We start from the raw sequence: 57,671 nt of genomic DNA on the forward strand, positions 1-57,671 counted from the left end.
TTGGTCACTCTTCAAGACTTGATATTTTTTTGCTACCGAAGTAGCTGGATATCGTCTTGTGAGTGCCCACACAGATTGTCTGATAAATTGTTAAAGAGCAGTGAGTTACGCGCTTTCGCTTGCTAACTCGAGGAGGCGTATACTACGCGATTCCCCTGAAGAGTCAACCTTTATTTCGATGTTTTCATCGGGTTGGTCTTCCTGGCTGGGCGACTGGTTCTCGTTAGAGGAGTCGTTGTTCCCGGTCAGTGGAGGCGCATTATAGGGAGTTCTCGGAAGGGCGCAACCCCTAAATTCAAAAAACTTTTCAAGCGCGGCTTTTTTCGGCAAAACGCTGTCTTGTTCGTCGTTTTTGCCACTTTTTCCCGAAAACAGCCGTAGAAGCTGGCGCTCCCTGGCGTAAAATGAAAGATAACAATGCAGTTAAAGGAACCGCAGCCATGCAATTCGATGCTCAACAACAGGCGGCACAGCGTAATCTTTCTTATCTGCTGGCAGAAAAGCTCGGCCAACAGATCCTGGCCGGTGAATATCAAGCCGGCAGCATCCTGCCAGGCGAGATGGATTTGGCAGAACAGTTTGGCGTCAGCCGCACTGCGGTACGTGAAGCGGTAAAAATGCTGGCGGCCAAAGGCATGCTGTTACCGCGCCCCCGCATCGGCACCAGGGTCATGCCGCAAAGCCAATGGAACTTCCTCGATCAGGATCTGCTGACCTGGTGGATGACCAGGGAAAACTTCGACCAGGTAATGCAGCACTTCCTTATCCTACGCACGTCGCTCGAACCTCAAGCTTGTACATTGGCAGCAATCAATGCTACCCCGGAGCAAAAGGCGCGATTAGTCACTCTGATGGCAGAAATGCAGGCGCTACATGTGGATTTTGACCGCGAACGCTGGATTGAAGTCGATACCCAGTACCACCAGTTGATCTATGAAGCCAGCGCCAATCCGTTTCTCACCTCGTTCGCCAACCTGTTCAGCTCGGTGTATCAAAGCTATTTCCGGGCGATCACCGGTAATGAAGTGATCAAGCTGCAACACCATCAGGCCATTGTGGATGCCATCGTCGCCAGTGACAGCACCGCAGCCCTCACTGCATGCCAAACATTGTTGCAGGGGAATGCGTAAACTCCGCAGCTATATATAGAAGGAAAATGGGATCACGATGACAAAATCTGCACGCAGCATGGCAGGGTTGCCTTGGATCGCCGCGATGGCGTTCTTTATGCAGGCATTGGATGCCACTATTCTCAATACCGCCTTACCGGCGATAGCCCACAGCCTAGACCGTTCCCCCTTGGCAATGCAGTCGGCGGTGATCTGTTACACCCTGACGGTTGCGATGCTAATCCCGGTGAGCGGCTGGCTGGCCGATCGCTTCGGTACCCGGCGGGTGTTTATTATCGCCGTATCTCTGTTTACCTTTGGCTCACTATTATGTGCCTTGTCACCGACGCTGAGTTTCCTGGTTGCCTCACGTATTTTACAGGGGATTGGCGGCGCGATGATGATGCCGGTGGCACGCCTTGCCCTGTTGCGGGCCTATCCGCGTAGTGAGCTGTTGCCGGTACTGAACTTTGTCACCATGCCTGGCCTGGTTGGGCCAATAATGGGGCCGCTGCTTGGCGGCTGGCTGGTGACCTACGCTACCTGGCATTGGATCTTCCTGATTAACATCCCGATAGGCTTACTCGGCATCGTCTACGCCCGCAAATACATGCCGGATTTCACCACGCCGAAGCGGCCCTTTGATTTCATCGGTTTTATGCTGTTTGGCCTTAGCCTGGTACTTATCTCCACCGGCCTGGAGCTATTAGGCGAGCAGGTGCTGGCCAATTACATTTCTCTGGGGGTGTTCCTGAGCGGCTTTGTGATGCTGTTTGGTTATATCATTCACGCCCGCCGCCACGCTCAGCCGCTGATTGGGCTGGATCTGTTCAAGACCCGCACCTTTTCCGTCGGCATTGCCGGTAACGTGGCCTCGCGGCTGGGGACCGGCTGCGTTCCGTTCCTGATGCCGTTGATGCTGCAGGTGGCCTTTGGCTATTCGGCGATCGTCGCCGGTTGCATGATGGCCCCGACGGCGTTGGGTTCTCTGATGGCCAAGTCTACCGTTACCCAGGTGTTGCGCTGGTTCGGCTATCGTAAGACGTTGGTGGGTATCACTATCATTATCGGCGTGTTGATTGCACAGTTCTCACTGCAAAGCCCGGGTATGCCGCTGTGGCTGATGATTTTGCCGCTGTTTGTTCTAGGGATGGCGATGTCGACGCAGTTTACCGCCATGAATACCATCAGCCTGGCAGACCTGAACGATGGCAACGCCAGTTCCGGCAATAGCGTACTGGCAGTGACACAGCAGTTGTCTATCAGCTTTGGCGTGGCGATCAGTGCCGCCGTGTTGCGCTTCTATGGCTCGATGGAGATCGGCACCATGATCGATCAGTTCCACTACACCTTTATTACCATGGGGATAGTGACCGTCGCTTCGGCCTTCGTCTTTATGCTGTTAAGAAGAAAAGACGGCAATAACCTGATCACAGGCAAAGAGAAATCACGCAAAGAATCAAAGGTGACCCGTTAGCGGTAGCCGACAGAGTCTCTTTCCACCAGCTCTGGCGTCAGCACCAGGATCTGGGCATCACGTTCGGGGTTTTGCAGGCGGTTGATGAGCGCATCGATCGCCAGTTCCCCGAGCGAATCTTTGGGCTGATGAATGGTGCTAAGCGGTGGGGCCAGATATTTGGCCAGTTCGATATCGTCGTAACCCATCACGGCCATGTCATGTGGCACCGCCAGCCCGGCCTGATACAGCGCCTGGTAAACGCCCACGGCGACGGCATCATTGCCAGCAAACACCGCATGGGGAGGCTCGGCCAACGCCAACAACTGCCTCATGGCATGCACGCCCCCTTCAAACTCAAAGTCGCAATACACCTCATAGCCCGGCAGGATTTCAAGACCGGCACGCTGCATGGCTCGGCGATAGCCTTCCAAACGATGGCGCGCGGTGGTTTTATCCAGCGGCCCGGCGATACAGGCGATTTGGCGATAGCCGCGAGCGATCAGATGATCGGTAGCCATTTCCCCCCCCAGCAACGAGTTATCCTGGATGATATCGTTGGCCCCTTCGAACGGCGACCAGTCCATCATCACGATCGGCAAAGAGGGGTAACGGCTCAGCGCATCCTGCGAAGGGCGGTGGTTTTCGGTACACATCACCAGCAGGCCATCCACCCGCTTTTGCAACAGCGTTTCCATGCTGCTGTTCATACGCGCCACATCTTCCTCGGTGTTGCACAGGATCAGGCTGTAGCCACGTTCATAGCAGCTGCGTTCCACGCCGCGCACCACTTCGGCATAAAATGGGTTATTGCTGGAGGTCACCAGCATGCCGATGGTGCGCGTCGTATTGAGTTTCAGGCTACGCGCCAGTGCGGAAGGGGCATAGTTAAGCTGTTCCACGGCCACCATGACTTTGTCACGCACGCTGTCGCTGACAAAGCGATTGTTATTGATCACGTGCGAGACCGTCGAGGTTGAAACACCCGCCAGACGGGCGACATCTTTCATGGTAGCCAAAGCGTTATCCCTGTTGCTGCAAGAAGGCGTCAATCTCTTCACGCCATGGCACGGAAGGTTGTGCACCCGGCCGGGTAACGGCAATGGCCGCCGCCGCATGGGCGAAACGCACCGCATCACTCATCACTTTGCCTTCGAGCAAAGCAGTAACCAAGGCACCGTTGAACGTATCACCGGCCGCGATGGTATCCACCGCCTTGACCTTAAAGCCCGGAACCAATTTACCTTTACCGTTTTCGCTCAACCACACACCACGGCTACCGAGGGTGATAATCACGCAGCCGATGCCTTTATCATGCAGGATGTTGGCGGCACGCTCGGCGTCAGCGTCATTATTCACCGCGATACCGGTCAGCCGCTGGGCTTCAGTTTCGTTCGGGGTGATCATGTCGATCATGGCTAACAGTTCGTCAGGCAGCTCACAGGCCGGAGCCGGATTAAGGATCACCTGGGTTTGGTGCTGCTTGGCCAGTTTGGCGGCGGCAATCACCGTGTCCAGCGGTGATTCAAGCTGCATCAGTAACGCATCAGCATCGATAACCCGTTGCCGATAGCGGTTGAGATAATCGGGAGTGACCGCCGCGTTGGCACCGGCATCGATACCAATCACGTTCTCGCCTTCGGCATTAACGAAAATCAGCGCCACGCCGGTGGTGCTGCCAGTGATAGCTTCAATCGGTTGGGTGTCAATGCGATCGGTTGCCAGTTGTTGGCGAATTCGTTCACCAATATCGTCTTCGCCTACACAGGCAATAAAGGCAATATCCGCACCGCTGCGCCCGGCAGCCACCGCCTGGTTAGCCCCTTTGCCACCAAAGGCCACCTTATACTGCTGGCCGATCACCGTTTCGCCCGGCTGGGGAAATTGGTTGATATTGAGGATATGGTCGGCATTGATGCTGCCCAAAACCACCAGCTTTGCTGTTTCCATCACAGGGATCCCTTAAATTGCGCGCCATCGTCACGCCCCGTTCCGATGGCGCTGGAGATGACTTACTTGGTAACCAGTTTCAAATCAACCGGGATAGTCGCCGGTACTTTCTCACCTTTCAAGATCTTATCTGCCGTTTCTACGCCAATCACACCGATCTGATCCGGACGCTGTGCCACGGTGGCAGCCAGTTTACCGCCTTCAACCGCTTTCACGCCGTCTGCAGTGCCGTCAAAGCCAACCACGATGACATCCGTTTTACCGGCTGTTTGCAATGCACGCAGCGCACCCAGAGCCATTTCATCGTTCTGTGCAAACACTGCTTGCACGTCTGGATGCGCGGTCAGCAGGTTCTGCATGACGTTCAGACCCTTGGTACGATCGAAATCCGCCGGCTGGCTGGCCAGCAGTTTAAACTTGTTCTGCTCCAGTGACTGTTGGAAGCCTTCACCACGTTCACGGGCAGCAGATGTCCCGGCAATGCCTTCCAGCTGGATCACTTTAGCGTCAGCACCGGCTTTCTGGGCAATAAAGTCACCAGCCATTTTACCGCCCACACGGTTGTCGGAAGCGATATGGCTAACCACTTCGCCTTTCGCTGCCATACGGTCGAGCGTAATGACTGGGATCTTGGCCTGGTTGGCCATCTTGATGGCGTTACCTACCGCGTCAGAGTCGGTTGGGTTAATCAGCAGCAGTTTCGGGTTCTGCACCATCAGATCCTGCACGTTGGCCAACTCTTTCGCCGGGTTGTTCTGGGAGTCCAGCACCACCAGGTTATAACCCAGCTTGTTGGCTTCCAACTGCGCCCCCTCTTTCATCGAAACAAAGAACGGGTTGTTGAGCGTAGAAACCACCAGCGCGATGGTGTCTTTTGCCAAGGCGTTAGCGCTCAGAGTGGCAGTTAATGCGATGGCCGAAACTAAGGTTGCCAGTTTTTTCATTTTCATGGTCGTGATTCCTGTAGGGGAGAGGTTACTTGTTACTTTTGTTGTCTACCAGAACCGCCAGCAGAATAACGGCTGCTTTCACGATCATTTGGTAGTAGGAAGAAACACCCAGTAAATTCAAACCGTTATTCAGGAAGCCAAGGATCAGCGCCCCGATCAGGGTACCGACGATGCGCCCTTTACCCCCAGCCAGGCTGGTACCACCCAGCACCACCGCAGCGATGGCATCCAGCTCATAGCCGGTACCCGCAGTAGGTTGTGCAGAGGACAGACGCGCCACTTCAATAACCCCAGCCAGTGCCGCCAGCAGGCCGCACAGGGAGTAAACGATGATTTTAACCCTATCGACGCTGATACCGGAAAGGCGGGTAGCCGCTTCGTTGCCGCCCAGCGCATAAATATAGCGGCCAAGACGGGTATGATGCAGCATATACCAGGCGGCGATAAACACGATGGCCATGATCCAGATCGGGGTAGGAACGCCCAACGGACGGCCAATCCCGAACCAGCCAAAGGTGTCGGCAACGTCGGTAAAGCCGGTATTGACCGGGCTACCGTTGGTGTACACCATGGTCACACCGCGCAGTAACAGCATCATCACCAGGGTGGCGATAAACGCCTGAACCTTGCCTTTGGCAACGATAATCCCGGTGCAGGCACCTACGGCAGCCCCCAACGCCAGCGCAGCGGCAACGGCCACCACCGCATTGACTTCAAATCCGACAATCGAAGCAGCTACCGCTCCGGTCAGCGCCAACAGCGATCCGACCGACAAATCGATGCCGGAAGTCAGGATCACCAACGTCATGCCGACCGCCATAATGGCGTTCACCGAGGTTTGCTGCAGGATGTTGAACAGGTTATTAACGGTGAAGAAATTCGGGCTCATCGAAGACACCACGGCAATCAGCACCAGCAGGGCAATCAGCGATTTCTGCTCCAACAGCCACTCTTTACTGAACCAGCGCTTAGCTGCGACACTTTGTGAACTCATATCTGATTACTCCTGCTTTACGCCGTATTGCTTGCCGACGGCTGCTGCCATCAGCACTTCCTGGGTGGCCTGTTCAATCGGGAATTCGCCGCTGAGGTGGCCTTCGTGCATCACCAGGATGCGGTCACTCATGCCCAGCACCTCCGGCATTTCCGAAGACACCAGAATGATGCTCAGCCCTTCCTGCTTGAACTGGTTGATTAACTGGTAGATCTCTTTTTTGGCCCCGACGTCGACGCCGCGGGTCGGTTCGTCGAGGATCAGCACCTTTGGCCGGGTCATCAAGCCACGGGCAATTGCCACTTTTTGCTGATTACCGCCGGAAAGCAGGCCAATCGGTTGCTCCATCGACGGCGTTTTAATATTGAACAGGCGAATAAAATCACTGACGGCGATCTGCTCGTCGGCATGTTTCAGGCCACCACCGGCACGGCTGAAATAGCGCAGCGCGGTGAGCGACATGTTTTCCTTCACCGACATCCCCAGTACCAGACCATCACGTTTACGGTCTTCGGAGATATAGACGATACCGTTGGCCAGGCCGTCCTGAGGAGTACGAGTTACCACCTCATGGCCGTCCAGGTTGACGGTGCCGCTTTTACGTGGCGCCGCACCGTACAGGATCTTCATCAGTTCGGTACGCCCAGCCCCCATCAGGCCAGCCACACCCAGAATCTCACCGCGGTATAAAGTAAAGCTGACGTCATGCACACCAGGGCCGGAAACGTGGCTCACCTGCAGGCGTTTTTCACCGCGCGGCAGATTCAGGCGTGGATACTGCTCTTCCAGCTTGCGGCCCACCATCATTTCAATCAGCGAATCTTCATTCAGTTCGGCAACCGGCCGCTCGGCAATAAATTGCCCGTCACGGAATACGGTCACATCGTCGCAGATTTCGAAGATCTCTTTCAGGCGGTGGGAGATATAAACAATGCCACGGCCTTCGGCTTTCAGCTCGTTGATCACTTTAAACAGCGAGGCGGTTTCGGTATCGGTCAGGGCATCGGTCGGCTCATCCATGATGATCACTTTGGATTCAAAGCTCAGCACCTTGGCAATTTCCACCATTTGCTGATCGCCAATCGACAATTCCCCCACCAGCCGGTGGCTGCTGTAACGCAGGTTCAAACGCGCCAGCAGTTTGTCCGCTTCGGCATACATGCGTTTCCAGTCGATGCGGCCAAAGCGGTTAACGAACTCGCGGCCAAGAAAGATGTTCTCGGCAATGGTCAGCTGCGGGATCAGGTTCAGTTCCTGGTGGATGATGCCGATCCCTGCTTCCTGCGAATCCTTCGGCCCGTTGAAGGCCACTTCCTTGCCGAGGAAATATTGGCTGCCCGCATCTTTGTTGTAGATACCGGTCAGCACTTTCATCATGGTGGATTTGCCGGCACCGTTTTCCCCCACCAGCGCCATTACCCTGCCGGGATAAACGCTCAGGGCGGCCCCAGAAAGCGCCTTCACGCCGGGAAAGGCCTTATCGATCCCTTTCAGTTGCAGTAAAGGTTGCATAGGTGCCTCAGAAAGTTACGCCGGAGCAAAGGATCACGTTCGCGTAGGGCGAACATTCTCCGCTGCGGATCACGGCCCGGCTATGTTCGGTTTGCGCTTTAAACGCGCTGTGGCTGATATAGCTGATGCTGATGGTGTTGCCCTGGTGTTGGCCAAGCTGCGTCAGTTGGGCCAGCAACGCTTCGTGGAGCGATGGGTTATGCTTGACGATCTCTTCCGCCAAGATGGCGCTCTCTACCTGCATTTCCTGCGTTACCACGCCGACAACCTGCAAGAATGTCGGCACCCCTTGGGTCAGCGCCAGATCGATACGCGGCGTCACGGCAGGGATCGGCAAGCCAGCATCACAAATCGCGATCTGATCGGTGTGGCCGAGACGAGAGACCACCGCAGAAACGTCAGAATTCAGTAGTACGCCTTTTTTCATGAGTAAACTCCAGCAGCGAAACGTTTCGCTATTGGGTCAGTTTAGAAAATCAGCAGGGGAAGACAACCCTGTAATAGCGGAAATGTGATCGCCATCGAAACGTTTCGCTCACGTTCGATAAAGCGTAGCTAAAAAAGAAGGGCTCAGCAAATGCTGAGCCCCTGATTTAGATTTCGACCTGGGTTCCCAGTTCGATGACCCGGTTGGGTGGGATCTCAAACTGGTCGGCAGCCCGCAATGCGTTGCGGCTCAGGGCGATAAACAGCTTGCCGCGCAGGAACAAATACCACGGCCGTTTGGTGAGGATCAGCGATTCATGGGACATAAAGAACGACGTCTCCATCATCCGGCATGGCAGCCCTTCCAACCCACAGCGGTGGAAGACTTCCTCAACGTTCGGCGTTTCACGCCAGCCATAGCTGGCCACCACCCGCCAGAAGGTCGGGGACAGTTGTTCAATCGTTACCCGCCGGACGTTATGCACATAAGGGGCATCTTCGGTACGCAAGGTCAGCAGCACCACCCGCTCATGCAGCACTTTGTTGTGCTTGAGGTTATGCAGCAGAGCAAACGGGATCACGTTAATCGCCCGCGACATAAACACAGCGGTGCCAGGCACGCGAACCGGCGGTGATTTTTCCAGTGATGCAATCAGTGCTTCAAGGGAGTTACCGTGTTCATGCATCCGGCGCAGCAGACGGAAGCGTTCGCTCTTCCAGGTGATCATGATCAGGAACATCACCAAGGCCAACATCAGTGGCAACCAACCACCAGAGAACAGCTTCAGGGCGTTCGCCGAGAACATCGGCACATCGATAATCAGCAGCATCGCCAGAATGCCCCCCACCAGGAAGCGATTCCAATGCCAATTCTTGATGGCGACCGAGGTGATCAGGATGCTGGTCAATACCATGGTGCCGGTCACCGCAATACCATAGGCCGCGGCCAGGTTGCTGGAGTGTTCAAAGCCCACAATCACCAACACCACGGCGATATACAGGGTCCAGTTGATCACCGGGATATAGATCTGGCCGGACTCCATTTCCGAGGTATGAATGATGCGCATCGGTGACAGATAGCCCAGACGAACGGCCTGGCGGGTCAACGAGAAGACGCCGGAAATTACCGCCTGCGAGGCGATCACCGTGGCCAGCGTGGCCAATATCAACAGCGGGATCAGTGCCCAGTCTGGGGCCAAAAGGAAGAACGGGTTCTTGATCGCTTCCGGGTTTTTCAGCAGCAATGCCCCTTGGCCGAAGTAATTGAGCACCAGCGAAGGCAGCACTACGGTGAACCAGGCCAGGCGGATCGGGAATTTGCCAAAGTGGCCCATATCGGCATACAGCGCTTCCACACCGGTAATCGACAGTACCACCGCACCGAGCGCGAAGAACGACACCTTCTTATATTCAACAAAGAAGTTGAAGGCCCATTTCGGGTTCAGCGCCTGCAACACTTCCGGGTTGGCGATAATGCTGCGCGCCCCCAGAACCGCCAACACGATAAACCACAGCAGCATCACCGGGGCAAACAGTTTGCCCACGCTACCGGTGCCATGTTTTTGGATTGCAAACAGTAAGGTCAATACCAGAATGGAGAGCGGGACGATGTAGGGATCCAGCGACGGTGCGGCAATCTCCAACCCTTCGATCGCCGACATCACCGAGATCGCCGGGGTGATCACCACCTCGCCATAGAAGAAGCTGCCACCAATCAGGCCCAGGATCACCAGCAAAGAGGTGGTACGCGCCGAGGTATGGCGCCCAGCCAAAGACATTAACGTCAGTATCCCGCCTTCACCGGCGTTATCCGCACGCATGACGTAGGTGAGATACTTCAGGGAAACGATGACAATCAACATCCAGAAGATTAAGGAAAGGAAACCAAACACCACGTCGGGACGGACGTCAAAACCGTAATGGCCGGAAAAACATTCTCGCAAGGTATAGAGCGGGCTGGTGCCGATATCACCGTAAACGACCCCAATAGCCGCCAGGGTAACCGCCGATAAAGACTGTTTATGTTCTGTGCTCATAGTTTGCTTCTTTTGCTAGATCATCCGTCAACCGACGCATCAGCATCAGGCTAAAGATACGGGCTCTAAGATCCGTCACACCCGGTAAAAGGCGCACAGTATGCATCATTTATAGCACTTGCCTACTCTACTATCTGACCCCAAAAATAAACAAAATGTGAATCATCCCCCTTGTTGAGCATAGAAAAATTTTACTAATCAACCAGCTATAAGGCTAAAAATAATGATGGTTTATCATCGAATTCTCTAGCAAGATTGGCTGTCGGCCTGGGTGGCAGGCTCTAACCTCCGGACAACGCGAGCTATTTTATGGCGTCATCAACACTTCTGGCAGAACGGATCTCCCGCCTCAGCAGTGCGCTGGAGAGCGGCCTTTATGAACGGCAAGAGGCTATCAGGCTGTGCTTGCTGGCAGCTTTGTGCGGGGAAAGCGTGTTCTTGCTCGGCCCACCGGGGATCGCCAAGAGTCTGATCGCCCGCCGGCTGAAATTTGCCTTCCGCAGCGCTCGCTCATTTGAATACCTGATGACGCGCTTTTCCACGCCCGAAGAGGTGTTTGGCCCTCTGTCGATCCAGGCACTGAAAGATGAAGGCCGCTATCAGCGCCTGACTGCGGGTTATCTGCCCGAAGCCGAGATCGTGTTTCTTGATGAAATCTGGAAGGCAGGCCCGGCTATCCTCAATACCCTGCTGACCGCCATCAACGAGCGCCGTTTCCGTAACGGCAATAGTGAAGAGCCCATTCCGCTGCGCCTGCTGGTCACCGCCTCCAATGAATTACCCGAGGCCGATAGCAGCCTTGAAGCGTTGTATGACCGTATGTTGATCCGGCTGTGGCTTGATAAGGTGCAGGATAAGCAGAATTTCCGCTCTCTGTTGGTGGCCCGCCAGAATGAAAGCGACAACCCGGTGCCCAAGGCGCTGAGCATCAGCGATGAAGAGTTCCATCAATGGCAACCGCTGATCGATAAGGTCAAACTGCCGGAAAACTGCTTTGAACTGATTTTCCTGCTGCGCCAACGGTTAGACGCTTTGGAACAGGCGCCTTATGTTTCCGACCGGCGTTGGAAGAAATCCCTGCGCTTACTGCAGGCCTGTGCCTTTTTCAGCGGCCGCGACACCATCGTGCCATTGGATTTAATGCTGTTGAAGGATTGCCTGTGGCACGATCGGACATCATTAAAGTTGTTACAGCAACAAATCGATCAGTTGCTGACCGAACAGGCCTACCAGCAACAAACCTTGTTGATACAACTACAGCAGATCCACACCCGCTGGATGCAGCATCAACAGCAGCAGAGCCATCGCCAGGCCATCCAACTGGTGAAAAAAGGCGGCATGTTCAGCCGCAAGCCACAATACGTGCTGGAGCATCCGCTCACTGGCACCACTTTGACGCTGCTGCTGCAAAAACCACTACAGCTGCACGACATCCAGGTTAACCACCTGAGTATCGAAAGCAGCATGCTGGAAAGCTGGCTGCAAAAAGGCGGTGACGTGCGCGCCAAGCTCAACGGCATTGGTTTTGCCCAGCAGATCGATCTGGAAGTCGATGAGCAACTGCACCTTACAGTGTTAGACGTCAGCCGCCAGCCCTCCCTGCTGGCCATGCCGGGTAAGCCGAGCGGCGGAACCCCACCAGAATTTCTGGACGAAATTGAAACACTCAGCCAGCGCCAGGCGGAACAGCGGCGGCTATTCAGCCAGCATCAACCTTGCCTGTTCACCCCTGCCGCCGGGTTGGCGAAAATTGAAGCCAGCCTGCTGCAGGTGGCCGAGCAGATCAAACAGCTGTCCCAGCAAATGCGCGGCCAGTAACCATGCTGAGCCTCGAAACGCTCGATATGCTGTTGTCGATCTCCGAAGGCGAGCTGATCGAAGAGCTGATCATTGGCATGTTGGCCACGCCGCAGTTGGCGGTGTTTTTCAATAAATTCCCGGCGATACGTCGGGCGATCAACCGCGATCTGCCTCATTGGAAGTTACAGCTGAAAGATCGCATTCAGCAAGCCGTGGTGCCGCCGGTGCTGGCGCAAGAGTTTTACCGCTATCAGCAATGCCAGTTGGAAAGCCACGGCCAGTTCTCGCAAAACCTTAACGATACGCTCGATCTGCTACGCCAATACGCGTCGCCGTTTTACACCCAGGCACGGAGTATGGTGGACGCAGCCGATCTCACCACTCACCCGCTCGATGGTAGTTTCCAGACCCTGTTTCTGCAACGCTGGCGCATTAGCCTGACGCTGCAGGCCACGATGCTGCACCATAAGTTACTGGAGCAGGAGCGTGAACAACTGATGGCCGAGCTACAAGAACGGTTGGCGCTGAGCGGCGCACTGGAGCCGGTGCTGGCAGAGAACGACACGGCCGCGGGCCGATTATGGGATATGAGCAAAGGCCAGTTACAACGTGGTGACTACCAACGGCTGGTGGAGTACGGGGACTTCCTGCAACAGCAGCCAGAGCTACAAAAGCTGGCACAGCAACTGGGCCGCAGCTATGAAGCCAAGGCGGTGCAGCAACAAGATGCGCAGCCGGAACCATACCGGGTGATGGTGCAGGTACCCGCCATTCAGCCGGAAGAGGTCAGCGGTATACACCAAAGTGACGACATCCTGCGGCTACTGCCACCCGAACTGGCGGCGTTGGGCATTGAAGAGCTGGAGTTTGAGTTTTACCGGCGGCTGCTGGAAAAACGGTTGCTGACCTATCGCCTGCAAGGGGATGCCTGGCAGGAGCAGATCATGATGCGCCAAGTCACCCATCAGCAGCAGGACCGGCAGCCACGCGGGCCGTTTATTGTCTGCGTAGATACTTCCGGCTCAATGGGCGGCTTTAATGAACAATGCGCCAAGGCCTTTTGCCTGGCACTGTTGCGCATCGCACTGGCAGACAACCGCCGCTGCTACATCATGCTGTTTGCCAGCCAGATTGTGCACTATGAACTGACGGCCGCCAGCGGTATCGAACAGGCGGTGCGGTTCCTGGGCCAACATTTTCGTGGCGGGACGGATTTGGCCGCCTGCCTGAATGCCACCGTCAGCAAAATGGCGGAAAGCGACTGGTTTGACGCCGATGCGGTGATTATTTCCGATTTTATTGCCCAGCGGCTGCCGGAAGAGGTGATCAAGAAAGTGAAGTCACAGCAGCAAAGCCACCAGCAACGCTTTCATGCGGTGGCCATGTCAGCCTATGGCAAACCCGGCATCATGCGCATCTTCGATCATATCTGGCGCTTTGATACCGGGTTAAAAAGCCGTTTACTACGGCGCTGGAGTCGCTAGCTGTTACAGCAGCCCTTCAACGCTCTCGCGTACTTCTGGTCCCCACACGCCACACTGTACTTGCCCAATATGCGACAGTTGCAGCAACAGCATCACCAGGCGTGATTGACCAATCCCGCCACCAATCGTCTGAGGCATTTCACCACGCAGCAGGGACTGGTGCCATTCCAGCTTCAGGCGATCCAGATCGTCGGTTAACGCCAGCTGATGTTGCAGCGCCGCCGCATCGACACGGATGCCCATTGAAGAAAGTTCAAACGCATCCTGCAATACCGGGTTCCACACCACGATGTCACCGTTCAACCCTTTCAGCCCTTCAATACCTGGCGTGGTCCAGTCATCATAATCCGGTGCACGCACGTCATGGGATTTGCCATGTGAGAGTTTGCCACCAATACCAATCAGGAATACGGCTCCCAATTCTTTGGCGATCGCACGTTCACGGCCTTTGGCATCCAGCTCAGGGTAACGTTGCAGCAGCGTTTCGCTGTGAACAAAGTGAATTTGGTCTGGCAGGAACGGTGCCAGACCAAATTCACGGCTCACCGCGGCTTCCGTTTCTTTTATAGAGGCATAGATCCGCTTAACGGTATCTTGCAGGTAAGCCGGGCTACGTTCGCCATCTCCCATTACACGTTCCCAATCCCACTGATCGACATACACCGAGTGGATCGGCGTCAGGCGATCTTCATCCGGGCGCAGCGCTTTCATATGGGTATACACACCTTCACCCGCGCTGAAATCGTGCTCGCCCAGGGTTTTACGCTTCCATTTAGCCAGCGAGTGCACTACTTCAAACGTCGAGTCCGGCAGGCTTTTGACTTTCACCTGAACGGCTTTTTCGCTGCCAGAAAGGTTATCTTGAGTACCGTCACCCAGTCGGCTGAGGATCGGAGCCTGCACTTCAATCAGGCCAAGCTGCTGTTCCAACTGGCGGGAGAAGAAGGATTTCACGAAGCTGATTTGTTGTTGTTTTTGGATAAACTGCTTTTTCATTGCCGTATCTCTTGAATAATCTGTCTAGTTGCCAATGATTAAGCAACAGAATGGCACCTAAATTCAATATCCATCAATCAATATTGCCTTTTCGCTTTTAATCGGTCATTTTTAAGCGGTGATAATTCAACAATCAGCAATTAAAGGGGCATTTAATGGCAGAAATTTATCAGATCGATAATCTCGATCGCGGCATCCTCAACGCATTAATGGAGAATGCTCGCATGCCTTACGCTGAACTGGCGAAGAATTTTGCCGTCAGCCCCGGCACCATTCATGTGCGGGTGGAGAAGATGAAGCAGGCCGGGATCATCACCGGAACGCGGGTGGATGTGAACCCAAAACAGCTGGGCTACGACGTCTGCTGCTTTATCGGCATCATATTGAAGAGTGCCAAGGACTACCCTTCGGCGCTGAAAAAGCTCGAAAGCCTGGAGGAAGTGGTGGAAGCCTATTACACCACCGGCCACTACAGCGTGTTTATCAAGGTGATGTGCCGCTCGATTGATGCGTTGCAACAGGTACTGATCAACAAGATCCAGACTATCGACGAGATCCAGTCAACAGAGACGCTGATCTCGTTGCAGAATCCTATCATGCGAACTATTACGCCTTAATAAGCGATTTTTCACAGCCCACAAGCCTCAATGATAGGCCCGTGGTGCTGTGTAAGGCAGCCCGAAACCTGATTGAGAAAAATCACTTTGCCAGAGAGTAAAAGACAGAACATATCAAAAAGATTGAAAATCGGGTCTACGAAGGTCACGTTTGCATCAATAGGGTGTTTCTGACGCATGTGAAGCATTTGTTAAATTATTTAATCATGCACGTAAATATCACTAATCTGTAAATAATTATAAATGTAAGTCTTACATATGTAGGAATCATACGACATCTGTAGTTATACGCTCTTATATACCTAATGAGTCGTTTAAAATATTATTCTCTCACTTTATAGAACTACACTTTGATCATGCACTGATAGCAGGCGTGGCAAGCAAGGGAGAGATCATGGTTTATATTGACAGTGATACAATTAACAAACTCAGTCTCCGGGCATTGAGTAAATATAAAAAAAATGTTTTATTTTTAGCCGTACTGCTTTTACTGTGCGGTACTTTATGTCTACTCGTCCCTGTCTATTCTGGCATTGCTTTAAGCTATCTTTTAGGAAGCTTGTTTGTTATTTCAGGGGTATACTCCTTCGTCAGCGCATTAGCTTTTAGAAAAAACACTTCGAGTTTTTTTTCATTGTGTCTATTTTGCATTATTTATATTTTCCTAGGAATTAGCTTTTTATCAAGCCCAATGGTGGGAATGAACATTCTTTCAATGCTCATTTGCATTCTATTTTTGTTGGGGGGACTGAGTCGCCTGACTACAGCATTTAACAATAGTGAAATGATTGGGCGTTACTGGTGTATTTTTATCGGGATCCTGGATTTTGCTATTGCATTCCTCTGGTTGAGTGCTGGTGAAAACACATCATATCTATTAACCGTAATGTTAATCGGTCTTGAAATGGTGTTAACGTCATGGTTTTTATTCATGCTTAACTATGGTTTTAACCATCATAAAGACAATCAATCCTTCACTTGATTTCGAAACATTTTTCATTCTTATTTAATATTAATTAGGAGAGAGTTACCATGACTAAATTTACGAAAAACATCCTTATCGCTTCTGCTTTGATTGTGTCTAGTATTAATATTGCCAATGCAGAAACTACGGATAAAACAACCCCACAGGATATGACTTGCAAAGAGTTTATTGATCTGAATCCTAAGGCGATGACCCCTGTAGCATTCTGGGTAGTCAATAAAGATAATGTTTATCAGCAAGGTGACTATGTTGACTGGAATGAAGTAGAAACCATCTTCGTTCCGCAGGTCATCAAAGCCTGCAAGCAAAAACCTGAAAGCAAGCTGGAAGAACTTAAGCAATGGTTTAACGAAGTTAAATAATACCATCTGATAAAGTCAGCTATCTACGATAACTGACTTTATCAGTATAACAAAAATTAACGCTCCACAAACACTCCTCAAAATCAGATAATACTCTCAGTTGGAGTTTCGGGATTTTTACTTTAAAAGGCAGAAGGATTTTCGCTAAAAAATAACAATCTATACTGTTATTTTTTATAATAGGAAGATAAATTATGCCTACAGGTATAGCAGCAAAAGATAGCAATCAAAAATTAGGTCTATTGGCATTAGTTGCTATCGTAGTCAGTTCGATGATTGGCAGTGGCGTTGATGGCCTACCACAGAATATGTCCGCCAGTTCAGCAGTGGGTTCTGTGGCTATAGCTTGGCTAATCTGCGGCTTCGGGATGTATTTCATTTCTCGTACATTTATTATTCTTTCGGATATTCGTCCAGACCTACAGGCTGGCATCTACATGTATGCTCAGGAAGGTTTTGGTACCTTCTGCGCATTTATTGTCGTATGGGGCTATTGGCTGATGACTATTTTCAGCAACGTCGCCTTTGGTATCATGGTGATGGATACCCTGAATTATTTTATCCCGGGAGGGTTTAGCGGCGGAAACAATATCCCTTCAATTATTGGCATATCTATTCTTATCTGGGGATTCAATTTTTTGGTGCTGTCCGGGACAAGACTGGCAGGTGCGGTAAATATTATAGGGACGTTAGCAAAACTAATACCTCTAGTTATATTTGTATTCGTTCTGGTTTATTTCCTTAACGTTAACGAACTCACCAGTAACATCTGGGCAAACAATCCTTTATTTCCTAAGGAGTATCTAGGCTCGGTATTCTCCCAGATAAAGTCGCCACTTGATGTCGCGCTATGGTGTTTTATTGGTGTTGAGGGCGCCGTAGCGTTGTCTGGAAGAGTAAAAAACAAAAAAGATGTCGGCAGGGCAACCTTAATTGGTTTTATTATTTCACTTATCATATGTATCTTGATTTCTATCCTACCTTTCGGGGTCCTGACTCAAAAAGAACTGAGCGTGATCGCCACACCCTCAACCGCAGGGATCCTGAAAATTGTTGTCGGCGAGTGGGGCGAAAGACTGATTAATATTGGTGTGCTGATCTCGGTGTTAACCAGTTGGTTAGCCTGGACCATGATTTGTGCAGAAATTCCTATGGTTGCAGCTCAAAACTCAGCCTTCCCAGAAAAATTTGCTAAACGAAACCATCAAGGAGCGGCATCGGTTTCACTATGGGTCAGCAGCGCTTTAATGCAGCTTGTGGTTTTAATGGTCTACTTTTCAAGTAACGCCTGGATAGCCATGCTCTCGATTTCAGCCTTGACAGTATTACCAGTCTATCTGCTATCTACCGCTTATTTATGCAAGTTATGTATCAATGGTGAATATAATAATTATGCTCGTAATGGCCGTATCAGTGCACTAATCAGTGGCGTGATAGGGCTGTTATTTTGCTTGTTTATGTTTTACGCCAGCGAACCGAAATATCTTGCCATGGTGCCTATGCTATTAACGTTAGGCTTACCTTTATTCTTTTGGGCACGTATTCATGAGGGAGGCATGAAAAAAATATTTAAAGGTAATGAAATGAAAATTTTCTTATCATTAATCGCTCTTGATGCGTTTACAGGGTTTCTCTTTATGAATGGTACGATAAATCTATAACCATTTTTTTGTTCAGACGCCATTTTTTGTCGCCGATTAATCGGTGGCTACTAATTTATTCATTCAAAAAAGGTAATTAATCATGAAGTTTAATCACAATATTTTGTTTGTATCCTCTCGAGGATTAAAACAAGATAATCCCGCGACACAAGCTCTTGAAGAGCTCAACGCGGCCGTTAAAGCCAGAGGATTTACTACCTTCATTGTGGATCATATGAGCGATGCAGTGAAGGTTATTAATGAAAGCCAAAAATACAGTGCGGTAGGGATTTACTGGGACTCAAGTAATCCTAAAATAGATATTGAATGTCAGGAGTTCATTGAATTTTTCCGTAAGCGAAATGCCACTGCGCCTCTTTTATTATTATCTGAAGACAATGTCACTGACAGGGTTCCCCTTGCTATACTCAAAGAGATAAATGAGTATATTTATTTGTTTTCTGAAACCCCAACCTTCACTGCCAATCGTATTTATACGCTTATTCACCGATATGCTGAAAACCTGCTGCCGCCTTACTTTAAAACGTTAAAAAACTTTACCGAAGACGGTGACTATTACTGGGACTGCCCAGGGCACATGGGGGGTATGGCCTATTTAAAGCATCCCGTCGGTACTGAATTTATCAACTTCTTCGGCGAAAACATGATGCGGGCCGATATCGGAGTCGCTACAGCTGAAATGGGGGATTATCTCATCCATGCTGGGCCGTCCAAAAAATCAGAAGACATCGCCGCAGAACTTTTTGGCGCTGATTGGACGTTCTATGGCGTTTCCGGCTCATCCGGCTCCAATCGTATCGTGGCTCAAGGGGCGGTCGCAGCGGATGAAATTGCCATTGTCGACCGTAACTGCCATAAATCGCTAAATCATGGCCTAACGCTTTCCCAGGCACGCCCGGTCTACCTTAAGCCCACACGTAATGCCTATGGGCTGATTGGCCCAATACCGACCCAACGCCTGAAAAAAGAAAGTATTGATGAGTTGGTCGCCAAAAGCCCGCTAACTTCAGATGCGGTAAACACGTCGCCCACTTATGCGGTTGTCACTAACTGTACCTATGATGGTTTCTGTTACAACGTTAATGATGTGGTGAAATATTTGGGAGCCAGCGTACCGCGCATTCATTTTGACGAAGCCTGGTATGCGTATGCCCGTTTCCATCCGATGTATAAGAACCGTTTCGCAATGGACGTTGAAGATACTCCCGATCGTCCGACCATTTTTGCCGTGCAGTCGACCCATAAAATGCTGCCTTCTCTATCAATGGCCTCAATGATCCATGTGAAAAAAAGCCACCGTGCTCCGCTGGATTTCGATGATTTTAACGATTCATTCATGATGCACGGTACCACATCTCCCTTTTACCCGATCATTGCTTCAATTGATGTAGCGGTAAGTATGATGCAAGGAGATTCCGGCCGTTCCTTGGTACAGGAGTCGATCGATGAAGCCATTGCTTTCCGTAAAGCCGTCGTTTCCGTTAAACGCCAGATTCGTAAGCAAGAGGGCGAATCAGCCTGGTTTTTTGACGTTCTACAGCCGGCGGAGGTTCATGATAAGGCAACGGGTAAACAGTACAGCTTTGAAGAGGCTCCGCTTGAGCTACTCAACCAGGGTCCTGAATGTTGGGAATTATGTGCGGGCGATAGCTGGCACGGCTTTCACGATGAAGATCTGGTTGATACCAATAGCATGCTTGATCCGGTAAAAGTCACCATTACCTGCCCAGGTATTAACCTGGACGGTAGTTACCAAGAGCAGGGTATTCCTGGCTATTTGATTACCAAATTCCTTGATGACAAAAGGATTGAAATTGCCCGCACCGGCGATTACACGATCCTCATTCTGTTTTCTGTTGGTATCACCAAAGGGAAATGGGGCACGTTAATTGAAAGCCTGCTGACCTTTAAAAAACTCTATGACTCCGATGCGCTTGCCGTTGATGCTATTGCGTCTTTGAAAGGCCAATCACCGCATTACGATAACTTGACCCTGAAACAACTCTGCCAGCAGATGCATGAAAAAATGTGCGATCTGGATCTGATGAACCACATTAATGAGGCGGTTAATACCGACCCTGAACCGGTGATGACTCCGGCTGCGGCCTATCAGAAAGTGCTGCGCTATAAGGCGGAACACATCCGCCTGGATGATTTTTCTGGCCGTATTGCCGCCAGCATGTTGGTTCCTTACCCACCAGGTATCCCGGTCTTGATGCCAGGCGAACGTCTGCCAGTTGGCGACAAAGGCATTATGGGCTATCTGCGTGCTTTACAGGACTTTGATAAACACTTCCCAGGTTTTGAACATGAGATCCAGGGTATCAACGTTGATGAAAACGGTGACTTTTGGGTAAGAGCCATCGTTGAAGATGAACGCAAAGCTGTAAAACGGCCGGAACAGCTCCGTTTCAAACGCCGGGTTTCTACAACTATTAAAAAAGGTCGCCAATAATCATCTAGTTATCTCATCACTCCGATCCGCCAGGGCCGGGGTGATGTCTATTCCGATGCAAGGGTTTTATTTATGTCAAATCAATCTTCAACATCATCAACGAGTGCTACTGACACAGCAAAGACAGACGGCGAGCACAAGCTCGGGCTAATTGCATTAATCGCCATTGTTGTAGGATCTATGCTTGGCGGTGGTGTATTTAGCCTTCCCCAAAACACAGCTGCTACCTCGGCAGTAGGGCCGATCATTATCGCGTGGCTTATCGCAGGTATTGGTATCTACTTTATCGCGAACTCATTTCGCCTGTTGTCCGACCTGCGCCCCGACCTACAGGCGGGTGTCTATATGTATGCCCAGGAAGGCTTCGGCTCATTTATTGCTTTCAACGTCGCCTGGGGATACTGGCTGATGACTGCCTTTGGCAACGTCGCCTTCGCCGTAATCTTGATGGACGCGTTAAACCAGTTTTTCCCCGGTGTATTCACCGATGGCAATAACCTGAATTCAATTATCTGCGGTTCGGTCTTGATTTGGGGTTACAACTTCCTGGTCTTGTCCGGGACGAAAGTTGCAGGTTTTGTGAACACCCTCGGTACCATTGCCAAACTTGTACCACTGGTGTTGTTTGTTGTCATACTGGGCTTCTTAATCAATTATTCTCAGCTGTTTAGCAACTTTTGGGGAACTGCACCACAAATCGTCGAAGGGGTCGGCAACCACGCTAAACCCGTATCACTGATGTCGCAAATCCTTGCCCCAATGACGGTAACACTGTGGGCATTTATTGGCGTAGAAGGCGCAGTCGTTCTTTCTGGACGAGCCAAAAACAAGAAAGATGTCGGCAAGGCCACGCTACTGGGGTTTTTGTTGGCACTTATCATCTACATACTGATGTCAATATTGCCGTTTGGCGTAATGCCGCAGGCTGAACTCGCTCAGGTCAGTAATCCTTCAACCGCAGGCGTCCTGGCGAAAGTAGTCGGTCACTGGGGCGGTTGGTTAATGAACGTGGGACTGATTATTTCTGTGCTGGCTGGCTGGTTAGCCTGGACGATGCTCTGCGCTGAAATTCCCATGGTTGCAGGGCAAAAAGGCGCTTTCCCACGGGCTTTTGCGCGCACCAATAGCAAACAGGCTGCCAATGTTTCCCTTTGGGTCAGCAGTTTTGTAATGCAGGCCGCGATGTTATTAGTCTATTTTTCTAATGACGCCTGGAACACGATGTACAACATTAGTGCATTGATGGTGGTGCCTGCATACATCACCACGACCTTGTATATGGCGAAAATTTGCCTCAATCGTGAGTATGATCAGTATGCCAAAAAGGGTCGTAAATTTGCCCTTGTCAGCGGCATTCTTGGCGTCATATTCTGCCTGTTTATCCTTTATGCCAGCCAAATCCAGTATGTGGCGCTGGTTCCCATTCTGCTTACCTGCGGGCTACCAGTGTTCATATGGTCTCGTAAAGAGAAGGGTGACAATCAGCCGCTGTTCCAGAATAAAGAAATTTTATATCTGTCCATCCTGTTGCTGCTTGATGCCATCGTCATCTGGTTGCTTATGATGGGGCGTATCACGCTATAAACGATCTCTTGCCCCCTAGCCCAAGAGAACCTAGGGGGAGCGAAGCTGCGATTTGATGACCTCAGGCTTCATTGAAAGAGCCAGTGTTTAAGGAATTGGTGACATGGTTAACCACAGCCGCGGCTGATCATGTCATCACACCGCCAGTAACGCTTGCTTCTGCACTCATGCACAGGGCTTTTCGCCCCACCCTCTGTCTTATCCACCAACTGAAAAATAAAACTTATCCTCGTATAGGAACAACCACGGCAAGGTTGGCAAGATGGCTTCAGCCCCCGCCCAATGATTTTCTAGCTATTTAAATCAATCAATTATGAAAAAACACCGCCATTATTATGTCTAATGAAGCGTTGATGTTGTTGGTGGATCCTGCTTACGCCGATCGTTATACCCATATTATCCACAGGTAGATCCCAGCTGATTCACAGAGTACAATACGGCCTCTTGAGTTTAAGGTTGGGATCATTCATTCATGGCAGACATTACTCTGATCAGTGGCAGCACGCTTGGCAGCGCAGAATACGTGGCTGAACATTTGGCCGAGAAACTTGAAGAAGCAGGTTTCTCAACGGAAATGCTGCATGGCCCTGAATTGGATGAATTGACGCTGTCAGGCCGCTGGCTGGTGGTTTCCTCCACTCACGGTGCCGGTGATTTACCAGATAACTTGCAGCCGCTGTTAGAACAACTGGCAGAGCAGCAACCTGATTTATCGCAGGTGCAGTTCGGTGCCGTCGGTTTGGGCAGTTCTGAGTACGATACCTTCTGTGGTGCGATCAAACAGATCGACGATCTTTTCCAGGCTCGTGGAGCGAAAAGGATCGGCGATCGTCTAGAGATCGACGTGACCCAACATGAAATTCCCGAGGATCCTGCCGAAGAATGGCTGAAGAATTGGATTATTTTACTCTAATTCGGTTAAAGATCGCGCGAACGATTGTGTATAACTAGGCTTAAAAGCAGGGTATAAGCGGTAGTTATCCCAATAACAACCGTCGTACGCTTTCTGTCCTGTGGATAACATGCCATTTAGATCCCAGCTTATACTGGCCAGGATCACCGATCATTCACAGCAAACGATCCTGCTTAATCGGCTGATCTTTATCTGGAATAATCACTTATCCACAGAGGATCGCGATCCTAATAAGAGATCTAATAAAGAGATCTTTAAATAAAAAAGATCTTCTTTTAATTACCTAAGATCCTGACCGCTTGGTCGATCGACTAAACTTGAGTAGAATCCTCCCCCCAGGGCAAACAACGATCGTTCGCAAGTACTCCGAGGTGCTGTTCCATGTTTTATCCAGAGCAATTTGACGTCATTATCATCGGTGGTGGCCATGCCGGAACCGAAGCCGCCATGGCTGCGGCACGTATGGGACGTCAGACTTTATTACTGACCCACAATATCGACACGCTGGGACAAATGTCCTGTAATCCGGCGATCGGTGGTATCGGGAAAGGGCATCTGGTCAAGGAAATCGATGCACTCGGCGGGCTGATGGCCAAGGCGATCGACCATGCGGGCATCCAGTTTAGGATACTAAACGCCAGCAAAGGCCCGGCAGTGCGAGCCACTCGAGCTCAGGCAGATCGCGTCCTGTATCGCCAAGCCGTTCGTACCGCATTGGAGAACCAGCCAAACCTGATGATCTTCCAACAACCGGTTGAGGATCTGATCGTCGAGAACGATCGAGTGGTGGGTGCGGTGACCCAGATGGGGCTGAAATTCCGTGCCAAAGCGGTAGTGCTGACCGTAGGCACCTTCCTGGATGGCAAGATCCACATCGGCCTGGAAAACTACAGCGGTGGCCGTGCTGGGGATCCTCCGTCGATCTCTTTGTCACAGCGCCTGCGTGAACTGCCTCTGCGTGTCAATCGCCTGAAAACGGGTACACCTCCCCGTATCGATGCACGCACCATAGATTTCAGCGTTTTGGCTGAGCAGCATGGCGATACGCCAATTCCAGTGTTTTCTTTCCTGGGCAACGCCAGCCAGCATCCACAGCAGGTGCCGTGCTACATCACGCACACCAATGAAAAAACCCATGACGTGATCCGCAATAACCTCGATCGTAGCCCGATGTATGCCGGGATCATCGAAGGGATCGGCCCACGCTATTGCCCATCGATCGAAGACAAGGTGATGCGCTTTGCCGATCGTAATGCGCACCAGATCTTCCTGGAACCAGAAGGGTTAACCAGCAACGAGATCTACCCGAACGGGATTTCCACCAGTTTGCCGTTTGACGTACAGATGCAGATCGTGCGTTCGATGGAAGGGATGCAAAATGCCCGTATCGTTCGTCCTGGCTATGCCATCGAGTACGATTTCTTCGATCCACGCGATCTGAAGCCCACGTTGGAAAGCAAATTTATTCAAGGGCTGTTCTTCGCAGGCCAGATCAACGGCACCACCGGTTACGAAGAAGCTGCTGCACAAGGCCTGTTGGCTGGGTTGAACGCCGGACGTTATGCCGTTGAAGACGAAGGCTGGTCACCACGCCGCGATCAGGCTTACCTTGGGGTGCTGGTGGACGATCTCAGTACACTGGGCACCAAAGAGCCGTACCGCATGTTTACCTCACGTGCCGAATACCGTCTGATGCTGCGTGAAGACAACGCCGATCTGCGCCTGACGGAAAAAGGCCGTGAACTGGGGCTGGTTGACGATGAGCGCTGGCAGCGCTACTGCGAAAAGCTTGAGCACATCGAACAGGAACGCCAGCGTCTGCGTGATATCTGGGTGCACCCGCATTCAGAGAACGTCGAGCAGGTTAACGTCCTGCTGAAAGCTCCTCTGTCACGTGAAGCCAACGGCGAAGAACTGCTGCGCCGCCCGGAAATGGATTATGGCCAACTGACCGCGGTGGCAGCTTTTGCTCCTGCACTGGCAGACACCGAAGCCGCTGAGCAAGTGGAAATTCAGGTGAAATACGAAGGCTACATCGCTCGCCAGCAAGATGAGATCGACAAACAACAGCGCAACGAGAACACCGTGCTGCCGCTGGATCTCGATTATCGTCAGGTCTCCGGATTGTCCAACGAGGTGATCGCCAAACTGAACGATCACAAGCCTAACTCGATCGGTCAGGCTTCGCGCATTTCCGGTATCACCCCAGCAGCGATCTCTATTTTGCTAATCTGGCTGAAAAAGCAGGGCTTACTGCGCCGCAGCGCATAAATCCGCTCACCGAGTGGCCGTTTGCCTATCTCCTTAGCAAACGGCCGCTGACATCATCTCAAGCCTGAATTATCATAGACTGCCTAAGAGAGCAGTTGCAGATTGGCCTGCTGTTCCACGCCTGTCAGAGGACTCTGTTGTGCAAAAAAAATTGGATTCGTTGCTTGCAGCGGCTGGAATTTCGCTTCCCGATCAACAAAAGCAGCAATTGTTGGGCTATGTCGCTATGCTCGACAAGTGGAACAAGGCTTACAACCTCACTTCTGTACGCGATCCGCAGCAAATGCTGGTGCGTCATATCATGGACAGCATCGTGGTGAATGCCCATCTGACAGGTTCACGCTTTATTGACGTTGGCACCGGCCCGGGTTTGCCAGGCATTCCGTTGGCAATAGTGCGGCCCGATGCCCATTTCACCCTGTTAGACAGCCTGGGCAAGCGCGTACGCTTCCTGCGCCAGGTACAGCATGAGCTGGGGCTGAACAATATCGAGCCGATACAGAGCCGTGTGGAAGAGTTTGTGGCAGAGCCGCCGTTTGATGGTGTGATCAGCCGGGCTTTTGCTTCACTGCAAGACATGTTGGCTTGGTGTCACCATCTGCCAGCCAAAGGGAAGGGCCGTTTTTATGCGCTGAAAGGGGTTTGCCCGCAAGACGAGTTGGCCCAGTTGCCAGAAGGGATTTCTCTGGAGTCGGTGGTGCGTTTGCAGGTGCCGGAGCTGGATGGCGAGCGCCATTTGATCGTCCTGAAAGCCCACTAAAGCCAAATCAGAATTGTTTAGCATCAAATAATCAGCGATTGGTGTAGGGTACAGAAGGTAAATAGCAAGCAGGCTAATCAGATTGGCCCTTTCTTTCGTTTATTTACCTTCAATTAACATTCTTATGTCAAAAATGCATCATTCCAGTGAGTGATAGTCACGTTAGCAACAATGTGCGAAAGATTCCGATTTGCTGTCAGTGTTAATTGAGTGTTGCTTTATTATTCCTGTGAATGTCAATAAAAGGTTTTTACGGGGTATAAGGATTGTTTTTGAACGGTTACGTTGTAATGATTTGATTTATAATATTTTTTGATCGCCCAAAAAGCTAAAGACCTAGGTCGTGAACCTGGGCTATAACTCATTAATAGTCAGTATTGTGATCGGTTGCACGTTTCTTACCGCAACCGTGGAATAGTCAGACAAATAAATGCGAGCGATTATTCCGGCCATTTTCTTGTGAAAATAGCCCGAAAAGGGGAAATTTAAATAATTGTTCACCTTTTCGCTACTTATCGATTGAATTCGTTGGAGTGGCCCGTATAATTTGCACGTTTTTTGCTGCTTGACTCAGAACCGCAAAGGCAGTTTTATACGTCGGCATACCCCCTCAGGGGTACGGAGAGAACAAACGTCATGTCTGTGTCCCTGTACAGCGGAAAAGTTGCACGCAAGTTGCTGTTGCTGCAGTTAATGACTTTTGTTTTGATCAGCGCTGCTTTCGGCCTGAAAAGTCTGGAGTGGAGCGGTTCGGCACTGGCAGGTGGCCTGGCTGCCTGGTTACCCAATGCCATGTTTATGCTGTTTGCCTTGCGTCATCAGGCACAGACGCCGGCACCCGGACGGGTTGCCTGGTCGTTCGCCATTGGTGAAGGGCTAAAGGTCGTGATCACCATCGTTTTGCTGATCGTGGCGCTTGGGGTGTTCAAAGCGGCGTTTGTACCGCTTGGCCTGACCTATTTAGCGGTGTTGATTGTGCAGATAGTGGCACCAGCCGTGATTAACAGTTACCGAACTTAACTAAATAAGGGTAAGAGGCATCATGTCTGCAGGAGAAGTCTTGACTCCACAGGAGTATATCGGTCACCACCTGACGCAGCTTCAGGTCGGGACGGGGTTCTGGTCGATTAACGTCGACTCGATGTTTTTCTCCATTGTCCTCGGGGTGGTCTTTCTGGCGGTTTTCCGCAAGGTAGCCAAAAATGCCACCAGCGGCGTGCCCGGAAAGTTGCAAACCGCCGTTGAGCTGATCGTTGGCTTTGTCGATAACAGCGTTAAAGATATGTACCACGGCAAGAGCAAGGTCATTGCTCCGCTGGCGCTGACGGTATTCGTCTGGGTGTTCCTGATGAACCTGATGGACCTGATCCCGGTCGACTTCCTGCCGTTTATCGCTGAGAATTATCTCGGTCTGCCAGCACTGCGCGCGGTGCCTACCGCCGACGTGAACATCACGCTGTCGATGGCGTTGGCCGTATTTGTCCTGATCCTGTTCTATAGCATTAAAATGAAAGGCATTGGTGGGTTCGTCAAAGAGTTAACCATGCAGCCGTTCAACCACCCGGTATTTATTCCCATTAACCTGATCCTTGAAGGTGTCAGCCTGCTGTCCAAACCTGTTTCACTGGGTCTGCGACTGTTCGGCAACATGTATGCGGGTGAGTTGATCTTCATCCTGATTGCTGGTCTGTTGCCGTGGTGGTCACAGTGGATGCTGAGTTTGCCTTGGGCAATCTTCCACATCCTGATCATTACGCTTCAAGCCTTTATTTTCATGGTTCTGACGATCGTCTATCTGTCGATGGCGTCTGAAGAGCACTGATTTTCTTAAAACACTTGCACTATTAAACTGAAACAAACTGGAGACTGTCATGGAAAACCTGAATATGGATCTGCTGTACATGGCTGCCGCTATTATGATGGGGTTAGCGGCAATCGGTGCTGCGATCGGTATCGGCATCCTGGGTGGTAAATTCTTGGAAGGCGCTGCACGTCAACCTGATCTGATCCCTCTGTTGCGTACACAGTTCTTTATCGTTATGGGCCTGGTTGACGCCATCCCGATGATCGCTGTTGGTCTGGGTCTTTACGTGATGTTTGCTGTCGCGTAAGTAGGGGTAACCCTCTACAAATAACCATTAATTAACTTTTAAAGAGGCATTGTGCTGTGAATATTAACGCAACAATCCTCGGCCAGGCTATCGCGTTCATCCTGTTTGTCTGGTTCTGCATGAAGTATGTATGGCCGCCGATTATGGCAGCCATCGAGAAGCGTCAGAAAGAAATTGCTGATGGCCTCGCTTCTGCAGAACGTGGCAAAAAAGATTTGGACTTAGCGCAGGCCACTGCGACCGACCAGCTGAAAACTGCCAAAGCGGAAGCCCAGGCGATTATTGAGCAAGCAAACAAACGCAAAGCTCAGATCGTGGACGAAGCGAAAGCAGAAGCCGAGCAGGAGCGTAACAAAATCGTCGCGCAGGCTCAGGCTGAGATCGAAGCCGAACGTAAGCGCGCTCGTGAAGAGTTGCGTAAGCAAGTCGCGATGCTGGCAATTGCCGGTGCCGAGAAGATCATCGAACGTTCCGTGGATGAAGCTGCTAACAGCGACATCGTTGATAAACTGGTCGCTGAACTGTAAGGAGGGAGGGGCTGATGTCTGAATTTATCACCGTAGCTCGCCCCTACGCCAAAGCAGCTTTTGACTTTGCCGTTGAGAACCAAAGCGTAGAACGCTGGCAGCAAATGCTGGCGTTTACTGCTGTTGTCACACGTAATGAACAGATGGCGGAACTGCTTTCCGGTGCTGTTGCACCTGAAACCTTGTCCAACACGTTTATTGCGGTTTGTGGCGATGAGCTCGACGAACATGGCCAGAACTTTATCCGTGTAATGGCCGAAAATGGGCGTTTACTGGTCCTTCCTGCGGTACTGCAACAGTTCATAGAACTGCGCGCCGCGCTGGAATCCACCGTCGAAGTCGAGGTGCTCTCATCGAGCGCACTGAACGACACACAGCAAGCCAAGATTATCGCTGCGATGGAAAAACGTCTGTCACGCAAAGTTAAGCTGAATTGCAAAATTGACAAGTCTGTACTGGCCGGTGTCATTATCCGTGCCGGTGATCTGGTGATCGATGGCAGCGTACGTGGCCGTCTCGAGCGCCTGGCAGACGTCTTGCAGTCTTAAGGGGACTGGAGCATGCAACTGAATTCCACCGAAATCAGCGAACTGATCAAGCAGCGCATTGCTCAGTTCAATGTAGTGAGCGAAGCTCACAATGAAGGTACCATCGTTTCCGTCAGCGACGGGATCATCCGCGTACACGGTTTGGCCGAGGTTATGCAGGGCGAAATGATCGCACTGCCAGGCAACCGTTATGCAATTGCATTGAACCTGGAGCGTGACTCTGTAGGTGCCGTGGTAATGGGTCCGTATTCGGATCTGGCCGAAGGCATGAAGGTAAAATGTACCGGCCGTATTCTGGAAGTTCCAGTTGGCCGTGGCCTGCTGGGCCGTGTGGTCAACACCCTGGGCGCACCTATCGACGGTAAAGGCCCGGTTGAACATGACGGTTTCTCTCCGGTTGAAACTATCGCACCTGGCGTTATCGAGCGTCAGTCTGTTGATCAGCCTGTACAGACCGGTTACAAATCGGTCGACGCCATGATCCCAATCGGTCGTGGCCAGCGTGAGCTGGTGATCGGCGACCGTCAAACCGGTAAAACTGCCCTGGCGATCGATGCGATCATCAACCAGCGCGATTCCGGCATCAAATGCGTTTACGTGGCTATCGGCCAGAAAGCGTCTACCATCGCTAACGTGGTGCGCAAGCTGGAAGAGCACGGCGCACTGGCCAACACCATCGTGGTTGTGGCTACCGCGTCAGAATCCGCTGCACTGCAATACCTGGCACCATATGCCGGTTGCGCAATGGGCGAATACTTCCGTGACCGCGGTGAAGATGCGCTGATCGTATACGATGACCTGTCCAAACAGGCCGTTGCTTACCGTCAGATCTCCCTGCTGCTTCGCCGTCCACCAGGTCGTGAAGCTTACCCAGGCGACGTATTCTACCTCCACTCCCGTTTGCTGGAGCGTGCTGCGCGTGTTAACGCCGACTACGTTGAAGCCTTCACCAAAGGTGAAGTCAAAGGCCAAACCGGTTCACTGACCGCTCTGCCGATCATTGAAACCCAGGCGGGTGACGTTTCCGCGTTCGTTCCGACCAACGTAATCTCGATTACCGATGGTCAGATCTTCCTGGAATCCAACCTGTTTAACTCCGGTATTCGTCCGGCGGTTAACCCGGGTATTTCCGTATCCCGTGTGGGTGGTGCAGCACAGACCAAGATCATGAAAAAACTGTCCGGTGGTATTCGTACCGCTCTGGCACAGTATCGTGAACTGGCTGCGTTCTCTCAGTTCGCTTCCGATCTGGACGATGCAACGCGTAAACAGCTGAGCCACGGTCAGAAAGTGACCGAGCTGCTGAAACAGAAACAGTATGCGCCGATGTCCGTCGCACAACAGTCTCTGGTGCTGTTTGCCGCCGAGCGTGGCTACCTGAACGACGTAGAAGTGGCGAAAGTCGTCAGCTTCGAAGCCGCTCTGGTTGCTTTTGCGGACCGCGAGCATGCCGAACTGCTGAACCACATCAACCAAACTGGTGCTTATAACGATGAGATCGAAGGCAAGCTGAAAGGCATCCTCGATACCTTCAAGGCAACCCAGTCCTGGTAACGCATAGCGGCCTGCCGTTGCAAGACGGCAGGCCGCTGGCAATGAGGAGAAGCAGAGATGGCCGGCGCAAAAGAGATACGTAGTAAGATCGCCAGCGTGCAAAACACGCAGAAGATCACTAAAGCGATGGAAATGGTCGCCGCCTCCAAAATGCGTAAATCGCAGGAACGCATGGCGGCCAGCCGTCCTTATGCAGAGACCATGCGCGAGGTGATTGGTCACCTGGCTTTAGGGAATCTGGAATATAAGCACCCGTACCTGGATGAGCGTGACGTTAAGCGCGTCGGGTATCTGGTGGTGTCTACTGACCGTGGTCTCTGTGGCGGCTTGAACATCAACCTGTTCAAGAAGCTGTTGGCAGAGATGAAAGGCTGGTCTGAAAAAGGCGTTGAAGCTGATTTAGCGCTGATTGGCTCAAAAGCGGCCTCTTTCTTTGGTTCCGTGGGCGGCAACGTGGTTGCCCAAGTGACCGGCATGGGGGATAACCCTTCCCTGTCGGATCTGATCGGTCCAGTGAAAGTGATGCTGCAAGCCTACGACGAAGGTCGTTTAGACAAGCTGTACGTTGTCAGCAACAAATTTGTTAATACGATGTCCCAGGAACCGCAGTTACTGCAACTTCTGCCATTGCCACCTTCTGATGACAGTGAACTGAAGAAAAAATCCTGGGATTACCTGTATGAACCCGATCCAAAAGTGCTGCTTGATACCTTGCTGCGCCGTTATGTGGAATCGCAAGTTTATCAGGGCGTCGTGGAAAACCTGGCCAGCGAGCAGGCCGCACGAATGGTAGCGATGAAAGCCGCAACCGATAACGGCGGTAGCCTGATCAAAGAGCTGCAGTTGGTATACAACAAGGCGCGTCAGGCCAGCATCACTCAGGAACTCACCGAGATCGTTTCGGGAGCCTCCGCGGTTTAAGCTAGGTTTACGAATTACGTAGAGGATTCAAGATGGCTACTGGAAAGATTATCCAGGTAATCGGCGCCGTGGTGGACGTCGAGTTCCCTCAGGATGCCGTACCGAAAGTGTACAACGCTCTTGAGGTTGCAAACGGCACCGAGAAATTGGTGCTGGAAGTTCAGCAACAGCTGGGTGGCGGCGTGGTTCGCTGTATCGCAATGGGGACCTCAGACGGTCTGCGTCGTGGTCTGGCCGTAACCGACCTGCAGCACCCAATTGAAGTACCGGTAGGTAAAGCTACCCTGGGCCGTATCATGAACGTATTGGGTGAACCAATCGACATGAAGGGCGACATCGGCGAAGAAGAACGTTGGGCTATTCACCGCCCGGCGCCAAGCTACGAAGAGTTGTCCAGCTCCCAGGATCTGCTGGAAACCGGTATCAAGGTAATGGACCTGATCTGCCCGTTCGCCAAGGGGGGTAAAGTCGGTCTGTTCGGTGGTGCTGGTGTAGGTAAAACCGTAAACATGATGGAGCTGATCCGTAACATCGCGATCGAGCACTCCGGTTATTCTGTGTTTGCGGGCGTGGGTGAACGTACTCGTGAGGGTAACGACTTCTACCACGAAATGACCGACTCCAACGTACTGGACAAAGTTTCCCTGGTTTACGGCCAGATGAACGAGCCACCAGGTAACCGTCTGCGCGTTGCGCTGACCGGGCTGACCATGGCTGAGAAGTTCCGTGACGAAGGTCGTGACGTACTGCTGTTCGTCGATAACATCTACCGTTATACCCTGGCCGGTACCGAAGTGTCCGCACTTCTGGGCCGTATGCCATCGGCGGTAGGTTATCAGCCAACGCTGGCGGAAGAGATGGGTGTTCTGCAAGAACGTATCACCTCTACCAAGACCGGTTCAATCACCTCTGTGCAGGCCGTTTACGTTCCTGCGGATGACTTGACTGACCCATCACCAGCCACCACCTTTGCTCACTTGGATGCAACCGTGGTACTGAGCCGTAACATCGCTTCTCTGGGTATCTACCCGGCCGTTGACCCGCTGGATTCCACCAGCCGTCAGCTGGATCCGCTGGTAGTTGGCCAGGAGCACTACGACGTAGCGCGTGGCGTGCAGTCTATTCTGCAACGCTATCAGGAACTGAAAGATATCATCGCCATCCTGGGTATGGACGAGCTGTCAGAAGACGACAAGCTGGTTGTATCCCGTGCGCGTAAAATCCAACGTTTCCTGTCTCAGCCGTTCTTCGTGGCAGAAGTCTTTACCGGTTCTCCGGGCAAGTTCGTATCGCTGAAAGATACCATCCGTGGTTTCAAAGGCATTATGGACGGCGACTATGACCACCTGCCGGAGCAGGCGTTCTACATGGTTGGCACCATTGAAGAAGCAGTGGAAAAAGCCAAGAAACTGTAACGCCTTGAGAGGAGGGTGATATGGCTATGACTTACCATCTGGATGTCGTCAGCGCGGAAAAACAGATGTTTTCCGGCCTGGTGCAGAAGATCCAGGTGACAGGCAGCGAAGGCGAACTGGGGATCTTCCCTGGCCATGCGCCGCTGCTGACTGCCATCAAGCCTGGCATGGTGCGTATTGTTAAACAGCACGGTGAAGAAGAGTTCATCTACCTGTCCGGCGGTATCCTTGAGGTACAGCCGAGCGTGGTAACCGTGCTGGCGGACACTGCCATCCGTGGAACGGACCTCGACGAAGCGAGAGCGCTGGAAGCTAAGCGTAAAGCTGAAGAGCACATCCGTAGCTCTCATGGCGATGTCGACTATGCTCAGGCATCTGCTGAACTGGCGAAAGCGATCGCGAAACTGCGCGTTATCGAGCTCACCAGAAAAGCGATGTAAACTCCCACGTTGCCTGCAGCGTGTGGAAATAAGAAAGCGGCCCCTGTGGGTCGCTTTTTTTTTGTTTTAAAATAAGCGTTTCAACCGGCCAGGCATTGTGCTGTATTAGCGCTTCCAGTGGAATTAAGCGTCGCCGATCGCCGACAGTTTTTTTTCGGTTGAATAAGAATACTCCGGATAATGGCAGACCTAGAGCCACAGGGGTTACGCCGGATTCGTGTAGAGAAATATGTAGTAATTCCGTCACCAAACGGGTTTACTTTCGTCCATCAAAATGGAGTTATCAGGTTGCTTATGTCTAACAGCGCAATGAGCGTGGTTATCCTCGCCGCGGGCAAGGGAACACGCATGTATTCCGACCTTCCCAAGGTGTTACATCCGCTTGCGGGTAAGCCAATGGTGCAGCACGTCATTGATGCTGCCATGAAGTTGGGTGCTAAAAACGTCCATCTGGTTTACGGCCACGGCGGCGAGCTGCTGAAAAGTACCCTGCGTAATGATGCACTAAACTGGGTGTTGCAGGCCGAGCAGTTGGGAACCGGCCATGCGATGCAGCAGGCGGCACCGCATTTTGCCGATGATGAAGACGTGCTGATGCTGTATGGCGATGTGCCACTGATCGCCGTCGATACGCTGACGCGCCTGCTGGCAGCCAAACCTCAGGGTGGCATTGGCCTGCTTACGGTGAAGCTGCAAGACCCGAGCGGTTATGGCCGCATCGTACGTGAAAACGGCACCGTGGTGGGCATTGTCGAACATAAAGATGCCAACGATGAGCAGCGCCAGATTAATGAGATCAACACCGGCATTCTGGTGGCCAACGGCCGCGATCTGAAGCGCTGGCTGGGCAAGCTGAACAATAATAATGCCCAGGGTGAATTCTATATCACCGACATCATTGCCCTGGCACATGCCGAGGGTAACAAGATTGAGGCGGTACACCCGGCGCGCCTGAGCGAAGTTGAAGGCGTGAATAACCGCCTGCAACTGTCGCAGCTTGAACGCGTGTATCAGGCCGAGCAGGCAGAGAAGCTATTGCTAGCTGGCGTGATGCTGCTGGATCCGGCGCGCTTCGATCTGCGTGGCGAGCTGGAACATGGCCGCGACATATCCATCGATGCCAACGTGATTATCGAAGGCAAGGTCAAGCTGGGTAACCGCGTGAAGATTGGTGCCGGCTGCGTGCTGAAAAACTGCGTGATTGGCGACGACTGCGAGATCAGCCCTTACAGCGTGCTAGAAGATGCGCAGCTGGAAGCGGCCTGTACCGTTGGCCCATTTGCCCGTCTGCGCCCTGGTGCCGAACTGGCAGAAGGTGCCCACGTCGGCAACTTCGTGGAAATCAAAAAGGCCCGCCTGGGCAAAGGTTCCAAAGCTGGTCACCTGAGCTATCTGGGCGACGCCGAAATTGGCGATGATGTGAATATCGGTGCCGGTACTATCACCTGCAACTACGACGGTGCCAACAAGCATAAAACCATTATCGGCGACGGCGTGTTTGTCGGCTCGGACACTCAGCTGGTGGCTCCGGTCACCGTAGGCAAAGGGGTGACGATCGCTGCCGGTACCACGGTGACCCGTGATATTGCGGATAATGAGCTGGTGTTGAGCCGGGTCAAGCAGGTGCACATTCAAGGCTGGCAGCGTCCAACCAAGAAGAAGTAGGCCCCCTCACCCCAACCCTCTCCCACAGGGAGAGGGAGCTGTCTGGAGTGCATAGTTAGTCCGTGCAACTTCGGAAAGTAGAGAGTAAGAAGAAAGGCAGGGTATTACGCAGAAAAATCAACGAACTCGATCGGTCCCCTCTCCCTGTGGGAGAGGGTTAGGGTGAGGGCATCACTGTTTTGCTCTGTACTTTCGTTAAAGAGCACAGAGCAAAACATAATAATCCCCATTCTCTACAGGCTCGGGGAAGCACGGTAAAACCGGCAAAAATCAGGTCAAGGCATCGCAAGTGCCCTGAAAGGCACTTAATTAGGAATACGACTAATGTGTGGAATTGTAGGTGCAGTAGCGCAACGTGATATATCAGAAATCCTGTTGGAAGGTTTACGCCGCCTGGAATACCGGGGTTACGACTCAGCGGGTCTGGCCGTGGTGGATAGCGAGGGTAACGTCAGCCGTTTACGTCGTGTCGGCAAGGTACAAAAACTGGCTGAAGCGGCAGAGCAACAGGATCTGCACGGCGGTACCGGGATTGCCCATACCCGCTGGGCGACGCACGGTGAGCCTTCGGAGGCGAACGCGCATCCTCATGTTTCAGATTACATCGCGGTGGTGCATAACGGCATTATCGAAAACTACGAACCGCTGCGTGAACAGCTGATTGAGCGTGGTTATCACTTCAGTTCTGAAACCGATACCGAGGTGATTGCTCACCTGGTGCATTGGGAACAGAAGCAGGGCGGTACATTGCTGGAAGTGGTACAGCGTGTGATCCCACAGCTGCGTGGTGCTTATGGCACCGTGGTGATGGACAGCCGCGATCCGAGCGTATTGGTGGCTGCTCGTTCAGGTAGCCCGCTGGTGATTGGCCGTGGCGTGGGCGAAAACTTCATTGCCTCCGACCAACTGGCCCTGCTGCCGGTAACCCGCCGCTTTATCTTCCTGGAAGAAGGCGACGTGGTAGAAGTGACCCGCCGCACCGTCAGCATTTTTGACAAGCAGGGTAATGCGATTGAGCGCCCAGAGATCGAATCTCAGGTGCAATACGACGCCGGTGACAAAGGCGCGTACCGCCATTACATGCAAAAAGAGATTTTTGAGCAGCCAATGGCGCTGAAAAACACCCTTGAGGGGCGTTTCAGCCATGGCAAGATCGATCTGAGTGAGCTTGGCCCGCACGCTGACGAACTGCTGTCAAAAGTGCAGCACGTGCAGATCATCGCCTGTGGGACTTCTTATCACTCGGGGATGGTGGCTCGTTACTGGTTCGAGTCGCTGGCCGGTGTGCCTTGTGACGTCGAGATTGCCTCTGAATTCCGTTATCGCAAGTCAGCGGTGCGCCCAGGCAGCCTGATCATCACCCTGTCTCAATCCGGTGAGACCGCCGATACGTTGGCAGCGTTGCGTCTGTCCAAAGAGTTGGGCTATTTGGGTTCCCTGGCCGTGTGCAACGTGGCAGGTTCTTCCCTGGTACGCGAGTCCGACCTAGCGCTGATGACCAAGGCCGGAACCGAAATCGGTGTTGCCTCCACTAAAGCCTTTACCACCCAGCTTGCTGTGCTGTTGATGCTGGTGGCGCGTCTTGGCCGGCTGAAAGGGATGGCGGAAAGCGTAGAGCATGACATCGTGCATGGCTTGCAGGCGTTACCTGCGCGTATCGAGCAGATGCTGTCACTGGATAAGAGCATCGAAGCGCTGGCGGAAGGTTTCTCTGACAAGCATCACGCACTGTTCCTTGGCCGTGGCGATCAATACCCGATCGCTATGGAAGGGGCGCTGAAGCTCAAAGAGATCTCCTATATCCACGCAGAGGCGTACGCAGCCGGTGAGCTTAAGCACGGCCCGCTGGCGTTGATCGATGCCGACATGCCGGTGATCGTGGTTGCGCCTAACAACGAGCTGTTGGAGAAGCTTAAATCCAATATCGAAGAGGTGCGTGCCCGTGGTGGCCAGCTGTATGTGTTCGCCGATCAGGATGCCGGTTTCGTCAGCAGCGAAGGGATGACCATCATCCCACTGCCGCATGTTGAAGATATAGTTGCACCGATCTTCTACACCGTGCCGTTACAGTTGCTGTCTTACTACGTCGCTCTGATCAAAGGCACCGATGTGGATCAGCCACGTAACCTGGCGAAATCCGTTACTGTGGAATAATCGCTAACCCTTCTGCTATGAATACCGTGTTGGGTTACTCAACACGGTATTTTTTTAGCCCCAGTTTTACCATTAACGCTATGATTGGCGGGTGATGCTACAGGGAAGGGAATACGTAGATAATGAATATTTTGATTACTGGAGCACGGGCTCCGGTCGCGATAGAGTGGGCGCGTATTGCGTTGCGCAGCGGGCACCGCGTCTGGTTGGCGGATAGCCTGAAGTGGCCACTAGGCCGCTTTTTACAAGGGATTGAAGGTTATCTACGGCTTCCCTCCCCGCGCCAGGATCTTGCCGGTTATCAACAGCAGCTACAAGGCTATCTCGACCAACATGCTATTGGGCTGCTGATCCCCACCTGTGAAGAGATCTTCTACCTCTCCCAGGCGTTTGCTGCGTATATCGGGCCTACCGAGTGGCTGATGCCTGAACGGCAGTTGCTATTTGAACTGCATCATAAGTACCAAAGCCTGAGCCTGTTAACGGGATTGGGTGAGGTGCGGATCCCCGCAACCCGAATGCTAATCTCTTGCTCGCAAATTGACGACGATCCTCAGACCATTTTGAAACCGGTTTATTCACGCTTTGGTCGCCAAGTGATCCGCACGCCAAAACCGGGTGCATTGAATGAACGGCAGCTCAACGAACATATTCCCTGGGTGCAGCAGCAGAAAATAGACGGCGTGGCCTTATGCAACTATGCCGTTTTTGAGAACGGCAGGCTGATCGCGCATCAGGCTTATCAACCCAAATATTGCTTCAATCAGGCTGCAGGCAGCTACTTTGTTCCCCATCAGGATCGGCGGCTGGACGACTTTGTGCACCAGTTTGGGGAAAAAACCGGCTTTCATGGCCAGGTGGCGTTCGATTTTATCGAACAGGACGGGGTGATTTTTGTTATTGAGTGTAATCCCAGGGCCACCAGCGGCCTGCATTTGCTGGGGGCTCAGATGTCCATCACTGCCGATGGGCAACTGCAATACCAGCCAGCGCCGCCCAAGGCGGGACACGTGGGCGTGATCATACTGTTATTCTTTGCCTGGCAGGCTTGGCGCGATAAGCAGTTGGCGACGCTATGGCGGGACTTTCGCCAAGCGCCTAATCTGCTCAACGATCACCGTTGGCCGATAAGTGCCGGAGCGCAGTGGTGTGCATTGTTGGAAATGGGATACCGCAGCTTGCGCTATCGGCGGCCCCTCACCGATGCCAGCACCTTTGATATTGAGTGGGACGGTTAGCATGGAGCAGGTTAATCATTGGCAGCGCCTGCAAGTGACCCTGCTACAACAGCCAGGCATGATTGCCAATCTCCAGACGTCGATGACCGAGTATCAACAGGATGGCTTCTGGATACCGGCGACGGTCAATGATTACGTACCCGGTAATTGCTATGTGGTTTCCCCGCTGGCGCTGATCGTCGATTACGCGCGGGATGAAATTATCAAAATCGATAACGGCGCGTTGCGGGCGCTGTGCAACGGGTTGACGCTGTTGCTGAAATGGCCCTTATTGCTGGCACACGTCGATCGGCTCCAGGTGCTGAATAATCAGTGCCTTTCCACCAATTTGACCAGCAGCCACTGGCAATCCCTGGATACCGACGCGTTGCGGCAACAGGCATTGCAGCGCTATCCCCAGCATACGTTGATGATCCGTTCACTTAATGGGCAGCAGACTCCTGAGCTGTTGGCTCGGCTCTCCCAGCAAGGTTGGCTGCCTATCGTCAGCCGTCAGGTTTATTGCCTGGACGATCCTTTACGCTGGTGGGGAAAAATCAACGCGCGCCGGGATGACAAACTGCTGCATCAGATAGGATGGGAGTTCAAACGGCTGTCTGCTGATGATCCCGAACAAATGCAGTGTGCCGAACGCCTCTATAACCAGCTCTACCTGGAAAAATACAGCCGCCAGAATGTGCAGTTCACCGCCGGTTATTTATCTCAGGCCTTGCAGCTTGGTGTGTTGCAACTGTACGGTTTGTTCCACCAGCAGCAAATGGTGGGGGTGTTGGGAATGGTTCAGCTGGAACAGACGGTAACGGTGCCGATCGTCGGCTATCGGACAGAATTACCCGCGTCATTGGCGCTATATCGTCGTTTGATCGCCTTTGCGTTACGCTACGCCATGGAGCACAAGCTGTTTCTCAATTTGAGTTCCGGTGCGCCGGATTTTAAGCGGGTTCGTGGTTGCCAACCGGTGATTGAATACAGCATGGTTTATGTCCGGCACCTGAACGTTTATCAGCGTAGCGTCTGGGCGGTGATTTCCTGGCTTTCCCGCAAGGTCTATCAGCCGTTATTGAAACGCTATCAGTTATGAATATTACTCAGATATCGCCCTGCAACTTGGGGATAGTGCGCCAGCGATTGGCAATATGACAAACGTGTAAAAAAGAGCGAAAACCGCTCATATTCAGAGAGATAGTGCAGCAACAGGCAGATTTTTGCAGATTGTTTTTTGTCTGGAAATGACATCATCTCACTGATTTTAATCAAATTAATATCAATTACTCTCCGCTGTAATATAACTGTCATATTTAGTACATTTTACTGTCACCAAACTGTCCTATTTTCCCTCCTGCAGCAATACTTACTCTGATGAAAACGACTCAAAGTCGATTTTTGAAATATCCCATTAGGAGGGATTATGAAACTGATGCGTACCACCGTCGCCAGTATTGTGGCAGCGACTTTCTCTTTGGCCTCTGTGTCCGCCTTCGCTGCTGCTAGCCTGACCGGTGCAGGTGCGACATTCCCCGCTCCGGTGTATGCCAAGTGGGCAGATTCTTATCAGAAAGAAACCGGCAACAAGGTTAACTATCAGGGGATTGGTTCCTCTGGTGGTGTGAAGCAAATCATCGCCAACACCGTTGACTTTGGTGCTTCTGATGCCCCGCTGTCCGATGAAAAACTGGCTGCGGACGGCCTGTTCCAGTTCCCTACCGTGATCGGTGGCGTGGTACTGGCGGTGAATATTCCGGGCATCAAATCCGGTGAGCTGACTCTGGATGGTCAAACCCTGGGGGATATCTACCTGGGCAACATCAAAAAATGGAATGACCCGGCGATCGTTAAACTGAACCCGGGCGTCAAGCTGCCGGATCAGGCTATCGCCGTGGTGCGTCGTGCTGATGGTTCCGGGACTTCTTTCGTCTTCACCAGCTATCTGGCCAAGGCTAACGCGCAGTGGAAAGAGAAAATTGGTGCAGGCTCAACCGTTAACTGGCCAACCGGCCTGGGTGGCAAGGGCAATGACGGCATCGCCGCGTTCGTTCAGCGTCTGCCCGGCTCTATCGGCTATGTTGAATATGCTTACGCCAAGCAGAACAACCTGGCCTACACTAAATTAGTGTCTGCCGATGGCAAAGCTGTTAGCCCAACCGAAGAGAGCTTCAGCGCTGCAGCCAAAGGCGTGGATTGGAGCAAAACCTTCGCGCAGGACCTGACCAACCAGAAAGGCGACAACGTCTGGCCTATCACCTCCACCACCTTCATCCTGGTGCACAAAGAGCAGAAGAAGCCTGAGCAGGGCGCAGAAGTGCTGAAGTTCTTTGACTGGGCTTACAAGACCGGTGCCAAACAGGCTAGCGAACTGGATTACGCCGCCTTGCCTGCCGAAGTGGTTGAGCAAATCCGTGCTGCCTGGAAAACCAATATCAAAGACAGCTCCGGTAAGGCCTTGTTCTAACAACGCAGGGGGTGCGGAAGACCGTGCCTCAACCTGACTGTCGGGGCCTGGCGTGCCGGGCCCTCCAAGCTTTAAACAGAAGAGTAATCTATGGCTGAGTACAAGCCGACCATTAAAGCACCGGGTAAAAACGGTGACATCATCTTCAGCGCGCTGGTCAGACTGGCTGCGCTGATTACCTTATTGTTGCTGGGCGGCATTATCGTTTCGCTGATTATCGCCTCCTGGCCAAGCATGCAGAAGTTCGGTTTTGCCTTCCTGTGGACCAAAGAGTGGGATGCGCCAGCCGAGCAGTTTGGTGCGCTGGTGCCGATCTACGGCACGGTCGTCACCTCGGTGATTGCGCTGATTATCGCTGTGCCGGTCAGTTTTGGTATTGCCCTGTTCCTGACCGAGTTGGCCCCTAACTGGCTCAAGCGCCCATTGGGGATTGCGATAGAACTGTTAGCGGCGATCCCAAGCATCGTTTACGGCATGTGGGGCCTGTTCGTGTTTGCCCCGCTGTTCGCCAAATATTTCCAGACCCCGGTGGGGGAAGTGTTGTCCGGTATCCCGATCGTAGGCGAGCTGTTCTCCGGCCCGGCATTTGGTATCGGTATTCTGGCTGCCGGGGTGATCCTGGCCATTATGATTATTCCTTACATTGCGGCGGTAATGCGCGATGTGTTCGAACAGACCCCGGTGATGATGAAAGAGTCGGCCTATGGCATCGGCTGCACCACCTGGGAAGTGATCTGGCGCATTGTGCTGCCGTTCACCAAAAACGGCGTGATTGGCGGCGTGATGCTTGGCCTGGGGCGCGCCCTGGGGGAAACCATGGCGGTGACCTTTATCATCGGTAATACCTACCAGCTCGACAGCTTCTCGCTGTATATGCCGGGCAACAGCATCACCTCGGCGTTGGCCAACGAATTCGCCGAAGCGGAATCCGGGCTACACACCTCTGCATTGATGCAGCTTGGGCTGATCCTGTTTGTGATCACCTTTATCGTCCTGGCGCTGTCGAAGTTGATGGTGATGCGCCTGGCCAAGCGTGAGGGTCGCTAACATGGCAACGATGGATATGCAAAACCCGGTAGCACTGGCGGAAAGCCGCCGTAAAATGCAGGCCTGGCGTCGGCAGAAAAACCGTCTGGCGCTGTTCCTGTCGATGGCGACTATGGCCTTTGGCTTGTTCTGGCTGGTGTGGATCCTGTTCTCGACCGTCACCAAGGGCATCGACGGCATGTCGCTGGCGTTGTTTACCGAAATGACGCCACCGCCGAATACCGCGGGCGGTGGTCTGGCTAACGCCATCGCCGGTAGCGGCTTGTTGATCCTGTGGGCGACCATCTTCGGTACTCCGCTGGGCATCATGGCGGGGATCTACCTGGCGGAATACGGCCGTAAATCCTGGTTGGCGGAAGTGATCCGCTTTATCAACGATATTCTGTTATCTGCACCGTCGATAGTGGTGGGCCTGTTCGTTTACACCGTGGTGGTAGCGAAAATGGAACACTTCTCCGGTTGGGCCGGGATTATTGCGCTGGCTCTGTTGCAGATCCCGATCGTGATCCGCACCACCGAGAACATGCTCAAGCTGGTACCGGACACGCTGCGTGAAGCGGCCTATGCGCTGGGGACACCGAAATGGCGCATGATTTCCGCCATTACGCTGAAGGCGTCGGTCTCCGGCATCATCACCGGCGTACTGCTGGCGATTGCGCGTATCGCCGGGGAAACCGCCCCGTTGCTGTTTACTTCGCTGTCGAATCAGTTCTGGAGCACCGACCTGATGCAGCCGATCGCCAACCTGCCGGTCACCATTTTCAAGTTTGCCATGAGCCCGTTTGCCGAATGGCAGCAGCTGGCCTGGGCCGGGGTGCTGTTGATCACCCTGTGCGTACTGTTACTGAATATCCTGGCGCGTGTGATTTTCGCCAAGAAAAAGCATTCATAAAAATTTAGGTGCCGCTCAGGCGACACCGTGAAAAGAGAGAAGTCTTGATGAGTATGGTTGACTCCACTTCCAGCAGCAAAATTCAGGTACGCGATCTGAACTTTTACTACGGCACATTCCATGCGCTGAAAAACATCACGCTGGATATCGCCAAGAACAAGGTGACCGCGTTTATTGGCCCGTCTGGTTGCGGCAAATCGACGCTGCTGCGGACCTTCAACAAGATGTACCAGCTCTACCCCGAGCAGCGTGCCGAAGGCGATATCCTGCTGGATGGGCAAAACATCCTGACGGATAACCAGGATATCGCGCTGCTGCGTGCCAAGGTGGGCATGGTGTTCCAAAAGCCAACGCCGTTCCCGATGTCGATTTATGACAACATCGCCTTTGGCGTGCGCCTGTTCGAGAAGTTGTCCCGTGCGGATATGGACGAGCGTGTCCAATGGGCGCTGACCAAGGCGGCACTGTGGAACGAGACCAAGGACAAGCTGCACCAGAGCGGTTACAGCCTGTCCGGCGGCCAGCAGCAACGCCTGTGCATTGCGCGCGGCATTGCCATTCGCCCGGAAGTGCTGTTGTTGGATGAGCCTTGCTCAGCGCTGGATCCAATTTCCACCGGCAAGATTGAAGAGCTGATCAGCGAGCTGAAGTCTGACTACACCGTGGTGATCGTGACCCACAATATGCAGCAGGCGGCGCGTTGTTCCGACTCCACCGCATTTATGTATCTGGGTGAGTTGATCGAGTTCAGCGATACTGACACTCTGTTTACCGCGCCACAGAAGAAGCAGACCGAAGACTACATTACTGGCCGCTATGGTTGATTAGGATGCATCATGGATAACCTGAATTTAAACAAACACATTTCCGGCCAGTTCAATGCTGAACTCGAGCACATCCGCACCCAGGTGCTGACCATGGGCGGGCTGGTGGAGCAACAGCTGACCGACGCCATTACCGCGATGCATAACCAGGACGGTGAACTGGCCAAACGGGTGATCGAGGGTGATGCCAAGGTCAATATGATGGAAGTGGCGATCGATGAGGCCTGTGTGCGTATCATTGCCAAACGCCAGCCGACCGCCAGCGATCTGCGCCTGGTGATGGCGATCATCAAGACCATTTCCGAGCTGGAACGCATCGGCGACGTAGCGGACAAGATCTGTCGCACCGCACTGGAGAAATTCTCGCACCAGCATCAGCCGTTGCTGGTCAGCCTGGAGTCACTGGGCCGCCACACCGTGCAGATGCTGCACGACGTGCTGGATGCCTTTGCGCGTATGGATCTGGATGAAGCGATCCGGATTTACCGCGAAGACAAGAAGGTCGATCAGGAATATGAAGGCATCGTGCGTCAGTTGATGACCTACATGATGGAAGATACGCGCACCATTCCGAGCGTGCTGACGGCGCTGTTCTGTGCCCGCTCTATCGAGCGTATCGGCGATCGCTGCCAGAATATTTGCGAATTCATCTTCTACTTCGTCAAAGGCCAGGATTTCCGCCATATTGGTGGCGATGCGCTGGACAAGCTGTTGTCAGACGGTAAAGACGAGAAAAAAGCGTAATTCAACCAGTGAGTTATTCTAGAAGGCGCTGAAAATGGCGCCTTTATGCCATTTAAAAACCGTAAAGTTAAAAAGGTTATAACTATAGCGTTTAATATTATTTCCTGACCTAAGTGAGGCTTGCTAGCTTATCAGCCAGCGGGACATCAATCACTTGGGAGCTTTTCATGAAACAGCGCGTCTTAGCCTTATCTCTGTTAGCCAGCCTGACCAGCCTTGCCACCGGTGTGGCACATGCCGATAAACTCGATGATATTCAAAAAGCTGGCGTGGTGCGTATTGCGGTATTCGATAGCAACCCACCGTTTGGTTATGTCGATCCGCAAAGCAAAAAGCTGGTGGGTTATGACGTGGACGTGGCTGAAGCCATCGGTAAGGCGCTGGGCGTCAAGGTTGAACTGCGCGCCACCAACCCGGCTAACCGCATTCCTTTGCTTGTATCCAAAAAGGTTGATCTGATTGCGGCCAACTTCACTATCACCGACGAGCGTGCCAAAGAGGTGAATTTCAGCGTGCCGTATTTTGCTACCGGCCAGAAATTCATTGCCCATAAGGGCGTGCTGAAAACCCCGGAAGACATCAAAAAACTGCGGATCGGCGCGGATAAAGGCACCGTGCAGGAAATTACCCTGCGCGAGCATTACCCAACGGCCAAAGTGATCTCTTACGACGATACCCCACTGGCGTTTGTCGCCCTGCGTAACGGCAACGTGCAGGCGATCACCCAAGACGATGCCAAGCTGGTTGGCCTACTGGGCAACCTGCCGGCCGCGCAAAAAGCCGACTTTGAAATCTCTCCGTTTAGCATCACCAAAGAGTATCAAGGCGTTGGTATTCCAAAAGGCGAAGATCGCCTCACGGCGACCATTAACGATACCTTGATCAAACTGGAAAAAGACGGCGATGCGGTGAAGATTTACGATCGCTGGTTTGGCCCGGAAACCAAAACCGCCCAACCGCGTGGCGATTTCAAGATCGGCCCGTTGGATCAGCAACCTAAAGCCTAATCTCCCTTCTCCCTCTCCCCCCGGTTTTGTATAGTGGCGGAGAGGGTTGGGGCGAGGGGAAGTACCACGCATGAATCTGCAACAACTCTCAGATTGGCTGTTGGCGCCGCAGTATCTGAGCTGGCTATGGAACGGCTTCTTGATGACCTTATGGCTGTCGGCCTGTGCCGGGCTGGCGGCAACGCTGCTGGGTTTTGGCCTGGCGGCGATGCGGGACAGCAGCCTGCGCCCGTTAAGCTGGCTGGCGGTGGCCTACAGCGCACTATTTCGCAATACTCCTCTGCTGGTACAACTGTTCTTCTGGTATTTCGCCGCCGGGCAAATCCTGCCCTCCTTCGCCATGCAATGGCTGAATACCCCCCATCAGTTAGGCTTTCTCGACTGGCCCTCGTTTGAATTCCTGGCGGGCTTCTTCGGCCTGACGCTTTATTCCACCGCGTTTATTGCCGAAGAGATCCGCTCTGGCATCCGTGGCGTCGCCGGTGGGCAAAAGCATGCCGCCTACGCGTTAGGGCTGACCGGCTGGCAATCGATGCGCTATGTGGTGCTGCCGCAGGCGCTGAAAATTGCTTTCCCGCCGCTGCTGGGGCAGTACATGAACGTGATTAAGAACTCGTCGCTGACTATGGCGATCGGCCTGGCTGAGCTGTCTTACGCTTCGCGCCAGGTGGAAACCGAAACCTTGCGGACCTTCCAGGCGTTTGGCGTGGCAACGGTGTTGTATATCGCCATTATTGCCCTGTTGGAAGGTTGGGGCATGTGGCGTCAACAGCGTAAACCGCTGGGGGGACACTAAGATGGACTTTACCATTATCCAGGAAAACCTGGGCTACCTGCTGTGGGGCACCTTCCCGGATGGGCCTTTGGGCGGTGCTGCGTTGACGTTGGCGATCAGCCTGATGGCCGGGTTGGCGTCGGCAATTCTGGGGACGCTGCTGGGAGTCGCGCTGGCGATGTCGCGTGGGGTGCTGGCTGGGTTATTGGCGATGGTGCTCGGATTCTTCCGCGCCATCCCGGTGATCATGCTGATTTTCTGGACTTATTTCCTGCTGCCAATCGTGTTTGGCGTCGACATCCCGGAAATTACCACCGTGGTGTGCGCGTTGGCGTTGATCGCCTCGGCCTATCTGGCCCATGCGGTAAAAGCGGGGATCGTGGCTATCGGTGCCGGGCAGTGGCAGGCGGGGCTATCGCTCGGTTTAAACCGCTGGCAGGTGCTGCGGATGATCGTCTTGCCGCAGGCGCTGCGCATGATGGTGCCTTCGTTTATCAACTAGTGGATCTCGCTGATTAAAGACACTTCGCTGGCGTACATCGTCGGCGTGGGTGAGTTGACCTTCCTGGCTACCCAGGTCAACAACCGCAGCATGGTTTACCCGATGGAGGTGTTCCTGTTTGTGGCGCTGGTCTATTTCATCTTCTGCCTGACGCTGGACGTGCTGGCGAACGGGTTGAACAAACGCCTTAGCCCGCAGACTAAAGCGCTAAAACGCAGCTGGCGCTGGTGGCGCAATCGCCCGCCGTTACCGGCTAGTTAATCAGGCTACAGTAGGAATGGTTGCCCCTATCTATACCATGGCTAATTAATTGGCATGATGTCGGGGCTTTAAATATTATAATTTCTTATCGTATTGCGTTAAATTTATGATGATGATCAATGCATTGCGTTTTTATCATGCAGCTTGAGTTATTTAGAGTATAAGTAAGAGTGATTTATATATTTCCATTGGATGGTTATCATTATGAAAATTAGTGCGTTATTTATAAAAACGGATCCAGGTCGGCGGCGGTATGGCGTTGCCTTGTTTGTTGGCATTATTGGCGGGATCCTCTCTGCTTTTGTCAAGTGGGGGGCAGAGGTTCCGCTACCGCCAAGAACCCTGAGTGATGGCCGGGCTGAATTTAACCCGCCCTATCTTTTTTTGAGAGATTATCTTGGGATAGATCCAACCGGTACGGTATATACCTTTTCTGAGCATATTATTAATCCGGTTATGGTTACGCACGTCATATTTTCGTTGGTCTTTGCGATAGGTTACTGCTTGGTTGCCGAAGTTTTTCCAAAGGTCAAACTTTGGCAGGGGGTGCTGGCGGGTATCATTGCCACCGTTGCCGTGCATGGCATTAGTTTCCCTTTGCTTGGTTTGACTCCTCCGCTTTCAATGCTGCCATTTGATGAGTACCTTTCTGAAATTTTGGGGCATATATTTTGGTTTTGGGTGATTGAGATAGTACGTCGGGACTTACGTAACAGAATTACCCATGAGCCTGATGCCGAAGTTCCGCTGGGATCCTATCGTTAGTCTATAACGTTCAGCGGGGTATTTTCCCCGCTGAATATCAACGTAGTTAACGGGTAAGCTGCCAACCCCGCTGTTGCCACAGCGCAGGCAGTTGTGCCAGATCGTCAAACGTCGTCACCAACGGGTGATCGATCGGTTGATTATGAGGATCGGCGCAGAAGTAGAACACCGGAATGCCAGCCGCGATCCCTGCCTGGGCACCGGCAACGGAATCATCCACCAAAATACAGCGCTCTACGGGCACCTGCATCTGTTCGGCGGCATGGAAAACGATGGCCGGATCGGGTTTCCAGCGTTGAATATCGTAGCCGCTGAACAACCGGTCATCAAAATAGGACAGCATGTCGGTTAACCCCAGCGAATGCTGCATTTTGCTGACTGGGCCGTTAGAAACGGTGCACATCGGGGCATCCATCTGGGCCAGCAGTTCGCGCGCACCGGCAATCGGCTGGAGCTCGGCATCAAACAGACGGGCCACTTCCTGGCGAAAAATCGGCTCCAGATCGCTGGTGGGTAAATTTACCCCTTGCTCAGCGTTAACCCGCTCAATGATCTCGTAGAGTTTGATCCCTTTGTATTTTTTAAATACCTCTTCCAGTGCCAGCTCGATGCCGTAGTGGGCAAACATATGCACATAGGCCTTGCTGCACAGCACTTCGCTATCTACCAGCGTGCCATCGCAATCAAATAAAACACATTCAACCTGATTCATTGGGGTAAGCGCCCTCGGTTAAGTCATGACTGCTGTTACTTTAACCGGATCGCAGCGGGTTGTCCCCCTTTGGCAATCAATCTCAATAAATACAACTTGTTGGCCGTTTTAGCCGTAAAGATGGCGAAAAAAACCTGTGAGCGAGGTCAAAACCCGGACTTTTTGTTATAGGATAGCCAGCGACAGTCCTAATCCCTCTTCGGAATTCTATAATGAGCAAACAAGACCTCAGCCTTGATGCCAATCAGGGCTTGCTTGAGCGCGTGTTTAAACTCAAGCAGCATGGCACCACGGTACGTACGGAAACGATTGCCGGCCTCACCACCTTTTTAACCATGGTGTATATCGTGTTCGTTAACCCGCAGATCCTGGGTGCGGCGGGCATGGACACTCAGGCGGTGTTTGTCACTACCTGCCTGGTTGCCGCTTTAGGCAGTATCCTGATGGGCTTGCTGGCTAACCTGCCGGTGGCGCTGGCTCCGGCGATGGGCCTCAACGCATTCTTCGCGTTTGTGGTGGTCGGCGCGATGGGGATTTCATGGCAGGTCGGCATGGGCGCTATTTTCTGGGGCGCAATCGGTTTCCTGTTGCTGACCATTTTCCGTATTCGCTACTGGATGATTGCCAATATCCCGCTGAGCCTGCGCGTGGGCATCACCAGCGGTATCGGCCTGTTTATCGCCATGATGGGGCTGAAAAACGCCGGTATCGTGGTCGCCAACCCGGATACGCTGGTAGCAGTGGGCAATCTGACCTCCCACAGCGTGCTGCTGGGAGCCTTGGGCTTCTTTATTATCGCGGTGCTGGCTTCGCGTAATATCCATGCTGCGGTACTGGTCTCCATCGTGGTGACTACGCTGATCGGCTGGGCATTGGGCGACGTGAAGTATGGCGGCGTATTTTCCCTACCGCCTGACGTCACCTCCGTGGTCGGCCAGGTGGATATCGCCGGGGCGCTGAATATCGGCCTGGCGGGTGTGATCTTTTCCTTTATGCTGGTTAACCTGTTTGACTCCTCGGGTACGCTGATTGGAGTGACCGACAAGGCTGGCCTGACGGATGAAAACGGCAAGTTCCCGCGTATGAAGCAGGCGCTATACGTGGACAGCATCACCTCGGTAGCCGGTGCTTTTGCGGGTACTTCTTCGGTCACCGCCTATATTGAAAGCTCCTCTGGGGTGGCCGTTGGTGGGCGTACTGGCCTGACCGCCGTGGTAGTAGGCATTCTCTTCCTGCTGGTAATTTTCCTGTCACCGCTGGCGGGAATGGTGCCAACCTATGCTGCAGCGGGCGCGCTGATTTATGTGGGGGTTCTGATGACCTCCAGCCTGGCGCGGGTGAAGTGGGAAGATATGACCGAAGCGGTTCCGGCCTTTGTGACCGCCGCCATGATGCCTTTCAGCTTCTCGATCACCGAAGGGATTGCCCTGGGCTTTATCTCTTACTGCATCATGAAGCTGGGCACCGGCCGCTGGCGTGAAATCAGCCCCTGCGTGATCGTGGTGGCGCTACTGTTTGTGCTGAAAATTGCGTTTGTTGACGGGCATTAATACCCGCAGCGTAGGGGCCTAACGTGCGTTAGGCCCTGATAAATTCAGCAACATTGAGGGGCATTCTGCCCCTGTTACTCTCAAGCGCCCGGTGAGGCATCCTGTTCTCTACCCATTACCCAGCGTAAAGGCCGGTTATACCGCGTCTGCCAGCCACCGATATTATCTTCCCCCTCGGCAAAATTGGCGATTTCGACCTGATTTTTGTCTCTGAACAAGTCAGCAAAATCAAGGGCCAGCGCTCGATCGTTGAAATTCTGCCGATCGTAATAGGCAATCATGATGCGTTTGTTTTCTGCCAGTGAATGCTTTGCCGGGAGAAGGCGGCCCTTCGGGGCAATCAGCAGCGCTCCGGAATAAAATTGCGGGTAATTGGCCATCAGGTTAGCTGCATGTAACGCCCCCTGACCACGTGCGGTCAGGTAAACCTGTTGGAGATTAAGCTTCAGCTTGGGGCCCAGGCTTTCCAGGGTGCGTTGAATGGCGTTCTGGGTGCTGGTAGAGCTGTAGTTAGACCAGCGAAAGCTCCCTTCCGCCAGCATCTGTGTGCCGTTTATCTCAATATAGGCCACCCCGGCCTCGGCAAACAGCAGCCGATCTTCCGGGATGATGGCGGCGGCTTTCCCGTAGGGATGGAGGTAGACGATGGTTGGCCAGCCTCCGGCCGGTGGCTCGCCATTCGGCACGGCATAGTGAGGTTTACCTTCAAACTTTGCGGCGTGTTGTTGATAGCGCGCTTTGGTGGTCGCCAGAATTGAACGGTAGGTGTCACTTTGCTGAATGCTGCTGAACGAGTCGTCTTCCAGCAGATTGTAGTAATACCACAACCCTCGCTTGGCGCTAAGTTGCAGATAACGTTCGGCTAGCTCGGTCTGGCCCTGTTCGGCCGAGGAGGCAGCCAGTTGAAAGGGGGCCCAGATATTACGGGCATCTTCACGCATCAGCGTCAGATATAACGACGTGGCGCCGGCTTTTTTATCTTCCTGATTGTAGGCTGAGCGGGGCAATGGCTTACTCAGCGGGCTATGGATAGGCAGTTCTAACGGCTCTTCTCCCTCAGGATAGAGCATGGGTGCAGCAAACAATGGACTGGTGGCAAAAGCCAAAAAGATGGCTAAAATAAAAAAAGGCATGATTTTATAACTTTGTTTTTCAATAATACTAATGAGAAAACGATTAAAAACGGCGCCTTCGATAGTGTTATCTCCGGGCGCCGCCTGGCAGCTTATTTTACACGGCGGATATAGTCGCTGAATGCGGACAACTGGCCGGTCAGGAAATCCCGTGTGCCTTGGTCCACCAGTTCACCCGCCTGCTCATCAACCTTATTCTGTATCACTCCCCCCATAAACTCGGGTTTGTTGATTACCATGGCATCCAGGAATACCAGGATCTGGCGTAGGTGATATTGGCAACGTGCGCCACCAATCGGCCCCATTGAGCTGGTCTGGATCGCCACCGGTTTGCCGGCAAGCGGTTGGTTAGGCAAACGGGACAGCCAGTCGATGGCGTTTTTCAGGCCACCTGGCACAGAGTAGTTATATTCTGGCGTTACGATGATCACGCCGTCTGCCTGGCGGATTTGTTCGGCAATGGCTTCCACCGTGGCCGGGAAACCCTCTTCTTGCTGGTGGTCTGCATCGTACAGTGGGATATCGCGTATGGAGGGAAGGGCTTCGATAGTGACACCCTGAGGAGCTAACTGAGGTAAAGCGCGTGCGACTATGGCGTTATAAGAGCCTTTACGTAGGCTCCCCAGTAGCGTGACGATCTTTAGTGCTTGCTCTGACATTTTGATTCTCCCTTTTCTGATGAACAGACTCAGCTTAGAACAACCAGCAGATAATAGGGCAAATAGGTGATGTATCCTAGGCAGAGTCTAAGTCTTTATCTGTTTTTACAATTCAAAGCAGTAAATCATGCGTTAAGGAAAGTTTTGTTTTGTATATTCCCCCGAAGACAGACGTTAAATCGGTGCTTTCAACGTGTAACAGAAGCGAGGCTGGTCAATTTCAAAAAGTGCGTGGAGGGAGGTGGGTTACGTGATGAAATTTCGTCGCATTTCTGTAAGCCCTGGCTTTCGTCATATTGCCAGCAGATCAGCCGATCCAAGCCAGGCTGATGGGCGCAGGCCCAGCTGAGATATTCACCGGCATCACTCATGACGTGCACGTTGGGCAAGGTGTTGCAGCGTAATTGGCCGGAAAAAGGGTGCAAATTCAGCAAACCCTGGCCGCTGTTACCCAAGCCGGCCAGTTTCAGCACGCATTGGCGAATGCTCCACAGTTGGGTTTCGGCTTCCAGACGGTCGTGCTGCGCCGCAATCCAGGCGTTCTCCGTGGTGCTGGAGTATTGATGCAGCAGGTTGTGGCTCCGTGCGCGCATCACCTCAATATCCAACCCTACCTTGCCTTCCAGGCTCAGTAGCACGCCGATGGTATTGCCAGCATAGGCGAGGCTGAAGTCAGGTAGATGATGATCGGCAAAGCACGGTCGCCCGGTCGGTGCCGTAGCAATGGGGGGAAGGACCGGGATACCATACAAATAAAATATCATTTCGGCCAACAGGATCCGGCCTTGCAAAAAACGCCGACGGCGCTTGACGGAGAAGCGAGCAGTTCTTTCGATCAGGTCTTTAGGTAGCCGATGGGTCTCTAAACGCTCTGCAACCGTATCCCATCGGATAAAATGACAAGCCATTGTTCACTCCATGACCGAGGCTCATAAAAAAACTGGAGTGCTAGAGTAAGCATTACGTTAAGATTTTTCATTAAGAATTCGCATGATCTTTTTCTTAATTATTCTTCTGTTGAATGAAAAAGCAGCGGAGTGGCAAGAGTGCGGCGCGGGAGCTCGCGGGGCAGGCTTTGGCGGGTGTAAAAATAAAGCCAAGCATTAACAGTGAGTTAATGATTGGCTTTGGATACTGAAGAGGTCGTGTATCTGAACGTTGGGTTACTTACCAATACAGAAGCTGGAGAAGATGCGCCCGAGCAGGTCATCGGAGGTAAACTCCCCGGTGATTTCGCTCAATGCTTGCTGTGCCAACCGCAGTTCTTCGGCCAGCAATTCCCCCGCGTAAGCGCTCACTAACTGTTCTTTACCCTGCACCAGATGCTGTGCCGCCTGCTCCAGTGCCTGCAAGTGACGGCGGCGGGCCAAGAAACCGCCCTCCATATTGCTGGTGAAACCCATACTCTGCTTCAGATGGTCACGCAGCAGGTCGATCCCCTCGCCGGTACGCGCCGACAGGCGAATTAGTGAGTGACCATTTACTTCGCTCAGGCCCAATGTCTCGCCGGTAATGTCGGCCTTGTTGCGCACGACGGTGATTGGCAAGGTACTTGGCAGGCGCGCCATAAATTCTGGCCAGATCTCGGCGGGTTCGGTGGCGTCGGTGGTGGTGCCATCCACCATAAACAGCACGCGATCCGCCTGTTCGATCTCGTTCCAGGCACGTTCGATGCCGATACGCTCAACTTCGTCGCTGGCTTCCCGCAGCCCGGCGGTATCGATAATGTGTAGTGGCATGCCATCGATATGAATATGTTCACGCAACACATCGCGCGTGGTACCTGCAATGTCGGTGACGATGGCCGCTTCACGCCCTGCCAACTCATTAAGCAGGCTCGATTTGCCTGCGTTGGGCCGCCCGGCGATCACTACCTTCATCCCTTCACGCAGCAGGCTGCCTTGACGCGCCTCGGCCCGTACGCCGTCCAAATCGGCCATCACGCCGTTCAGCTGAGCTTCGATTTTGCCGTCCGAAAGGAAGTCGATCTCCTCATCCGGGAAGTCGATCGCCGCTTCTACATAAATGCGCAGGTGAGTGAGCGTTTCCACAAGCTGATGAATACGGATGGAAAAAGCGCCTTGCAGCGAGTTCATGGCTGAACGGGCTGCCTGTTCGGAACTGGCATCGATCAGATCGGCAATGGCTTCGGCCTGGGCCAGATCCAGCTTGTCATTGAGGAAAGCGCGCTCCGAGAACTCCCCAGGGCGGGCAATCCGCACGTCTGGCAGCGCCAACACGCGTTTGAGCAGCAGATCGAGGATCACCGGCCCACCGTGGCCCTGTAGTTCCAGCACGTCTTCACCGGTAAAGGAATTGGGGCCGGGGAACCACAGTGCAATCCCCTGATCCAGCGTGTTGCCTTCGGCGTCACGGAACGGCAGATAATCGGCACAACGCGGCTTGGGCAGTTTACCGAGTACCGCCAGGGCAACGTCCTTGGCTCCGCGGCCTGAAATGCGCAGGATGCCGACACCGCCGCGTCCGGGCGGAGTAGCAAGAGCAGCGATGGTATCGGTGGTGTTCATAGCGGTTTATCTCTCTGACAATATGCAAAAAGGCGGTCTAATGACCGCCTCTACTGGCAACGTGGCTGGTGTCGTAGGGGCACTGGCCCCTACGGATGTTGCCTAAAACAAGACTAGACTTTCTTCTTGTCGCGGCTGTGCAGACCACGTTTTTCCAGCCCGCGGTAAATCAGCTGCTGCTGGACGATGGTCACCAGGTTACTGACGATATAGTACAGCACCAGACCAGACGGGAACCACAGGAAGAACACTGTGAAGATCACCGGCATAAAGGTCATGATTTTCTGCTGCATCGGGTCAGTCACGGTGGTTGGTGACATCTTCTGGATGAAGTACATGGTCACACCCATCAGCACCGGCAGGATGTAGTACGGGTCTTGCGCCGACAGGTCATGGATCCACCAGATGAACGGCGCATGACGCAGCTCAACCGAGCCCATCAGCATGTAGTACAAGGCCAGGAAGATTGGCATCTGGATAACCAGCGGCAAGCAACCCCCTAACGGGTTCACCTTCTCAGCTTTGTACAGCGCCATCATTTCCTGGCTCATACGCTGCTTGTCATCACCGATACGTTCACGCATCGCCTGCAGTTTTGGCTGCAGCATGCGCATTTTGGCCATCGAGGTGTACTGCGCTTTGGTCAGCGGGTACATGATGCCGCGCACGATGAAGGTGATGATGATGATCGAGAAGCCCCAGTTGCCGATGAAACTGTGAATGAACTTCAGCAGTTTGAACAGCGGTTGGGAGATGAACCACAGCCAGCCGTAGTCAACGGTCAGATCCAGATGCGGTGCCAGTTGGGCCATCTGATCTTGCAGCTCCGGGCCAACCCACAGGGTCGCATTCAGCTGCTTCTCAGCGCCTGGCTGTACAATCACTGGCTCAGCTTTAAAGCCGATGGCAGACAGGTTGGTACCTGGCTTAGAGGTATAGAAAGTGTTGACGCCCTGAGTCTGCGGCACCCACGCGGTGGCGAAGTACTGTTGCAACATCGCAATCCAGCCGCCCTGGGTGGTGACGTTCAGATTCTCATCCTTGTCGAACGCATACTTTTGGTATTTGTCTTCACTGGAAGAGTAAGCCGCACCACGGAAGGTATGCAGCGCAAAGTTGTTGCTGCCGGTGTCACGATGCTTAGGCAAGTCGGTGGTCTGCTTCAACTGGCCAAACAGGGTCAGTTCCAGCGGAGTCGCGCTTTTGTTGACGATGGAGTAGTCCACGCCAACGGCATAATGGTTACGCTTGAGCACAAAGGTCTTGGTGAAGACCGAACCGTCTTTGCCGGTAAAGGTCAGCGGAATACGCAGTTCATCCTGGCCATCTGCCAGCGTGAAGGTATCCTGCGCCGCCTCAAACAGAGGACGCTCGCCGTTTGCCGGGTTATCCGGGCCGTCTCTGCCCGTCAGGCCGCTTTGTGCCTGGTAGACGAATGACGGGGTGGATTCCAGCAGCGTAAATGGAGTCGATGAACCCAGGGTATCCGGGTAGGCCAACAGTTTAGCCTGCTCGATATCGCCACCACGGGTATTGATGGTCAGCGACAGCACGTCAGTGTTAACGGTGATCAGTTTACCCTGGCCACTGCCTGGTACAGCTGAACTTGCGGCATCACCGGTTGCTGGGTTCGCAGTCTGTTGCGTGGTCTGGGTGGCTACTGGTTGCGGAGCGTTGTCCACTTGCCAGGCCTGCCAGATCATGAAAGACACGAACAGCAGAGCGATGAGGAGAAGATTGCGTTGCGAATCCATCGTTAGTGTTCTCTGTTATCGTCGGTTTTCGGCGGCACGGGATCATCGCCACCTGGGTTCAAAGGGTGGCATTTTAATACGCGTTTCAATGTCAACCAACTGCCTTTTAACATGCCAAACCTGCGTAATGCCTCAATTGCGTAATGAGAACATGTCGGCTGGAAGCGACAACGTGGCCCAAGCAGCGGGCTGAGCACGAGCTGATACGCCCGAACCAGCCCGATCAGGATGCGGGAGCCTGGCGACAGTGGCGACGCCATAATTTTTCCAAAGCTTCCGTCAGTGCACGATTATCCAAATCCGCTATCCCTTTTTTGGCCACCACCACAAAATCCATCGCCGGTAGCTCGTGCTGAAGTAAACGGAAGCTTTCGCGGGTTAGGCGTTTGATCCGGTTGCGTTCATGCGCGCGTTTGACGTGTTTTTTGGCGACGGTAAGACCGATGCGGGGATGCCCCAGCTGGTTCAGGCGGCCGAGGATGGTGATTTGCGGCGTGCCAGCCCGTTGTGGCTGCTGGAAGACGAAAGTGAAATGAGTGGGAGTTAACAAACGTAACTCCCTAGGAAAAGCGAGCTTAACCACTCAGCGGGTTAGCTTTTATTACTTAGAAACAGTCAGACGAGTACGGCCTTTCGCACGACGGCGGGCCAGAACTTGACGACCATTCTTGGTGGCCATACGAGCACGGAAACCGTGGCTACGGTTACGCTTCAGTACGGACGGTTGGAAAGTGCGTTTCATAGCGATTTCTACCTAAACTTAAATGAAATACTGATAAGTCAAATGCGTTTGGCTACTCGGCGTGAAGATGACCGACGCCTCAATCGCAATACATAAAGAGGCGGGATTGTAATAATTGTACAGTCCTGAGTCAATTCACATCGCGCTAGCCTACCTGGTTGTCTGCCAATTCGGAGTAAAATCCGGTGTTGGCCCGTGGTCACCGCAGAATCCTGTCTTGGCTAAATGACTCACCATTAAGGAACCAGGTATCACACGTGGGCGAAGATTATACGGACTCGGGGGTAAATCACAAGGATCTCCGTACGATCCTGCGTGTTTTCTGCAAGGATCCGCGTGGATAACCAGGTATAACCTGTGAAAGGCGCTAAAACCCGGCCCCACAGGCTCAGATCTCATCGGTGTCGATCCCGCGTTGATTAAAAACTGGCCA

General features: G+C 52.7%; 52 protein-coding genes and 1 pseudogene. 36 read left to right on the forward strand and 17 right to left on the reverse strand.

What is annotated here, in order from left to right; all coding sequences use genetic code 11:
* The first annotated feature begins 440 nt into the window (after positions 1-440).
* Together A6U95_RS02760 and mdtD are read left to right on the forward strand one after the other, a co-directional pair.
* Positions 441-1,130 (forward strand): FadR/GntR family transcriptional regulator, encoded by a 690-nt coding sequence (locus A6U95_RS02760; protein WP_065683388.1) that lies wholly within the window; start codon positions 441-443, stop codon positions 1,128-1,130.
* 37 nt (positions 1,131-1,167) lie between these two features.
* Positions 1,168-2,586 carry a multidrug transporter subunit MdtD gene (gene mdtD / locus A6U95_RS02765; RefSeq protein ID WP_065683389.1) on the forward strand — a complete coding sequence of 473 codons (1,419 nt, stop codon included), beginning with the start codon at positions 1,168-1,170 and terminating at the stop codon, positions 2,584-2,586.
* On the opposite strand, the gene rbsR is transcribed toward mdtD, so the two are convergent.
* From rbsR to kup, 7 genes are all read right to left on the reverse strand, one after another.
* Complete coding sequence (gene rbsR, locus A6U95_RS02770; RefSeq protein ID WP_065683390.1) at positions 2,583-3,584, reverse strand: ribose operon transcriptional repressor RbsR; 1,002 nt, start codon at positions 3,582-3,584, stop codon at positions 2,583-2,585. The genes mdtD and rbsR overlap by 4 nt on opposite strands.
* A gap of 4 nt (positions 3,585-3,588) precedes the next feature.
* Complete coding sequence (gene rbsK, locus A6U95_RS02775; RefSeq protein ID WP_065683391.1) at positions 3,589-4,515, reverse strand: ribokinase; 927 nt, start codon at positions 4,513-4,515, stop codon at positions 3,589-3,591.
* Positions 4,516-4,577: 62 nt separating this feature from the next.
* On the reverse strand, positions 4,578-5,465 hold the full coding sequence (rbsB, locus tag A6U95_RS02780) for a ribose ABC transporter substrate-binding protein RbsB (protein ID WP_024484669.1): 888 nt from the start codon (positions 5,463-5,465) through the stop codon (positions 4,578-4,580).
* Between the two features lie 25 nt (positions 5,466-5,490).
* Positions 5,491-6,459 (reverse strand): ribose ABC transporter permease, encoded by a 969-nt coding sequence (gene rbsC, locus A6U95_RS02785; RefSeq protein WP_024484670.1) that lies wholly within the window; start codon positions 6,457-6,459, stop codon positions 5,491-5,493.
* Positions 6,460-6,465: 6 nt separating this feature from the next.
* Complete coding sequence (gene rbsA / locus A6U95_RS02790; RefSeq protein WP_021181446.1) at positions 6,466-7,971, reverse strand: ribose ABC transporter ATP-binding protein RbsA; 1,506 nt, start codon at positions 7,969-7,971, stop codon at positions 6,466-6,468.
* Positions 7,972-7,978: 7 nt separating this feature from the next.
* Positions 7,979-8,398: a D-ribose pyranase gene (rbsD, locus tag A6U95_RS02795; RefSeq protein ID WP_021181445.1), complete on the reverse strand. Its 420-nt coding sequence runs from the start codon at positions 8,396-8,398 to the stop codon at positions 7,979-7,981.
* 166 nt (positions 8,399-8,564) lie between these two features.
* On the reverse strand, positions 8,565-10,433 hold the full coding sequence (gene kup, locus A6U95_RS02800) for a low affinity potassium transporter Kup (RefSeq protein ID WP_065683392.1): 1,869 nt from the start codon (positions 10,431-10,433) through the stop codon (positions 8,565-8,567).
* Positions 10,434-10,742: 309 nt separating this feature from the next.
* Here kup and ravA point away from each other — a divergent pair, with 309 nt between their 5' ends.
* Positions 10,743-12,251, forward strand: a complete 1,509-nt coding sequence (gene ravA, locus A6U95_RS02805) for an ATPase RavA (protein ID WP_065683393.1) — start codon at positions 10,743-10,745, stop codon at positions 12,249-12,251.
* Positions 12,252-12,253: 2 nt separating this feature from the next.
* The gene (gene viaA / locus A6U95_RS02810) at positions 12,254-13,717 is read left to right on the forward strand and encodes an ATPase RavA stimulator ViaA (RefSeq protein ID WP_065683394.1); all 1,464 of its coding nucleotides are present in this window, start codon (positions 12,254-12,256) and stop codon (positions 13,715-13,717) included.
* A 3-nt stretch (positions 13,718-13,720) separates the two neighbouring features.
* Here the strand turns inward: viaA and asnA are convergent, their stop codons facing one another.
* Positions 13,721-14,713, reverse strand: a complete 993-nt coding sequence (gene asnA / locus A6U95_RS02815; protein ID WP_065683395.1) for an aspartate--ammonia ligase — start codon at positions 14,711-14,713, stop codon at positions 13,721-13,723.
* A 155-nt stretch (positions 14,714-14,868) separates the two neighbouring features.
* Here asnA and asnC point away from each other — a divergent pair, with 155 nt between their 5' ends.
* The 31 genes and pseudogenes from asnC to A6U95_RS02970 all read left to right on the forward strand — a co-directional run bounded on the left by asnC (position 14,869) and on the right by A6U95_RS02970 (position 48,160).
* On the forward strand, positions 14,869-15,330 hold the full coding sequence (asnC, locus tag A6U95_RS02820) for a transcriptional regulator AsnC (protein ID WP_021181440.1): 462 nt from the start codon (positions 14,869-14,871) through the stop codon (positions 15,328-15,330).
* Between the two features lie 394 nt (positions 15,331-15,724).
* A complete protein-coding gene (locus tag A6U95_RS02825) occupies positions 15,725-16,312 on the forward strand; it encodes a DUF308 domain-containing protein (RefSeq protein ID WP_065683396.1) in 588 nt (195 codons plus the stop codon).
* A 50-nt stretch (positions 16,313-16,362) separates the two neighbouring features.
* Positions 16,363-16,677 (forward strand): acid-activated periplasmic chaperone HdeB, encoded by a 315-nt coding sequence (hdeB, locus tag A6U95_RS02830; RefSeq protein WP_065683397.1) that lies wholly within the window; start codon positions 16,363-16,365, stop codon positions 16,675-16,677.
* Positions 16,678-16,871: 194 nt separating this feature from the next.
* Positions 16,872-18,338: a basic amino acid/polyamine antiporter gene (locus A6U95_RS02835; protein WP_065683398.1), complete on the forward strand. Its 1,467-nt coding sequence runs from the start codon at positions 16,872-16,874 to the stop codon at positions 18,336-18,338.
* Between the two features lie 82 nt (positions 18,339-18,420).
* Entirely contained in the window at positions 18,421-20,793 is a 2,373-nt protein-coding gene (locus A6U95_RS02840; RefSeq protein ID WP_065683399.1) for an Orn/Lys/Arg decarboxylase N-terminal domain-containing protein, read from the forward strand.
* Between the two features lie 72 nt (positions 20,794-20,865).
* Positions 20,866-22,377, forward strand: coding sequence for a basic amino acid/polyamine antiporter (locus A6U95_RS02845; RefSeq protein ID WP_074423314.1), 1,512 nt, complete (start codon positions 20,866-20,868; stop codon positions 22,375-22,377).
* A gap of 472 nt (positions 22,378-22,849) precedes the next feature.
* Positions 22,850-23,290 carry an FMN-binding protein MioC gene (gene mioC / locus A6U95_RS02850; protein ID WP_024484681.1) on the forward strand — a complete coding sequence of 147 codons (441 nt, stop codon included), beginning with the start codon at positions 22,850-22,852 and terminating at the stop codon, positions 23,288-23,290.
* A 381-nt stretch (positions 23,291-23,671) separates the two neighbouring features.
* Positions 23,672-25,561: a tRNA uridine-5-carboxymethylaminomethyl(34) synthesis enzyme MnmG gene (gene mnmG / locus A6U95_RS02855; RefSeq protein ID WP_021181433.1), complete on the forward strand. Its 1,890-nt coding sequence runs from the start codon at positions 23,672-23,674 to the stop codon at positions 25,559-25,561.
* Positions 25,562-25,700: 139 nt separating this feature from the next.
* Positions 25,701-26,321, forward strand: coding sequence for a 16S rRNA (guanine(527)-N(7))-methyltransferase RsmG (rsmG, locus tag A6U95_RS02860; RefSeq protein ID WP_065683401.1), 621 nt, complete (start codon positions 25,701-25,703; stop codon positions 26,319-26,321).
* 636 nt (positions 26,322-26,957) lie between these two features.
* Positions 26,958-27,341, forward strand: coding sequence for a F0F1 ATP synthase subunit I (atpI, locus tag A6U95_RS02865; protein ID WP_024484684.1), 384 nt, complete (start codon positions 26,958-26,960; stop codon positions 27,339-27,341).
* Between the two features lie 22 nt (positions 27,342-27,363).
* On the forward strand, positions 27,364-28,143 hold the full coding sequence (gene atpB / locus A6U95_RS02870) for a F0F1 ATP synthase subunit A (RefSeq protein WP_065683402.1): 780 nt from the start codon (positions 27,364-27,366) through the stop codon (positions 28,141-28,143).
* Between the two features lie 49 nt (positions 28,144-28,192).
* The gene (gene atpE / locus A6U95_RS02875; RefSeq protein ID WP_004393045.1) at positions 28,193-28,432 is read left to right on the forward strand and encodes a F0F1 ATP synthase subunit C; all 240 of its coding nucleotides are present in this window, start codon (positions 28,193-28,195) and stop codon (positions 28,430-28,432) included.
* A gap of 56 nt (positions 28,433-28,488) precedes the next feature.
* Entirely contained in the window at positions 28,489-28,959 is a 471-nt protein-coding gene (gene atpF, locus A6U95_RS02880) for a F0F1 ATP synthase subunit B (protein ID WP_024484686.1), read from the forward strand.
* 14 nt (positions 28,960-28,973) lie between these two features.
* The gene (gene atpH / locus A6U95_RS02885; RefSeq protein ID WP_024527380.1) at positions 28,974-29,507 is read left to right on the forward strand and encodes a F0F1 ATP synthase subunit delta; all 534 of its coding nucleotides are present in this window, start codon (positions 28,974-28,976) and stop codon (positions 29,505-29,507) included.
* 12 nt (positions 29,508-29,519) lie between these two features.
* The gene (gene atpA, locus A6U95_RS02890) at positions 29,520-31,061 is read left to right on the forward strand and encodes a F0F1 ATP synthase subunit alpha (RefSeq protein ID WP_065683403.1); all 1,542 of its coding nucleotides are present in this window, start codon (positions 29,520-29,522) and stop codon (positions 31,059-31,061) included.
* A gap of 57 nt (positions 31,062-31,118) precedes the next feature.
* Positions 31,119-31,982 (forward strand): F0F1 ATP synthase subunit gamma, encoded by an 864-nt coding sequence (gene atpG, locus A6U95_RS02895; protein WP_021181426.1) that lies wholly within the window; start codon positions 31,119-31,121, stop codon positions 31,980-31,982.
* Between the two features lie 32 nt (positions 31,983-32,014).
* Positions 32,015-33,397 carry a F0F1 ATP synthase subunit beta gene (gene atpD, locus A6U95_RS02900; protein WP_024484688.1) on the forward strand — a complete coding sequence of 461 codons (1,383 nt, stop codon included), beginning with the start codon at positions 32,015-32,017 and terminating at the stop codon, positions 33,395-33,397.
* A gap of 20 nt (positions 33,398-33,417) precedes the next feature.
* Positions 33,418-33,837: a F0F1 ATP synthase subunit epsilon gene (locus A6U95_RS02905; protein WP_004933814.1), complete on the forward strand. Its 420-nt coding sequence runs from the start codon at positions 33,418-33,420 to the stop codon at positions 33,835-33,837.
* A gap of 294 nt (positions 33,838-34,131) precedes the next feature.
* Entirely contained in the window at positions 34,132-35,502 is a 1,371-nt protein-coding gene (glmU, locus tag A6U95_RS02910; protein ID WP_065683404.1) for a bifunctional UDP-N-acetylglucosamine diphosphorylase/glucosamine-1-phosphate N-acetyltransferase GlmU, read from the forward strand.
* A 324-nt stretch (positions 35,503-35,826) separates the two neighbouring features.
* Complete coding sequence (gene glmS, locus A6U95_RS02915; protein ID WP_065683405.1) at positions 35,827-37,656, forward strand: glutamine--fructose-6-phosphate transaminase (isomerizing); 1,830 nt, start codon at positions 35,827-35,829, stop codon at positions 37,654-37,656.
* A 122-nt stretch (positions 37,657-37,778) separates the two neighbouring features.
* Positions 37,779-38,894 carry a hypothetical protein gene (locus A6U95_RS30505; RefSeq protein ID WP_065683406.1) on the forward strand — a complete coding sequence of 372 codons (1,116 nt, stop codon included), beginning with the start codon at positions 37,779-37,781 and terminating at the stop codon, positions 38,892-38,894.
* A 1-nt stretch (position 38,895) separates the two neighbouring features.
* Positions 38,896-39,975, forward strand: a complete 1,080-nt coding sequence (locus A6U95_RS02925) for a GNAT family N-acetyltransferase (RefSeq protein WP_065683407.1) — start codon at positions 38,896-38,898, stop codon at positions 39,973-39,975.
* A 327-nt stretch (positions 39,976-40,302) separates the two neighbouring features.
* Positions 40,303-41,343: a phosphate ABC transporter substrate-binding protein PstS gene (pstS, locus tag A6U95_RS02930; protein WP_065683408.1), complete on the forward strand. Its 1,041-nt coding sequence runs from the start codon at positions 40,303-40,305 to the stop codon at positions 41,341-41,343.
* 90 nt (positions 41,344-41,433) lie between these two features.
* Positions 41,434-42,390: a phosphate ABC transporter permease PstC gene (pstC, locus tag A6U95_RS02935; RefSeq protein WP_024527373.1), complete on the forward strand. Its 957-nt coding sequence runs from the start codon at positions 41,434-41,436 to the stop codon at positions 42,388-42,390.
* 1 nt (position 42,391) lies between these two features.
* Complete coding sequence (gene pstA, locus A6U95_RS02940; protein ID WP_065683409.1) at positions 42,392-43,282, forward strand: phosphate ABC transporter permease PstA; 891 nt, start codon at positions 42,392-42,394, stop codon at positions 43,280-43,282.
* Positions 43,283-43,329: 47 nt separating this feature from the next.
* Entirely contained in the window at positions 43,330-44,106 is a 777-nt protein-coding gene (gene pstB, locus A6U95_RS02945; protein WP_065683410.1) for a phosphate ABC transporter ATP-binding protein PstB, read from the forward strand.
* A 12-nt stretch (positions 44,107-44,118) separates the two neighbouring features.
* Positions 44,119-44,850 carry a phosphate signaling complex protein PhoU gene (phoU, locus tag A6U95_RS02950; protein ID WP_024484696.1) on the forward strand — a complete coding sequence of 244 codons (732 nt, stop codon included), beginning with the start codon at positions 44,119-44,121 and terminating at the stop codon, positions 44,848-44,850.
* A gap of 167 nt (positions 44,851-45,017) precedes the next feature.
* On the forward strand, positions 45,018-45,857 hold the full coding sequence (locus A6U95_RS02955; protein WP_065683411.1) for an ABC transporter substrate-binding protein: 840 nt from the start codon (positions 45,018-45,020) through the stop codon (positions 45,855-45,857).
* 70 nt (positions 45,858-45,927) lie between these two features.
* Positions 45,928-46,653, forward strand: a complete 726-nt coding sequence (locus tag A6U95_RS02960; protein WP_065683412.1) for an amino acid ABC transporter permease — start codon at positions 45,928-45,930, stop codon at positions 46,651-46,653.
* Position 46,654: 1 nt separating this feature from the next.
* A pseudogene (locus tag A6U95_RS02965) lies at positions 46,655-47,395 on the forward strand (amino acid ABC transporter permease).
* A gap of 204 nt (positions 47,396-47,599) precedes the next feature.
* Positions 47,600-48,160: a DUF1440 domain-containing protein gene (locus tag A6U95_RS02970; protein WP_024527368.1), complete on the forward strand. Its 561-nt coding sequence runs from the start codon at positions 47,600-47,602 to the stop codon at positions 48,158-48,160.
* A 46-nt stretch (positions 48,161-48,206) separates the two neighbouring features.
* On the opposite strand, the gene yieH is transcribed toward A6U95_RS02970, so the two are convergent.
* Positions 48,207-48,872: a 6-phosphogluconate phosphatase gene (yieH, locus tag A6U95_RS02975; protein ID WP_065683413.1), complete on the reverse strand. Its 666-nt coding sequence runs from the start codon at positions 48,870-48,872 to the stop codon at positions 48,207-48,209.
* A gap of 212 nt (positions 48,873-49,084) precedes the next feature.
* Between yieH and A6U95_RS02980 the strand changes: the two genes are divergently transcribed.
* The gene (locus A6U95_RS02980) at positions 49,085-50,422 is read left to right on the forward strand and encodes an NCS2 family permease (protein ID WP_021181404.1); all 1,338 of its coding nucleotides are present in this window, start codon (positions 49,085-49,087) and stop codon (positions 50,420-50,422) included.
* Positions 50,423-50,502: 80 nt separating this feature from the next.
* On the opposite strand, the gene A6U95_RS02985 is transcribed toward A6U95_RS02980, so the two are convergent.
* The 8 genes from A6U95_RS02985 to rpmH all read right to left on the reverse strand — a co-directional run bounded on the left by A6U95_RS02985 (position 50,503) and on the right by rpmH (position 57,238).
* The gene (locus A6U95_RS02985; RefSeq protein WP_065683414.1) at positions 50,503-51,555 is read right to left on the reverse strand and encodes a hypothetical protein; all 1,053 of its coding nucleotides are present in this window, start codon (positions 51,553-51,555) and stop codon (positions 50,503-50,505) included.
* A 92-nt stretch (positions 51,556-51,647) separates the two neighbouring features.
* Entirely contained in the window at positions 51,648-52,214 is a 567-nt protein-coding gene (locus A6U95_RS02990; RefSeq protein ID WP_024483320.1) for an NADPH-dependent FMN reductase, read from the reverse strand.
* A 188-nt stretch (positions 52,215-52,402) separates the two neighbouring features.
* On the reverse strand, positions 52,403-53,122 hold the full coding sequence (locus tag A6U95_RS02995; protein WP_065683415.1) for a 4'-phosphopantetheinyl transferase superfamily protein: 720 nt from the start codon (positions 53,120-53,122) through the stop codon (positions 52,403-52,405).
* Positions 53,123-53,377: 255 nt separating this feature from the next.
* Positions 53,378-54,742, reverse strand: a complete 1,365-nt coding sequence (gene mnmE, locus A6U95_RS03000) for a tRNA uridine-5-carboxymethylaminomethyl(34) synthesis GTPase MnmE (RefSeq protein ID WP_065683416.1) — start codon at positions 54,740-54,742, stop codon at positions 53,378-53,380.
* A 113-nt stretch (positions 54,743-54,855) separates the two neighbouring features.
* The gene (gene yidC / locus A6U95_RS03005) at positions 54,856-56,496 is read right to left on the reverse strand and encodes a membrane protein insertase YidC (RefSeq protein ID WP_024483314.1); all 1,641 of its coding nucleotides are present in this window, start codon (positions 56,494-56,496) and stop codon (positions 54,856-54,858) included.
* Between the two features lie 2 nt (positions 56,497-56,498).
* Complete coding sequence (yidD, locus tag A6U95_RS29505; protein WP_025120915.1) at positions 56,499-56,756, reverse strand: membrane protein insertion efficiency factor YidD; 258 nt, start codon at positions 56,754-56,756, stop codon at positions 56,499-56,501.
* Positions 56,720-57,079 carry a ribonuclease P protein component gene (gene rnpA / locus A6U95_RS03010; protein ID WP_025123954.1) on the reverse strand — a complete coding sequence of 120 codons (360 nt, stop codon included), beginning with the start codon at positions 57,077-57,079 and terminating at the stop codon, positions 56,720-56,722. The genes yidD and rnpA overlap by 37 nt, the downstream gene beginning before the upstream one ends.
* Before the next feature lie 18 nt (positions 57,080-57,097).
* Positions 57,098-57,238, reverse strand: a complete 141-nt coding sequence (rpmH, locus tag A6U95_RS29510; protein ID WP_004093983.1) for a 50S ribosomal protein L34 — start codon at positions 57,236-57,238, stop codon at positions 57,098-57,100.
* Between the last annotated feature and the right edge of the window lie 433 nt (positions 57,239-57,671).

This window comes from Serratia sp. 14-2641 (genome assembly GCF_001692375.1).
GTDB classification, from domain to species: domain Bacteria; phylum Pseudomonadota; class Gammaproteobacteria; order Enterobacterales; family Enterobacteriaceae; genus Chania; species Chania fonticola_C.

What these genes read in the sequence shown, in the direction of transcription:
- A6U95_RS02760 (WP_065683388.1), top strand. Translation starts at nt 441, where the DNA reads ATGCAATTCGATGCTCAACAACAGGCGGCACAGCGTAATCTTTCTTAT.
- mdtD (WP_065683389.1), top strand. Translation starts at nt 1,168, where the DNA reads ATGACAAAATCTGCACGCAGCATGGCAGGGTTGCCTTGGATCGCCGCG.
- rbsK (WP_065683391.1), bottom strand. Translation starts at nt 4,515, where the DNA reads ATGGAAACAGCAAAGCTGGTGGTTTTGGGCAGCATCAATGCCGACCAT.
- rbsB (WP_024484669.1), bottom strand. Translation starts at nt 5,465, where the DNA reads ATGAAAATGAAAAAACTGGCAACCTTAGTTTCGGCCATCGCATTAACT.
- rbsC (WP_024484670.1), bottom strand. Translation starts at nt 6,459, where the DNA reads ATGAGTTCACAAAGTGTCGCAGCTAAGCGCTGGTTCAGTAAAGAGTGG.
- rbsA (WP_021181446.1), bottom strand. Translation starts at nt 7,971, where the DNA reads ATGCAACCTTTACTGCAACTGAAAGGGATCGATAAGGCCTTTCCCGGC.
- rbsD (WP_021181445.1), bottom strand. Translation starts at nt 8,398, where the DNA reads ATGAAAAAAGGCGTACTACTGAATTCTGACGTTTCTGCGGTGGTCTCT.
- kup (WP_065683392.1), bottom strand. Translation starts at nt 10,433, where the DNA reads ATGAGCACAGAACATAAACAGTCTTTATCGGCGGTTACCCTGGCGGCT.
- ravA (WP_065683393.1), top strand. Translation starts at nt 10,743, where the DNA reads ATGGCGTCATCAACACTTCTGGCAGAACGGATCTCCCGCCTCAGCAGT.
- viaA (WP_065683394.1), top strand. Translation starts at nt 12,254, where the DNA reads ATGCTGAGCCTCGAAACGCTCGATATGCTGTTGTCGATCTCCGAAGGC.
- asnA (WP_065683395.1), bottom strand. Translation starts at nt 14,713, where the DNA reads ATGAAAAAGCAGTTTATCCAAAAACAACAACAAATCAGCTTCGTGAAA.
- asnC (WP_021181440.1), top strand. Translation starts at nt 14,869, where the DNA reads ATGGCAGAAATTTATCAGATCGATAATCTCGATCGCGGCATCCTCAAC.
- A6U95_RS02825 (WP_065683396.1), top strand. Translation starts at nt 15,725, where the DNA reads ATGGTTTATATTGACAGTGATACAATTAACAAACTCAGTCTCCGGGCA.
- hdeB (WP_065683397.1), top strand. Translation starts at nt 16,363, where the DNA reads ATGACTAAATTTACGAAAAACATCCTTATCGCTTCTGCTTTGATTGTG.
- A6U95_RS02835 (WP_065683398.1), top strand. Translation starts at nt 16,872, where the DNA reads ATGCCTACAGGTATAGCAGCAAAAGATAGCAATCAAAAATTAGGTCTA.
- A6U95_RS02840 (WP_065683399.1), top strand. Translation starts at nt 18,421, where the DNA reads ATGAAGTTTAATCACAATATTTTGTTTGTATCCTCTCGAGGATTAAAA.
- A6U95_RS02845 (WP_074423314.1), top strand. Translation starts at nt 20,866, where the DNA reads ATGTCAAATCAATCTTCAACATCATCAACGAGTGCTACTGACACAGCA.
- mioC (WP_024484681.1), top strand. Translation starts at nt 22,850, where the DNA reads ATGGCAGACATTACTCTGATCAGTGGCAGCACGCTTGGCAGCGCAGAA.
- mnmG (WP_021181433.1), top strand. Translation starts at nt 23,672, where the DNA reads ATGTTTTATCCAGAGCAATTTGACGTCATTATCATCGGTGGTGGCCAT.
- atpI (WP_024484684.1), top strand. Translation starts at nt 26,958, where the DNA reads ATGTCTGTGTCCCTGTACAGCGGAAAAGTTGCACGCAAGTTGCTGTTG.
- atpB (WP_065683402.1), top strand. Translation starts at nt 27,364, where the DNA reads ATGTCTGCAGGAGAAGTCTTGACTCCACAGGAGTATATCGGTCACCAC.
- atpE (WP_004393045.1), top strand. Translation starts at nt 28,193, where the DNA reads ATGGAAAACCTGAATATGGATCTGCTGTACATGGCTGCCGCTATTATG.
- atpH (WP_024527380.1), top strand. Translation starts at nt 28,974, where the DNA reads ATGTCTGAATTTATCACCGTAGCTCGCCCCTACGCCAAAGCAGCTTTT.
- atpA (WP_065683403.1), top strand. Translation starts at nt 29,520, where the DNA reads ATGCAACTGAATTCCACCGAAATCAGCGAACTGATCAAGCAGCGCATT.
- atpG (WP_021181426.1), top strand. Translation starts at nt 31,119, where the DNA reads ATGGCCGGCGCAAAAGAGATACGTAGTAAGATCGCCAGCGTGCAAAAC.
- atpD (WP_024484688.1), top strand. Translation starts at nt 32,015, where the DNA reads ATGGCTACTGGAAAGATTATCCAGGTAATCGGCGCCGTGGTGGACGTC.
- A6U95_RS02905 (WP_004933814.1), top strand. Translation starts at nt 33,418, where the DNA reads ATGGCTATGACTTACCATCTGGATGTCGTCAGCGCGGAAAAACAGATG.
- glmU (WP_065683404.1), top strand. Translation starts at nt 34,132, where the DNA reads ATGTCTAACAGCGCAATGAGCGTGGTTATCCTCGCCGCGGGCAAGGGA.
- glmS (WP_065683405.1), top strand. Translation starts at nt 35,827, where the DNA reads ATGTGTGGAATTGTAGGTGCAGTAGCGCAACGTGATATATCAGAAATC.
- A6U95_RS30505 (WP_065683406.1), top strand. Translation starts at nt 37,779, where the DNA reads ATGAATATTTTGATTACTGGAGCACGGGCTCCGGTCGCGATAGAGTGG.
- A6U95_RS02925 (WP_065683407.1), top strand. Translation starts at nt 38,896, where the DNA reads ATGGAGCAGGTTAATCATTGGCAGCGCCTGCAAGTGACCCTGCTACAA.
- pstS (WP_065683408.1), top strand. Translation starts at nt 40,303, where the DNA reads ATGAAACTGATGCGTACCACCGTCGCCAGTATTGTGGCAGCGACTTTC.
- pstC (WP_024527373.1), top strand. Translation starts at nt 41,434, where the DNA reads ATGGCTGAGTACAAGCCGACCATTAAAGCACCGGGTAAAAACGGTGAC.
- pstA (WP_065683409.1), top strand. Translation starts at nt 42,392, where the DNA reads ATGGCAACGATGGATATGCAAAACCCGGTAGCACTGGCGGAAAGCCGC.
- pstB (WP_065683410.1), top strand. Translation starts at nt 43,330, where the DNA reads ATGAGTATGGTTGACTCCACTTCCAGCAGCAAAATTCAGGTACGCGAT.
- phoU (WP_024484696.1), top strand. Translation starts at nt 44,119, where the DNA reads ATGGATAACCTGAATTTAAACAAACACATTTCCGGCCAGTTCAATGCT.
- A6U95_RS02955 (WP_065683411.1), top strand. Translation starts at nt 45,018, where the DNA reads ATGAAACAGCGCGTCTTAGCCTTATCTCTGTTAGCCAGCCTGACCAGC.
- A6U95_RS02960 (WP_065683412.1), top strand. Translation starts at nt 45,928, where the DNA reads ATGAATCTGCAACAACTCTCAGATTGGCTGTTGGCGCCGCAGTATCTG.
- A6U95_RS02970 (WP_024527368.1), top strand. Translation starts at nt 47,600, where the DNA reads ATGAAAATTAGTGCGTTATTTATAAAAACGGATCCAGGTCGGCGGCGG.
- yieH (WP_065683413.1), bottom strand. Translation starts at nt 48,872, where the DNA reads ATGAATCAGGTTGAATGTGTTTTATTTGATTGCGATGGCACGCTGGTA.
- A6U95_RS02980 (WP_021181404.1), top strand. Translation starts at nt 49,085, where the DNA reads ATGAGCAAACAAGACCTCAGCCTTGATGCCAATCAGGGCTTGCTTGAG.
- A6U95_RS02985 (WP_065683414.1), bottom strand. Translation starts at nt 51,555, where the DNA reads ATGCCTTTTTTTATTTTAGCCATCTTTTTGGCTTTTGCCACCAGTCCA.
- A6U95_RS02990 (WP_024483320.1), bottom strand. Translation starts at nt 52,214, where the DNA reads ATGTCAGAGCAAGCACTAAAGATCGTCACGCTACTGGGGAGCCTACGT.
- A6U95_RS02995 (WP_065683415.1), bottom strand. Translation starts at nt 53,122, where the DNA reads ATGGCTTGTCATTTTATCCGATGGGATACGGTTGCAGAGCGTTTAGAG.
- mnmE (WP_065683416.1), bottom strand. Translation starts at nt 54,742, where the DNA reads ATGAACACCACCGATACCATCGCTGCTCTTGCTACTCCGCCCGGACGC.
- yidC (WP_024483314.1), bottom strand. Translation starts at nt 56,496, where the DNA reads ATGGATTCGCAACGCAATCTTCTCCTCATCGCTCTGCTGTTCGTGTCT.
- yidD (WP_025120915.1), bottom strand. Translation starts at nt 56,756, where the DNA reads ATGGCGTCGCCACTGTCGCCAGGCTCCCGCATCCTGATCGGGCTGGTT.
- rpmH (WP_004093983.1), bottom strand. Translation starts at nt 57,238, where the DNA reads ATGAAACGCACTTTCCAACCGTCCGTACTGAAGCGTAACCGTAGCCAC.